This is a genomic window from Rhizobium sp. BK619, assembly GCF_014195245.1.
Lineage (GTDB): Bacteria > Pseudomonadota > Alphaproteobacteria > Rhizobiales > Rhizobiaceae > Rhizobium > Rhizobium acidisoli.
Genome location: NZ_JACIBH010000004.1, coordinates 338,439 through 394,054 on the forward strand (window position 1 = coordinate 338,439; position 55,616 = coordinate 394,054).

Here is a 55,616-nt window from a genome sequence, read left to right on the forward strand (position 1 = left end):
TGAAGACCTGGGTCTTGTGCTTCAGCCGGCGGAAAGCGGTGGTGTGGACGATGCGGTCGCGGTCGCGCTGGAAATCGGAGCGCGTCGGGCTGCCGTCCTCCGGATAGAGCCGCCCGCGGCTCGTCCAGGGGTCTGCCGCATAGACCGCCCTGTCACTGCTGCCGAAACCTAAAGCACGCGTATCGATCGTCATTCTTCACCGTCATCCTGCATGTTGCCGCATCTGCCCATTGACGCCGCTTTGCGCTCTTCATACCTATAGCCCGAAGAAACGGCAAAGAGGCGCTTTCTCAACCACCTCGGCGCGTCATGGCCTTTTTCCGAGGATCATGATAAGTTTGTTTGATATCAGGCATTTGAACATTCAAGTGCCAAAACCCATTCTCTCCGGATCTTGACCCCGGCAGGAGGAAATATGACGGATACGAGTGTAACCCTTTCAGATGCCGCCGCAAAGCGTATCGCTGCGATCGTCGGCGCCGAGGCCGGCAAGAGCGCGCTGCGCGTCTCCGTCGAAGGCGGCGGCTGTTCGGGCTTTTCCTACAAGTTCGATCTTGCCGACAGCGCCGGCGATGACGACGTCGTCGTCGAGAAGTACGACGCCAAGGTGCTGATCGACAGCCTTTCGCTGGTCTACATGGCGGGTTCGGAGATCGACTTCGTCGACAATCTGCTCGGTCAATCCTTCCAGATCAAGAACCCGAACGCAGTGGCGAGCTGCGGCTGCGGCACCAGCTTCTCGATCTGAACATCTGAACATAGAGCGTTGTCCCCATCGAACCGGCCGAAGTTTTACTTCCGGCCGGTTTATCGGCTTGTTCGCCGGTGAAATACCGCGATAAAAGAAGCGCACGAAGCTAAACAGGACAGAGAGATGAAGATCGCGACCTGGAACATCAACGGCGTCAAGGCGCGCATCGACAATCTCACGCAATGGCTCAAGGATTCCGATCCGGATATCGTCTGCCTGCAGGAGATCAAGACGGTCGACGAAGGTTTTCCCAGGCTGGAGATCGAGGCGCTCGGCTATCACGTCGAAACACACGGCCAGAAGGGCTTCAACGGTGTGGCGATCCTCTCCAAGACTTCGCCTTCCGAAGTGAACCGCGGCCTGCCCGGCGACCCGCTGGACGAACAGTCGCGTTTCCTCGAAGCCGTATTCACGCTGCCCGACACACGCATCCTCCGCGTCTGCTGCATCTACCTACCGAACGGCAATCCTGTCGATACGGAGAAATATCCCTACAAGCTCGCCTGGATGGAGCGCCTGCGGAGCTTTGCCGCCGAGCGGCTGGCCTATGAGGAGATGCTGGTGCTTGCCGGCGATTACAATGTCATCCCGGAACCGCACGACTGCTTCGATCCCAAGGTCTGGGAAAGTGATGCGCTGTTTCTGCCGCAGACGCGGGAGGCGTTCCGCCGGCTCGAAAATCTCGGGCTGACGGATGCTGTGCGCGCGACGACGGATACGACGCAGTTCTATTCCTTCTGGGATTATCAGGCCGGCGCCTGGCCGAAGAACAACGGCATCCGCATCGACCATCTGCTGCTGTCGCCTGAGGCCGCCGACCGGATGACGTCGGCTGCGATCGAAAAACATGTGCGGGCCTGGGAAAAGCCGTCCGACCACGTGCCTGTGATCGCCAATTTCGATTTCGCTGCCTGAGCTAATCGCCGGCTCAGTCGTCTGAGCCGGTGGCAATGCTGTGCGAGAGGGATACCGCCGTGCGGCGGTCGGCCTCGTTGGCAACCGAGAAGGCCTGCTCCTGCAACGCTTCCATCCAGCCGCAATCCTTGGGCTTGCAGCGGTCGAGTGCGGCCGTCATCATCGCCAGGCCGCGGGCCGACTGGCCTTCGTCGAAAAGAATATTGCCGAAGACCGCCATGGCGCCGGGATGACCGCTCTTGCGGGCCTGGTTCAGCCATTTCTTCGCTTGCTGCGGGCTGGCATTGCCACCCTCGCCGGCCAGCATCATCTGCGCCAGCTGGAACTGCGCCTCGGGGACGCCGAAGGTGGAGGCCACCTGAAAATAAAGCTGGCGCGCCTGGCTGAGGTCGATCCGGACCGGACTGCCCGATATGCCGTGCTTGTAATAATTGGCGAGCGAAAGCAGCGCGTTGACGAAGAAGCCGGTATCTTCCGAGCCGGGCTCGACGCCCTGCTGGGCGATCTCGCTGTAAATCTTGAAGGCTTCGAAATCGTCCTGCGTCACGCCGTCGCCGTCGGCATACATGTTGGCAAGCGCCCAGCGCGAGCCGGTGTGGCCCTTTTCGGCGGCGTATTTATAGGCTTCGACCGCCTCTTCCTTCTGTCCGTTCTTGTAGGCTTTGAAGCCGAACTTGAAGAGATCGAAGGGGCCGGATTCCTTGCTGACGCCCGCCTTGATGTCGAATGCGCGGACCTGGCCGGACAGCGACAGCGCTACGGCCATAGACATGCCCATCAGCATGAATTTGAACTGTTTGAACTCGGACGTCACCATTTCAACCGATTTCTTTCGCTCATCGCAGGCGGGAAGCAGCAGCGCTCGCGCCGTGCATTCCGCGGATGTATTTCGTCGAGGCGAGCGATCCCGCGGCGAGCTCCATAGCTCCTTTGCCCGCGTCGCATCCAGCCCAGTGGCCTTTTTTCAAAGGCCGAATTCTCAGCGCGTCATTCAGAACCACCCGGCTCCCGGCATGGCCCGACTGCAATCTCCGTGGCACTCTTTCGGCAGGCGCTGCATCCGCCTTCCCGCCTTCACCATATTCGTAAACAGCAAATGTGACGAAAGCGGTATCGACATCTCCGGCAAAGCCGAGCCGCGCATCCGAGCGGGCCGAAAACGGCAACAACGAACGGCTCGAAGTCGCCGCCGCGAAGCCGGATTGGCGGCCGGAACAGCCTTGTCCAGAAAGCGAAACGACCGCAATCAAACGATTGCCGCCAATCGTTTTGCGCGATCTGGTGTTACTGGAAAAAAATCGACCCATGCTACTATTTACACGCACCGTAAGCCTGCCCATCTCCTCGCCTGACAATAGCGCTGCGCTCTCTTTGTGGCGGGAAATGGACAATTTCACCCCGCTGCCACCTTACGCCAATCGTCGTAAAAAAGTGTTGCGGAATCGTCACAAAACAGATCGTCCATTTGTCTTGCGGAGCGCTCAAAGAAAAGCCCGGCAAACTGCCGGGCTCTCAGACTTCTACTTAAACCGCAGGATTAGAACTTGATCTTTACGCTGGTGGAAAGGGCCGCCACCAGATCGTCGCCGAAGGAATATGAGACGTCATCGCCGTAAGTCTTGCCATTATATACGAAGGTGCCGGACTCACCGCTGGTCATGATGCCGAGCGCACCAGCCAGGCGCCATTCGACGTTTTCGACTGGCGTATAAGAAACACCTGCGCCAAGCGTCCAAGTGTCGGTCTGAGAGCCATAGCCCTGGCTTGTGCCGCGATCCCAGGTCAGGCTGAGAGCACCCGACCATTGGTCGTTGAACTTGTGGCCGACACCGCCGCTGATCGTCCAACCGTCGCGATAGAAGAGGTCGAGCGAGGTAAGTTGGCTACTGGCGTTGCAGGCGACGACGCCCTTGGTGGCCTTCGGGCAGAAGGCGATCGACTGCAGCACGCTCCAGTTCGTCCACTTGACCGAACCAAAGGCAAGCCAGTCGGGCGCAATGCCGCTCTGCAGTTTCAACTCGACGGAGTCGGGCGCTTCGGCCGAACCGTAGACGGGCGTCACGACACCGAGGTAGGGATTGGTGGGACTGACGGCCTTCGGCACCTCAGTCAGATCGACCGTGCCTGTGAGATCGTCATACTTGACCTTGCTGTTGTAGACCAGACTGGCGCGGAAGGCATATTCCTCGATTTCGTAGGCAATGCCTGCCCGCCATCCCATGGCCTGGTCGGAAAGGTCCAGACGGCCGGTGCCATCATAGATCAGCGAGGCCGGCGCCGTGGTGATCGGAGCAACGAGGCGTGTCTTGAAACCCTCGACCGTCTGATAGAAGCCTCCGCCGATCAGGCGAAGCTGGCCGGGACCCATATCGAAACGATAGGAGCAGGTGAGGCCGTAGTTGCGGGTGCTGATCTTGGTTTCGATATTGTTGTTGACGCCCAGCCAATCGGCGCCAGGATTGGTGTGCGCGCCGAATGGCGTGGAATAGTCGCCCATGCAGTCGATGGCGTCGCCGAAACCAACTTTTACCCCGAGATAGGGGACCCAGTAATCCTCCGTCTCATCCGCTGTGGTCGAACCACCGCCGATGCCGTTGGTGCCGAGGCCGTCGGAGGCTTTGGTGTCCTTGACGTTTTTCAGCTTGCGTTGCGGCATGACATAGGTGGCGCCGGATTGCACGGCGAACCGCGAATTGTCGAAGAGAAGGTCGATATTGTAGCCGCCGCGCTCCAGGCCGCCGGCGAAGGCCGGCGATGCAAGCGACGCAAGAAGAACGAGCGACGTTACGCCCTTGGAAAACCTACGCGATGCCATTGTGTCTCCCCCACTCCAGCAATTGATGTGACGCCACTCTAGTAAGTGTTCTCTCGACATGGCAACGCGCCCCACGGCGGCATTCCCAGGCATTACATTGGCCAACTTACGTAAAGAAATTGACGGACACGTCAAAAAATCTGGTTAATAAAATTTTATTCCAGAGTTGCCGGCTTTCAGATGGGGTTTTGGGTTTTCATTCCACACATTGTGGAAGCTGTATCAATCCGACAACAGTGACAGTTTTCGCCCGCGGGAGGCGCTTGGAGCCACAATCCACAGGCTCAACGCCTGAAATCAGCCGCTTTGAAGACCGAATCAACTGCGCCCAAAACGACAAAAAGACGCGCCCCTCGCGGAGCGCGTCTTTGAAATAACTTACCAAAACGGGCGATGAAACTTATCCGGCTTCGCTCACTCTGGAGAGTGCGGTCTTCAAGCTGGCGATCTGCCCCTTCAGTTCCTCGAGGCGCTCACGCTCGGCCTCGACCACCTCGGGATTGGCATTGGCGACGAACTTCTCGTTGGAGAGCTTGCCGTCGATGCGCGAGATCTCCCCTTCCATTTTGCCGATCGCCTTTTCAAGCCGAGCCTTTTCAGCGGAAAGGTCGATCAGATTGCCGAGCGGAAGGCAGATGGTGGCCTCGTCGACGACGATTTGAGCAGCCCCCTTCGGCGCATCGTCGGCCTGCGATATCACCTCGACACGCGCAAGCCGCTTGATGGCGGCGTCGTGGCGGAACAGCCTTTCGCGGGTCAGGTTGTTGGCCTTGACGACGACGAGCGGAGCCGTCGCCGACGGCGGCACGTTCATCTCGGCGCGCACCGAGCGGATGCCGGAGACGAGGTCGATCAGCCAGTTGATCTCGTCGGCGGCGCCGTTATCGGCATAGGAGGGCGAAGGCCATTCGGCGTGGCAGACCAGCGTATCGCGCTCTTTGCCCTCGCCGGCCGTATGCGCCCAGAGCTCTTCGGTCATGAAGGGCATGAAGGGATGCAGCAGTTTGTAGATCTCTTCGAGGATATAGGCGCTGCAGGCCTGGGCCTCGGCCTTGGCACCCTCGTCCTCGCCGTTGAAGACCGGCTTCAAAAGCTCGAGATACCAGTCGCAGACCTCGTTCCAGACAAAGCGGTAGAGCGCGCCGGCGGCATCGTTGAAGCGAAAGGCTTCGAGTGCTTCCGTAACGTCACGTTCCGTACGGGCAAGCTCCGTCAGGATCCAGCGGTTGATGGTGAGTTCGGCCGCCTCCGGCACGAAATGCGGATCGCTCTTGGCCCCATTCATCTCGGCGAAACGCGTGGCGTTCCAGAGCTTGGTGCCGAAATTGCGGTAGCCGGCGATGCGGGCCGGATCGAGCTTCACGTCACGGCCCTGCGCCGCCATGATCGCCAGGGTGAAACGCAGCGCATCGGCGCCGTATTCGTCGATCAGTTCCAGGGGATCGATGACGTTGCCCTTCGACTTCGACATCTTCTGCCCATTCTTGTCGCGCACCAGCGCGTGAATGTAGATCGTGTGGAAGGGTTCGACGGGATCGCCGTTCTCGTCCTTCATGAAATGCAGGCCCATCTGCATCATGCGAACGACCCAGAACGGGATGATATCGAAACCAGTGACCAGGACACTCGTCGGATAATAACGCGCGAGTTCCGGCGTCTGGTCCGGCCATCCGAGCGTCGAGAAGGGCCAGAGCGCGGAGGAGAACCAAGTGTCGAGCACGTCCTCGTCCCGCGTCAGGATCTCGCCCGGCTTGAAGTTTTCGAGCAGGTCCTCGACATAGGCCTTCATCGGCCCCTCATGCGAGAGGTAGTGCTGGATCGCCGCCTGCAGCGCCTCTTCCTCGGTCTTTTCGACGAAGACCTGGCCGTCCGGGCCATACCAGGCGGGAATCTGATGTCCCCACCAGAGCTGGCGGGAAATGCACCACGGCTCGATGTTTTCCAGCCAGTTGAAATAGGTGTTTTCCCAGTTCCTGGGAATGAACCTGGTTTTTCCCTCGCGAACGGATTCCAGCGCGGGTTGTCCCAATGTCTTGTTGTCGACAAACCATTGTTCGGTCAGCCGCGGCTCGATCGGCACGCCGCCGCGGTCGCCGTGCGGCACCATATTCTTGTGCGGCTCGATCTTGTCGAGGAGCCCGGCTTCTTCGAAGATCTCGACGATCACCTTGCGCGCATAGAAACGGTCCTGCCCTTCCAGACGATCCCAGGCGCCATGCAGCGCGGCCGGATTGTCGAGGCCTTCGAGGAAATCCTCGTTCTCCTTGATGGTAATCGTGGCATCGACGTTCATGACGTTGATGGCCCGCAGCTTCGCGCGCTTGCCGACCTCGAAGTCGTTGAAATCATGCGCAGGCGTGATCTTCACCGCGCCGGTGCCGGCCGTCGGGTCGGCATAATCGTCGGCGACGATCGGAATCTTGCGGCCGACGATCGGCAGAATGACATGCTTGCCGACGATCGGTTTGTAACGCTCGTCTTCGGGGTTCACGGCAACACCGGTATCGCCCAGCATCGTCTCCGGCCGCGTCGTCGCGACGACGATATAGTCGCGCGTCTCGAATTCGGTTGGCTTACCCTCCTCATCGAAGGCGATCGGATATTGATAGGTGACGCCCGGCTCGAGGGGATAACGCAGATGCCAGAGATGGCCCTTCATCTCGTGCTGCTCGACTTCCATGTCGGAGATAGCAGTCAGGAGTTTGGGGTCCCAATTGACCAGGCGCTTGTCCTTGTAGATCAGGCCTTCCTTGTAGAGCGTGACGAAAACCTCGAGAACCGCCTGCGACAGCCCCTCGTCCATGGTGAAGCGTTCGCGCGACCAGTCGCATGAGGCGCCCAGGCGCTTCAGCTGGTTGAAGATCAGGCCACCCGATTCAGCCTTCCATTCCCAGATCTTGTCGATGAAGGCTTCACGGCCCATTTCGCGGCGGCCGGGCAGCTGCTGTTCCATCAGCTTGCGCTCGACGACCATCTGCGTGGCGATGCCGGCATGGTCCATGCCCGGCTGCCAGAGCACATCCTTGCCGCGCATGCGCTCGAAGCGCACCATGATGTCCTGCAGCGTGTTATTCAGCGCATGGCCCATGTGCAGCGAACCGGTGACATTCGGCGGCGGGATCACGATGGTGAAGGTCTCAGCCCCGGGCTTGGCGTTCGCGCCGGCGCGGAAAGCGTCCTCCTCATCCCATTTCGCGGCGATTTTGGGTTCGACGGCAGCAGAATCATAGGTCTTGTCGAGCATTTTCTGACCAATTTCGAGGTTCGAGGATGGCGTTTGTAAATAGGATGGGCACGGGCAAGTCAATAAAAAAGCCGCCCCGGAGACCGGAGCGGCTTTTGAGGAAAAAGCAATCCGATCAGCGGCGCGGGCCGCGCGCCACGCGCTCGATTTCCTCGCGCACCAGCCGCTCGACCAGCGTCGGCAGATTATCATCAAGCCATTCGCGCAGCATCGGGCGCAGCATATCCTCGGCGATCTCGTCCAGCGAGCGGCGCTCCGCACCGTCGATGGCGGCGGCGAGCTCCTCGAAGGAGCGGCTGATCTGCAGGCCGGCATTCTCCGAAAGCAAGGTCGGCTGGACCTCGTCCATAAGGCTCGGCAGGAAAGCTTCGGTCGAGGACTGAGCGGGTTCCAAAGGCGGCAACGCCGTTTCGACGACGGTGGGCTCGGCGACTGAAGGCGCCGATGCGGCGACTTGGATCCGCGGTGGTTCCGCAAATACCGGCTCGGCCGGCTGCTCGATCACAGCCTGCGGAACCGGCGCTACGGTCGCCGGAGGGAAAACAGGCTGCGTCGGTTGCGGTGCAGCCGCGCGCGGCGGCTCCGGCATGATGGCCGGCTGCGGTTCAGGCTGGCGGAAGCCGCTCGGAATTTCACGCAATGCCTGACCGGCCTGCACGGCGCTCCGCTCGGAAGCGGCGCGCACGCGGGCGGCGACATCGGCAAGCGACAGGGCGCGGGCCGGCACTTCAGCTTCGGGGGCGGTGCCAGCCGAGTTGGCGGCGACGAAACGCGGATCGGAGGAGCGCATGGCCGGTTCGGGGAACTCCACGCCGGCATAAGTATCATCCACGGTCAGATGGATTTCGGAACCGTTCTCATCCTCATCGGCGCCGTAAACCGGCGGCAGGGATGCGGAAATCGCCTTGCCGGCGCCGGGCTCATTGCTTTCGATGATCTGGCGGATGGAGGCCAGAATTTCTTCCATGGACGGTTCACGCGCTACACTTGGCTGAGCCATTTCTATCCCCGTTATCCAAAAACAACGACCGGACGATGTGGAGCGGTCATCCGAATCACCGCGACCTTAGAATACCTCAGACGTGAAAAAAATCATCGCGAATCAAATGAATGCGGCCATGCACAGTTTTGTTACCCGATGGTTGCGACCTGGCAGCGTCAGGATAAATGATGTTTGTGAAGGCTTTCCGGCGATGCGTGGATTCTAACTGTTACAGCGTCCTTCGGGCGCCGGAGAAGACGCGGCTGCACTTCAACAAAAACGGGCGCCAGTGGCGCCCGTAGCTGGTCCATCGGCAGACGGTGTCAGAAAACGAATTCGCGCGCCTTGGCGAAACCCGGCAGCGGCTTGACGGAGGCATTGAAGAAGACGTTTTCCGAAACGGCGCCGCGCTCGGCGACGAACACCTTGGCGCGGGCGGCATTGCCGTAACCTTCGACCGTGATCAGACGACCGCCATCGCGCAATTGATCGAGAAGGGCCGCGGGCACCTCCTCCACTGCGCCGTTGACAAAAATCAGATCATAAGGAGCGCCGGCAGCGTAGCCCTTTTCGAGCGGTCCGGAGACGACCTCGACCTTGGCGTAGCCGGCGAGCTGGGTCTTCGCCTCGGCGGCCAGCGCCTCGTCGCATTCGAGCGCGATGACCGAGCCGGCAATGATCGACAGCAGCGCCGATGTGTAACCGGTGCCGCAACCGACTTCGAGGACGAAATCATCCTTGGTGATTGCGGCGAGCTGCAGCAGCTTGGCGAGCGGCGATGCCTCCATCAGGAAGCGCGCCGGCTTTCCGGGTGCGGCGGCCGATATCTCGACATCGTTGTCGATGTAAGCCAACAGCTTCGCCTTCTCCGGCACGAATGCCTCACGCGGGACCGTGAGAAACGCTGTCAGCACGGAATGCGAGGTAACGTCCGTCGTGCGAACCTGGGTGTCGACCATCTTTACGCGCGCTGCTTCGAAATCCATCATGTCCTCTCGCTCTTGAAAGCGGTTCCTGTCTCTCGTCTCTTAATCCCCGCCACCGATGCTTTCAAGGCTTGGCAGCCGCCGGCGAAAAGAATCCGGCAAACGCTTCTTCCGCGCAACAGAGGCAATGAGGCTCTGCACGTAAACGTGGAACTCCCCGCCCCTTCATGTTATGATTTTCAACGGAGGAAATAGGAGGAGCAGGCCATGTCTGCGATTTTCGAGTATCTGACGCTGTTCGATTTTTTCATCGTCGCAGCGCTCATCGGCATCTTCTGCTGCGGGCTGCTGGACGGCGAAACGACATTGAAGTGATAGAGGCGCCGTAGCGCTCAATCCCCGCATGGCGTCTGCGACAATCTTATGCCGGCGGACGGCAGGGCATGCGGTGGTGGGAGATGTTGGAGGCCTCGCCCGGAATTGAACCGGGGTACAAGGATTTGCAGTCCTCTGCGTCACCACTCCGCCACGAGGCCTCACAAGCTCGTTATCTGAGCCGTGGCGAGCGTTTAGAATGATCGTAAGGAAATCGCAAGAGGGCATTTCGGAAAAACGCCATTCTGCGGCTGCCGAAAAGTCCATTTTCCCGTGTCCGGCCGGCATGAGCGCAGGCTCGAATTTCCCTCATCGTAGCCATGCCCCTTCCCGGCAGTGATCGCATTTGAAACAAATCGTTAGCTTGACGATCGTCCTGCGGGCCTCATATTGGCCCCGGGAGGGCGATAGGAGCTGCAATGGATTGGGCTGCCCTCAAGTCGAAGCACGTGCATGCGGCATATGATGCCGACAGCCGCGATCTTCATGTAAAATTTCCGGGTTCTCCACCGGTGAAACATGCGGACATTCCGCCGCACGTCTACCAGAACCTGCTGGAAACGAGTGATCCGCACTTCTATTACAACTACTATATCGCGCCTTCCCGGGTCCCACAGGGCAGCCGACATAGGGTCTTCCTTTTTTACGCGCTGAAGCTCGTCCTTCTCCTTGCCGTCAGCAGCCTGCTGATGGTGACCAGCCTCGATCAGGGTCCCAACGGCGTTTTCGAGGAAAGCGAACTCAGATCCAACTAGATTAGTGTGGACGATGCACCCGGCTCAACTGCGACCGGGCCTGCGGCTACACGATTGGTCAAGCCATCGAAATTGTCGCTTCTGTTCTGATTGCGATAGCGGCGATCGTTTCGGTCGCGATCGTTATTGCCGTCACGTTCGTTCCGGCCGTTGAAATTGCGGTAGTTGCGAGGCCCGTTATAGCTGCCGCCCTGGCCGTGATCGACGACGCAGCCTTCGGGACGGCGGCAGATGCCGCGAGCATCGAAACCCCGGCCGTCGACAGCCTGGGCCTCGGCCGCAACGCCTGAGAGAATCGTCGCCGCCGACAGGGCGACAACAAAAAATGCCTTCATGTTCTCACCTGGACCATTTTAGCGCTTTTCACATTTTCAATCCGCAAACAACGGGGATGAAAATCCATTTGCTATTCCCGACCGCTCCCCGGGTGCTCTCAGCTAGCCGGTTTCCGACGCCTGTGCCACCAGACCGCCAGGCGGCGCCGAAGCCGGCGTGCCACAGGAAGATCGTGCGAGAGCACAAGAAAGCCGAGCGGCAACATCCAGAAACCCAGGATCGGCAGGAAGCCCAGGAACCCGCATAGTATGAGGGCGATGCCGATGGCCATCCGCGCGATGCGGGAGCGCGGCATGCCGATGCTGAAGGAGCCGAGCATAAGCCTACCGCTTGCATGATCGATGCCGAAGCGCCCTGCCCGCTTCCCGGGCTTTTCGCCGCCTCTCGTTTCTTCGCGATCATTCCGGTTCGTCATTCCCCAGAGATGGGCACAGACAACCCAAATACAAGTTCATTTCATTTTTTTGAAAAAACCGCTTGGCAAATCGGGCAAGCATTTGTATTAGCCCACTCACACCGCGCCAAGCAGTGATCCCTGGTAGCTCAGCGGTAGAGCATTCGACTGTTAATCGACAGGTCGCCGGTTCGAATCCGGCCCGGGGAGCCATTTTCAAGTTAATCGCCTGTTTCGTTGAGAAATCCGAAAGCAGGCGTTTTCTTCTGACTTTTAGCCCTAAATCAGCATCCCCTAATCCTTGCGAAAATTCACAAGACGCATAAATTCAATCCATCGGATAGCTTTTGCTGGTGACCACGGATGTACTGGCACCGGGCTGATGCAATCAAAGAAGGTCGGCGCGAGCATTCGCCCCGACCTTTTTCTTTGTTCAGGCGCCGGAAACAAGACGCCCGCCGAGTTGGTATCCCGACGGGCTGCTGTGGTGGTGTGGTAAGGTCAAGTCGACGGCTTCAAGGGGCCGGAGCACTGCCGACTAAAAATTGAAATACACGGTCACGCCTGATCGACGACGATAGGGGTAATCGTCGCGATAGCCGTAATAATCACGATAGCCATAGTGCCGAGGACGGTAGCACGAGCCGTAGTACCGGCAGTCGCGGTAAGCGTACCGGCTTTTCTTCCAGTGGCCATACGCATGTCCGTTACCGTGGCGACGGTCTTTGACCTGCTCGACGTCGGCGGTGTGCATTGCTACCGGTTTCGGCACGAAAATCGGCGTGGCGTTTAGCGGCAGGGCGAAACATGCAGCCAAGACTGTGGCTGCGACTACGGGAAAAAGCTTTTTCATCGGCGCATCCTTTCAGGCCCCGAGTCTGGGTTAATACGCATTAACCTGGCATGAACGGCTCTCCCCTGTGGAATTTCCAGAAAGACACCAGCGGTCGCGGTGATCGCGGCGGCCATCGGTGTTGGAGGAGCGGAGGTCACGTCAATGTGGCGCGGATTGCGCGACTCGAAAACAGCGGCGGCGCTTCACGTGCGGTAGCCAAAGAACCGCCAAAGGTGTAGAGCCCATCGTATGGCCCTAGACCCGCTCAAAGCACTCTCCGACTATTGCGAAGCCGATTGCACCGTGCAGTTCTGGATCGCCGGCGCGCCCGCAGTTGAATTCAAATCTCTACAGGCGGCTGTGAGTTACGCTAGAAATAATGGCGGTCGATGGCAGGAGATCGAAATCACGGTGCATTTGCCCCGCGAGGATATCGTCTACGGAACCGATAAGGTGCACCAGTTGATCGATGCCCTGCCACGCGACCAGTGACATTGTTGGAATCGGCCCAAAGATCCAGGTCGCAAGAGAACAGCGTCGCCGCGGTCGTGTGCGCCCGCGGGGCGCCGACGCTTATCGAAATTCATTACTCTGGAGCCGGGTCGTCCTGGCGTTCGCCTTTAACGAAAGCGACAAGCGGCGAACCGGCCATCTTTGCGTTGCCGGTCTGATGGTATAGAGACTGCGGCAGGACGCGACCGCCATTAACTTAAGAATGGGGTCGGGCGGCAGATTGACGTCACGTCGCTGCCACGAGATCACGTGGCCGTTCTTTCTTGATCATTGCAGTGTGGGAACCGCGCTCGCACCTCCCTTTCGAACACATACTATCGCCACGACCATCAAACGGGAATGACGCCAGGAGCCGATCACGATCCTGCCTGCCGACCTGCGCGGTCGCTCACGGAGCACCTCCTCCCGCAAGCTGCCGCTCTTAGCGGACGAGAGCCGACCGCTTTTAATAGCTGCACGAACGGCCGTCACCGGGTCTGAAGCCATCGGCGCAGGCCGGGTTCAAGGAATCTCCCGGCTGATATCCCGATGCCGAGCCATATGAATTCGGCGCCGTCGAGCAGGCCGAAGTGATAAAGGCAAGACTGATTGCTCCGGCCGCGACAAATGCCCGAAATCTGTTCATCGATGCTTCTCCGATTTACGCTGTGATGCAGCCATGAGTTTCTGCCTTTGGGAGTAACGGGAGAATTTCCCCACCTTGAACCCAAGATATAGGTGCGCTCCCCGGCTGGCGTTAGCGCGAGCGCCCTAGATTTCGTCAATCTTTATAATCTGCGTCTGAAGATCGTCGATGATCAAGCGGCCGGGAACAAACACCGCGGTTAAAAGTTGAGTGGCATCAACAACGTAACGTCAGCTTTGACAGGAGGTCTCTCATGGGTCGCGGTATTCTACTTTGGCTGCTCGGTGTTCCACTGCCTATCATCATCCTTCTTGCTCTGTTTATGCGATAGGAACAGATCATGTCGGTTTCAATGACAGGTTCCGGAGAGGTTGCCACTCCGGTCGAATCCTCCAAATCGGCCATGACATGGGGGCCTATCTTCGGGGGTGCGGCCGCGGCCATTGGCGTCACCCTCATTCTTCTGCTGCTTGGATCCGGGCTCGGGCTGACGATGGTGTCGCCCTGGTCGGGGCAAAGCAGTTCGCTCGGGACACTCGGCGTGACGGCGGCAATCTGGCTCGTTCTCGTGCAATGGCTCTCGTCGGCGCTCGGAGGCTATATTACCGGCCGGCTGCGGACGAAATGGGCGGCTGTTCACACGGACGAGGTTTTCTTCCGTGACACGGCGCATGGTTTCCTAAGCTGGGCTCTGGCGACCGTCTTCGTCGCCGGCTTTCTCGCATCATCGCTGACCTCGCTGGCCGGCGCGGGTGCACAAGCCGTGGGCTCGGCCGTGGGATCGACTGCCACGGCCGCCGGCACGGCAGCAGCTTCGTCGGCAGACTCGCCGGTGGATCTTTCCACCTCCTATTTTACCGACGCATTGCTGCGCCCTGACCAGGCTCGCGCCGCGGCGACGTCCAATGATGCCGCGGCAACATCCGAGGTGTCCCGCATCCTCCTCAACGGCGCGGCAGAGGGCAAGATTCCGGATGACGACAAGGCCTATCTTGCCACCATCGTCTCCTCTCGGACGGGTCTTTCCGAAGCCGATGCACGCACCCGCGTCGATACGGTGCTGAAGCGGATCGACGACGCCAAGGTCGCCGCCCAGAAAGCTGCCGATGAGGCACGCAAGGCGGCCTCCACGACGGCCCTGCTCGGCTCGCTGTCACTTCTGATCGGGGCTTTCATCGCCTCTGCTGCCGCAGCGTTTGGCGGATCGCAACGCGACGAAGAGGAAGATCTCATCGTTGCACGCCGGCTCTGAAAACCGGCGGAAACCGGGGCGCGGGGTCGAAAGGCCCCTCGCCCTATTTTATGTTTGAACGCAACCCTTCGCCAGGTTGCAGTTTATTTCGCGGCGAGCGGAACATGTCGCCATTTTTGAGCTTCGGTTAGGTCACACCCTTTCCGGAGAAGATAGATGGCCAAGAAGACGAAGACCTCGCCCTCGGACAACGCGACGATTCATGATCAGAAGCTGCACCGCGGTGCAGGCGGTGAGCTGCATCAGTTTGCCGAGGACGGCATGCCGGTGCTGACCACAGCACAGGGCGGCCCCGTTTCCGACGATCAGAATACACTTCGTCTCGGCGCCCGCGGCCCTGCCCTCATCGATGACTTCCATTTTCGCGAGAAGATCTTTCATTTCGACCACGAGCGCATTCCCGAGCGGGTCGTGCATGCGCGCGGTTATGGCGCCCATGGCTATTTCGAAACCTATGAATCGCTGGCCGCCTACACCCGGGCCGATCTTTTCCAGCGGCCCGGGGAAAAGACGCCGGCCTTCGTGCGGTTTTCGACAGTCGCCGGCAGCAAGGGGTCCTTCGATCTGGCGCGCGACGTGCGCGGTTTCGCGGTGAAGCTCTACACGCAGCAGGGTAATTGGGATCTGGTCGGCAATAACATTCCCGTCTTCTTCATTCAGGACGCGATCAAATTTCCCGACCTCGTCCATTCCGTAAAGCCGGAACCCGACAGGCAATTTCCGCAGGCGCAGTCTGCGCATGACAATTTCTGGGACTTCATCTCCCTCACCCCGGAAAGCATGCATATGATCATGTGGGTCATGTCGGACCGCGCCATCCCGCGCTCCTTCCGTTTCATGGAGGGGTTTGGCGTTCACACCTTCCGCTTCGTCAACGCGGCCGATGAATCGACCTTCGTCAAATTTCATTGGAAACCGAAACTCGGCCTGCAATCCGTCGCCTGGAACGAGGCGGTCAAGATAAACGGTGCGGATCCGGACTTCCATCGCCGCGACCTCTGGCAGTCGATTCAGTCAGGAAACTTCCCGGAGTGGGAGCTCTGTGTGCAGCTTTTCGATCAGGACTTCGCCGACACGTTCGACTTCGACATCCTCGATCCGACGAAGATCATTCCCGAGGAGATCCTGCCGGTCAAACCGATCGGCCGTCTGGTGCTCGACCGAATGCCCGAGAACTTTTTCGCCGAAACCGAGCAGGTCGCCTTCATGACGCAGAACGTTCCACCTGGCATCGACTTCAGCAACGACCCGCTTCTGCAGGGTCGGAACTTCTCCTATCTCGACACGCAGCTGAAACGTCTGGGCGGCCCGAATTTCACCCACCTGCCGATCAACGCTCCGAAATGTCCCTTCCACAATTTCCAGCAGGATGGCCACATGGCGATGCGCAATCCTGTCGGACGGGTCAATTACCAGCCGAACTCCTGGAATCAAGGACCGCGACAATCGCCGGTTCAGGGCTATCGTCACTTCCCGGCCGAGGAGCAGGGTCCCAAAGTCCGGTTGCGGTCGGAAAGCTTTGCCGATCATTACAGCCAGGCCAGGCAGTTCTTCATCAGTCAGACTGCGCCGGAGCAACGCCATATCGCAGCAGCGCTGATCTTCGAATTGAGCAAGGTCGAAACACCGGTCATTCGCGAGCGCATGGTCTCGCATCTCATGAACATCGATGAGACTTTGGCCAGCAAGGTCGGCCACGCACTCGGCTTCAAATCGATGCCGAAGCCTGCCGATGCCGCCATGCCGACGCGCCAGGATCTCGAGCCGTCGCCGGCGCTCAGCATTGTCGAGCGCGGTCCGAAGCGGTTCGAAGGACGCAAGCTCGGTATTCTTGTCACCGACGGCAGCGACGCCGCGATCTTCAAGGCGCTGCTTGCCGAGATCACCGAGCAGAAGGCAACATTCGAAGTGATCGCGCCAAAGATCGGCGGCGTGACGCTCTCGGACGGCAATTGGATCGAGGCGCATCAGATGATCGACGGCGGACCTTCGGTGCTTTACGACGCCGTCGCGCTGCTGCCCTCGTCGGCGGGAAGCAGCGATCTGCTAAAGGAGGCAACGGCCCATGATTTCGTTTCGGATGCCTTCGTGCACTGCAAGTTCATCGGCTATGTGGAAACAGCGCTGCCCCTCATGCAAAAGGCCGGAATTGCCGATTCCCTGGATGAGGGCGTGCTTGCGCTTAGAGCGGCCGGGGATGTCGCGGCCTTTGTCAAAGCGCTTGGCAAATTGCGTGTCTGGGGCCGCGAACCGTCGGTCAAACTGAATTGAACTTAGGGTGGCCATGAGAATGGCTCGTCGTCCAGAACCCGCGGAAACGCGGGTTTTAAACTGTTCGCAGCACGTGATTTATTGAGCCTGGATGATGGAAACATCTGCTCCATCCTTCGTTTATGCGCTATGCGCTGGCGTTTTCGACAGATTTCCGACTTGGCCGTCTTATGGGCAGGGCATCGCGCGGTCCCTGTCACGCTGGTCGCGTTGCTCGCCCTATGGGCGGCGGCGGGCCTCAGTTTTTCTTTCCCACGGCAATGGTTTCTGCTGACCAACATGATGGGGACGCTCATCATATTTTTTATTCTTCTGCTGGTGCAGCACTCCCAAAATCGGGACATGGTGGCGCTCCAAACCAAGCTCAACGAACTGATCCGATCAAGCAAGGCCGGAAATCACTGGATTGCGGCTGAGAAGAAAGAGGCCGAGGCCATCGAGGAAATGCGGCAGCAACACCACGACCAGATGTCAGAGCCGATGAACTAAAACGTGTCGCATCGAGGCGATATGCCTCAGGTGGAGGCCGCCTCCGCGGCGGATTTTTCATCCGCTTTTTCCTCGACACATTCGGCTTGCGCGGCAAGCGTCTTGCTCATTTCTCTGAGTTCACCCTCGTCCAACTTCTCGATGCCGACGAACTTGTTGGCGGCCTGGCTCGTCAGGATGAGTTCGTCGAGCTTGGCCTGAACCGCTTTGCCGTCACGGTTCTGGCTGTTCTGCAATACAAATACCATCAGGAAGGTGATGATGGTCGTGGTCGTATTGATCACCAGCTGCCAGGTTTCAGAATAGCCGAAAAAGGGACCGGATACCGCCCAGGCAATCACGAGCGTCAAAGCCGCGACAAAGGTGAACGGCTTTCCCGAGAAATCGGCGACGACGGTTGCAAAGGAAGAGAAGAAGTTGGGTTTGTTCGACATCTGAAAAGCCTCGCTAATTGCAGCGACAATGCTGTCAATCGACAAGATCAACGTCATTTCCTGGCCGAAGTTCCTCGCCCTGCGGAGCTGCCCGCGCATCCGGAAATCCAGCCTGCTCAGAAAATATTGTGCAGCGCAGCAACCTTCCGCCGACTGAGGCGTTTACGCAGGCATCACCGCCATCCCGGCTGCTGATTGGCGGAGACTTTCATGAGATCTATGTCCGACACGCTTGCGCGCCTTGCTGCGTTGCGAGGAACGCTTCGCCCCCGCCCCACTCAGGAAAATCCCGATCTGATCGCCCTGGACGCATTTGGTGCAAACCCGGGGGCTCTGGGAGGTTACATCTACCTGCCGTCGAAGCGTGCAAAGAACATGGCCCTGGTTACCGTCCTGCACGGCTGCACCCAGACTGCATCAGGCTATGACATCGGGTCGGGGTGGTCTGGGTTGGCAGAGGACTATGGTTTCGCGCTGCTGTTTCCCGAGCAACGAAGGGCAAACAATCCCAACCTCTGCTTCAACTGGTTTAACCCCGAAGATATACGCCGGGATCACGGCGAGGTCTTTTCCATTCGCCAGATGATCGCAAAACTCGTTGCGGAGCATAGCATCGACAGCCGGCGTGTGTTCGTGACCGGGCTTTCGGCCGGCGGCGCCATGACCGCCGCCATGCTTGCCACCTATCCGGAGATTTTTGCCGGCGGCGCCATCATTGCAGGCCTGCCCTATGCCAGCGCCGCGACCATTCCCGAGGCGTTCGACCGAATGCGCGGTCATGGCGGCCCGACCGCCAAGGAACTGCAACTGCGGTTGAGAAACGCCTCAGGCCACAAAGGCCCGTGGCCGACTTTGTCGCTCTGGCAGGGAAGCGCAGACAGAACCGTCGTGCCATCCAATGCGAATGCCATCGTGGAGCAATGGAGAAATATCCACGGCATCGACGCATCGCCGCCGCGCGTGGAAAATATCGGACGCCATCAGCGAAGGGTCTGGACCGATGCTCATGGGGCGGAGGTGATCGAACTCTATACGATTGCCGGAATGGATCACGGCACGCCGCTTGACGTCGGCATCGGCTACGGGGCGAGCGGCCCCTTCATGCTTGACGTCGGAATTTCCTCGACCGTCGAAATCGCCAGGTCCTGGGGCCTCATTCCCTCGTTTGAAAAGCGGCGCAATGCAAAACCCGCTGCTGCACAACCGGAAAACGTCGCAGATTCATCTGCCATAGGGGATGATCGCGGCGGCATTCAGAAGGTCATTGAAGACGCCCTTCGGTCTGCCGGGCTGCTGCGGTAAAGCGACAGAACAGGAGCAAACTGGCTGCCATGCCATTCGCCGGGGGACCGTCCAGATCCAACGAGATTGCCGCTATCGGTTCTGAGACTTGGGCAGCGGCCCGTTTTGATGGCTGAGGACCAGTTCGATCTGGACATCCTGCTGAAACTGCAGCACCCGCTCGCCGACATCGCTCTCCGGCATCCCGGCAGCCAGAAGCTGATCGGCGAGCCTGCGGCATTCGGCCCTCCAGAATGCGATCGCATCCGCGCCATGTCTGCGGCCGAGTTCACGGGCGCAGCGCTCGATATTGGCGGTTCCGGTTCCGGAGGGAAAAGCAATCACCACGCCTTCACTCTGGGCGGCGGGGCGGCAGGTCATTTCAGTAGCCATCGAACACAGGTTCCTTTGATCCTGTTCGTTGTCTACGGGACTATGGTTAATGCTTTCTATCGTTCGTCCCCGTTCTTTCGATGAAGCAGAATTTGCAGTCCACAACCGTCACACTGCCTCGTCTTCGACCTTGACGCCGACACGGGGATGCGTCGACAGTCGGCATCACGTTCGACACTCCAGGCAGCAGAGACCACCGATGACGATAAGCGCTCCCCGCGATTTCCTGAAAAGCCTGTTCGATGCGGCGGTTCGCGCCGCCGATCCGCTGACCGGCATCAAGGCAAACCTGCCTGACAGGCCGAAGGGAAAGACCGTGGTGATCGGTGCCGGCAAGGGTGCTGCGCAGATGGCGCGGGCGCTCGAAAGCGTCTGGGACGGGCCGCTTACGGGTCTGGTGGTCACACGCTACGGCTATGGTTGCGAGACACGCGACATCGAGATCATCGAGGCTGCCCATCCTGTTCCCGATGCGGCGGGACTTGCGGCGGCAAGTCGGCTGGTGGAGACGGTGAGCGGACTGACGGAAGACGATCTGGTGATCGCGCTGATATGCGGCGGCGGCTCGGCGCTGCTGCCCGCCCCGCCGGTGGGGCTCACCCTCGAAGACGAGATTGCGCTGAACGAAATGCTGCTTGCCTCGGGCGCGCCGATCTCGGCGATGAACGTCGTGCGCAAGCATCTCTCGACCATCAAAGGCGGCAGACTTGCGGCGGCAACCAGAGCAAGGGTCGTCAGCCTGATCGTCTCCGACATTCCCGGCGACAATCCGGCCCATGTCGCCTCCGGGCCGACCGTGCCCGATGGTTCGACGCGGCACGATGCCCTTGAGATCGTCAAGCAATATGGATTGCAGCTGCCGCAGGCAGCCCTCGACCATCTGAACTCAGCCAAGGCCGATGCACCGCGGCCGGACGATCCGGTCTTTGCACGCCACGCACATCACATCATCGCCTCTGCCGGCGTGTCGCTGGAGGCCGCGGCCGCCCTGGCGAAGTCGCAAGGGATCGAGCCCGCCATCCTTTCGGATGCGATCGAGGGAGAAGCGCGCGACGTGGCGCTGGTGCATGCGGCAATCGCCCGTGAGGTGCTCGGCCGGAACAGGCCGTTTCCGAAACCGGTCGTCATCCTGTCCGGCGGCGAGACGACGGTGACGCTCCGCGCCAAGGGCGGCAAGGGCGGACGCAACGGCGAATTCGCGCTCGCCATGGCGCTTGCGATCGACGCACAGGAGGGCATTCATCTCCTTGCTGCCGACACGGACGGGATCGACGGCTCGGAGGACAATGCCGGCGCCTTCGCCGATGGCGGCACGGTCAAGCGCCTGCGCGCCGCCGGGCTCGATCCGCGCCGACTGCTCGACGGCAATGACAGTTATTCAGGCTTTGCAGCCGTCGGCGATCTCTTTGAAACGGGGCCGACCGGCACGAATGTCAACGATTTCAGGGCTATCCTGATCGCCTAAGATCCAGCGGATCAGCTCTCGATCCGCCCCTGCCCGATCAGCCAGTCAACCGATTCCTGCACCGCCTGCAGCGACGTATATCTCGGCGCATAGCCGAGCAGGCGCCGGGCTTTGGCGATCGAGCAATTCGGGCTGCGAGCGATATGCTCCCATGTCGCCTCCGCATCTTCGACCGTCTGGCTTTCGGCCCAGGCATCGAATGGGGCGAAGCTGAGCTTCGGCTCCTTCCCGAACCAGTGCGACATGGCTTCGGCATATCCACGCAGCGTCAGCGCCTGCTCCGAAACTGCGTGGAAACTTTCGCCGGTCGACGCATTCCAGTTGGCGATCGCTCCCATGAACATCGCCGCCACGTCATCGGCATGGACGTGATGGACCGTCTCCAGGCCGAAATTGGGCAGCGCCAGGGCGTCTCCGCGGGCAAGGGTCGAAAAGACCTGCAGGTTGAAATTGCCGGCAGGATTGAGCGGCGCCCATCCGCGGCCGACGATGTGGCCGGGATGAATGATGGTCGCCGGAAAGCCGCGAAGCCTTGCCTGCTGCAGCAGATAGGTTTCGATTGCCGCCTTCTGGATGCCGTAGTCACCGAAGGGAGACTTCGGCGCCTCTTCGAGTGTCGGCACGGCGCTGGGGTAGCCATGGGTCCAGATCGTGCCGGTGTGCAGGAAATGACCGACATGCCCGGATAGCGCGGTCACCAGTTGCTCGGCACTCTCAAGCGTGAAGCAGATCATGTCGATGACGATATCGGCTTTCACGTCACGCACGGCCGGGCCGAAATCTCCGGTCCGTTCCATCTCGGCGCGATCCATCCGGCGCTGGTCGACGGAGGCCCAGGCGCGGTTTTCCGTGTAGGGCCTTGCTGCGCCGCGGCTGATGGTGACGACGTCGTGCCCCGCCTCGACCAGACGAGGAACGAGATAGGTTCCGACATGGCCCGTCGCTCCGATGACCAAAACCCGCATTGTCGTTCCTCCCTTTGCATGATCCGCGCCGACTATGCTGCGCCGTGTCGCGATCCTGCAAGCGGCGTTTTCGCCAAGGATGGGAAAGCGGCACGCTATCGATTCTTGAAAACCAGGCAGGTGCCGCCGTGACTGCGGATCTGGTTGCAGAGGCTGTTGGCTTCCAGGCGCGTCTGCCGGCCGATGCGGGCTGCGTAACGCGGGCGAAAGCCGAAGCTGCGGTCGCGCTGGCGCAGGATCAGCGGCTGTTCCGCATTGAGCGGCGCAGGCAGATCCTGCACCGCATCGAGAAACATGCGCCGGGCCACCGCGACATCCGCGTTCGCCGCCAGTTGGACACCCCAGGGCGCCCAATCGCCCTCCTGACGCCAGGGCGTGTCCTTCAACGTCCGGCGTTCGGCAAGCGCCACGCAGCCATCGAGAAAAGGTTCGTCCTTGTCGAGCGGGGCTGCCGCCGTTGCCGGCGGATTGTCCTTCCATTCCTCCACAGTATGGGCGGTAATCGCCATCACGTAGCCGCGCGTCTCGTAAGGCAATCTTCCTGACGTAAGGTAAGCGGCAAGACCGTTTTCGCCGGCATTATAGGCGGCGGCAGCAAGACCGAGATTACCGAAACGATTGCGCAATTCGTCGAGATACTGCGCCGATTTCCGCAGTGCCTCCAGCACCTGATAGCTGTCTTCGAGACCGCGCAGTTTCGCCGTTCCGGGCATGAACTGGGCGATGCCCTGCGCCCCCTTGAAACTGACCGCGTCGGGGCGGAAGGTGCTTTCGCGCCAGATGAGGCGGGCGAAATAGTCCGGCGGCAACTGATTGGCCTCGGCGAAATGCTCGATTGCGGCGCAGAGATCGCGACTGAAACTGTCCTTGCGGATACAGAGCGTCTCGTTCGATCCCGAGGCCGAAGGCCCGGAATAGAGGCAGGCAGGCTCGGCATCGCTTCCTTCCGGCTGAGCTTTCGGCATGTCGATGACGGAAAACAGAAAACAGAGCGAAAGCAGGGCCTTCGCCGATCTCCTCACCATGTCGGACTGACGCTTTCGCCCTCTCATCGGATCTCGGCAGGTTCGACTTCCATCGCGACGCTGATCCTAGATAGCATCGATCACGGCGCGACGCTTCCTGATTTCGGCAATGGCGCATGAAAAAGCCGCCGGGCCAATGGCCGCGGCGGCTTCCAAACAGGCTTGAAAGCAGCGGTCAGGCCGTCGGCTGCTTCGTCTTCCGGAGGTAGGGCAGGACCGTATCGAAGGAGCCGAAACGCGTGATCGCGTCTTCGTTGGAAACCGCGGCGGTGATGATGACGTCATCGCCCTGGTTCCAGTTCGCCGGTGTCGCCACCTGGTGCTTGGCCGTCAGCTGGATGGAATCGATGACGCGCAGGATCTCGTTGAAATTCCGGCCCGTCGTCATCGGATAGGTGAGGATCAGCTTGATCTTCTTATCGGGACCGATGATGAAAACCGAACGCACGGTGGCGTTGTCGGCGGGCGTGCGGCCTTCCGAGCTCTCGCCGGCCCCGGCCGGCAGCATGTCGTAGAGCTTGGCGACCTTGAGGTCCTTGTCGCCGATCAGCGGATATTCGACGTCGAAGCCGGTGGCGGTCTTGATGTCGTTCTTCCACTTGGCATGGCTTTCCACAGGATCGACGGAGATGCCGATGATCTTGGCGCCACGCTTGGCAAAGTCTCCGGCAAGGCCGGCCATGGCGCCGAGCTCGGTCGTGCAGACAGGCGTGAAGTTCTTCGGATGCGAGAACAGGACGGCCCAGCCATTGCCGATCCAGTCATGGAAGCTGATCGGTCCCTGCGTGGTGTCGGCAGTAAAATCGGGGGCAATATCGTTGATGCGTAAGCTCATGGTCGGCCCTCCAAAGCCTTGTGTTAATTCTTGAGCATCTCAAATCGAGGCCATGGGATCCGTCCGCCGGAAGCGGTCGCTGGATTGCGTCTTCAGGGTCGCGCCGGCCGAAAGTAAAAACGTCCCATCCCAGGATTTCACTAAGCCATATATCACGATAACCGAAGGTACGCTCTTTCGATTTCAGGCCTGCGACGGCATTATTTTTCCGATGCATCCGAGCGATGACAGGGCCGATTTTTTACATCGGCACTGTCGGAAACATCAGGTGTCCGCCCTCGCCCGCTTCAAGCCGCCTGAATGGTTTTGATCCTGTCGAGGCCGCCGACAACAGGCGCGAAATCGGCCCAGACGCCCTGCGCGCCTTTCTGCCATTCTTCGAAGGCTTCCGGCTTCAACAGCTTGCCGCCATGGCCAAGCGCCGTTCCGACGGACTTGATCTCGTCGTCGACGATCAGCTGGTTGAAATAGGCGGCGCCTTCGCTGGAAGCCTGCTGGAAAACCGCCTTCTGCTCGTCGTTCAGGCCGGCCCAGAAGGTCGAGGAATAATAGATGACGCCGGATGCCCAGATGTGGCCTGTCTCGGTCATATCGGGCACGACCTCATAAAGCTTGAAGCCGGAATAGGCCGATTTGGTCAGGTCCATGGCGTCGGCGACGCCGGTTGCCAGCGCATTGTAGGTCTCGGTGATCGGAATGCCGATCGGCGTCGTGCCGAATGCGCTCCAAAGCTTGGTGTGAAGCGGGCTCTGGATGACGCGGATGCGCTTGCCCTTGAGCTGCTCCGGCCTCGTCACCGGTTCCTTGGTCAGGAGGTGGCGGGCGCCGTAATTGATGAAATCACCGACGACGAAATTCTGCGCCTGCAGTTTCTGCCTGAGATCGGCGCCGACTTCGCCGCCGACAGTTCTGTGCACATGGTCGGCATCGCGAAAGAGGAAAGGCAGATCGAGGATCTGCAGTTCGGGCGCCCAGCCGGACAGCGACGAGACGGTGGAGAGGCTCGCCTGGATCGAACCGAGGCGGACGCCTTCGGCCACTTCCTTCTCGCCGCCGAGCGCGCCGTTCCTGACGATGTTGAACTTGAACTGGCCCGGAAGTTTGGCTTCGACCAGCTCGCCGATTTTCACCCAGATCTTCGTCTCCGGCTTGTCGTCGCCGAGCAGAGAGGCGATCGTGATCGTCGTCGTGCGGGCGGCGGCTGTGCGGATAAAGCCTGGCGCCGCAAGCGCCGTACCGGTTAGAGCGGCGGTCCTCAGGAAGTTACGTCGGTTGAGATTGTTCATGGGATTGTCCTGTTCACTAGAAAATGATGGCCCAAGCGCAGAGGATTGCCAGCGAGACCAGAAGGGCGAGCAGATAGGGAACGACGGCCCGGAAGAGTTCTGAGGCAGGAATGCGGGTGACGCCGCTGACAACGAAAATCAGCATGCCGAGCGGCGGTGTCAGCCCGTGGATCATCAGGTTGACGACGATAATCACGCCGAACTGGATGGGATCGATGCCGGCGGCAACCGCTGCCGGCAGCAGGATCGGGCCGAAGAGCAGGATCGCCGCGCCGATATCGAGAACGAGACCGACGGCGAGCAGAATGACGTTCGACAAAAGGATGACGGCAAGCGCGCTGCCGCCAAGCGCCGTCGTCAGATGCGAGATCAGCCCGGAGACGTCGTCGACGGCGAGCAGGAAAGCGAAGGGGCCGGCCGTGCCGATCAGCAGACCGATCGCCGCTGCCTCGACCGCCGCCTGGCGGAAGGCGGCATAGAGCGAGAGGATGCCGAGCCGCGCGCCGATGCCGAGCAGCAGGGTGTAGAAGGCGGCGAGCGCTGCCGCCTCCGTTGTCGTGACGATGCCGATGCGGATGCCGACGACCACGATGACCCCGAGCCCGAAGGCGGGGATCGCCTGGACCGCCGATTGCCAGCGCTGCCTGGCGGTCGCGCGCGGCAAGGTCACCTGCTCGCGCACGGTCAGATGGATGGCGACAGCCAGGCATATGGCCATAAGCCCGCCGGCGAAGAAGCCGCCGACCAGCAGCGCGCCAACGGAAAGATTGGTCGCCGAGGCAAGGATGAGAAAGGCAATCGACGGCGGGATGATGTTGTCGAGAACCGATGTCGAGGCGATAATCGCCGCCGCCTGCGCCGGGGGATAACCGTGCTTGACCAGTTCCGGCTGGAACGTCGACGCGCCGAAAGCGGCATTTGCGACCGAGGAGCCGGAAGCGCCGGAAAAGAGAACGCTGGTCAAAAGCGTCGTCTGCGCCAGCCCTGCCCGGCGATGGCCGACCATGGCGGCGGCAAAACGCACAAGCTGGTTGGCCACGCCTGATGCCGTCAACAGGCCGCCGGCAAGCAGGAAGAAGGGAATGGCGAGCAGCAGGAATTTCGATATGCCGGTGACTGTGGAGGAAACGATCGCCGGCTCCGGCAGGCTGCTGCCGAAGGCGATGACGACATAGGCTGCGGCGAGAAAGGCGTGCGGCAGCGGTGCAGCCAGCACCAGACCGATCGCCGCGATCAGCCCGAGGAAAATGCTCGGCGGCCAGTCGAGATCAAGCGAGATATGCGGGATGCCGGCATAGAGAGCGACACCGAGGGTCAGCGAAACAGCAACCGCCAGGACCTTGCCTTCGGCGATGCGCTGCAGAAGCAGCACGATGAGGATCAGCGCGCCGCCGGCGCCGAGGAAGCCGAAGCGGATCCATTCCGGCAGACCGAGCGTCGGCGAGACGCCGCCGAGCATCGTCATGATCTCGCTGCCGCCGAAGGCGAGGATCAACGCCGAAAGCACGGTGAAGACATCGGCGCCGATCCGCGTCACCTTCTGCAGGCTTTCGGGCAGCATCCTGACGAAAACATCGAGGCGCATGGCAAGCGCACTGTTGAGGCTGAGCGGTGCGCCGAGCGCAATCAGTGCCACATGCAGCCAGATGCCGAGATCCTCGGCGCCAATGAAGCCGGTGCCGAAGAAATAGCGCAGGCAGACGGTGACGAGCACCATGGCGAGCAGCACGGCGAGCACGAGCGCTGCGGCTATGCCGAGCACCGCCTCGAGCGCCCGCAGCGCCCGCGCCGCGATCCCGTCATCCCCGGCCCGCTCGATCGGATGAAATTCACTGGTGGCCAACAAACCTGCCTTCTTTCCCGAGGATCAGGCGCTGCCGACCTTCAAAAGATGGAAGTCGAAAAGCGTCATGCCTTTTCGCTGAAACGGAGCGCTTCCTCAAGCGTCACGGGGCTGGAAAAATAAGCCGTCGACATCAGATGTCGCACTGCGAAAACGCCTGAAACTGCAGCAGTTTGATTAATTTTTAGGCGTTAAAGTTGCTGCACATTTTTCAGGCTAAACCTTGCCAAAATTGCTGCGGCGCGTCATAAATATAGTCATGAAGCATCTCGATCTGACGATTCTGGTGATCGACGAAAATGCCATCCGCGCCTCCATCATTGAAGAAGGGCTGCGCGAGGCAGGGCATGCGCGCGTCACTGTCGTGCACGAGGTCAACGGCATCGCGCGGACCATCGAAACGCTGATGCCCGATGTGATCATCATCGATATCGAAAACCCCAACCGCGACATGATGGAGCATCTGTTCCAGCTGACGCGCACGGTCAGCCGTCCGATCGCCATGTTCGTCGACCGCTCCGACACGGCCTCGATCGAGGCTGCGGTCGATGCCGGCGTCTCCGCCTATATCGTCGACGGATTGAAGAAGGAACGCGTCAAACCGATCCTCGACATGGCCGTCAGCCGCTTCAACGCCTTCAGCCGGCTGCGGCGGGAACTTGCCGATGCCCGGTCGGCGCTGGAGGAACGCAAGCTCATCGAGCGCGCCAAGGGCATATTGATGAAGATGCGCGGCCTGTCCGAGGAAGAGGCCTTCGCCCTGCTGCGCCAGACGGCGATGAACGAAAAGAAGAAGATGTCGGAAATCGCCCAGAGCGTTGTCACCGCCGCGGGACTCTTGATGTGAGCGCGGGCCTCCTAGAGCGGTTCAGCTTTTCACGGAAGCGCAGAACCGCTCTAAGCTTTTGTTTTAACGCAATTCCGGACGGAAAACCGCTTCGCACTTTTCCTGGAATTGCTCTAGATTTCCGGAGGAAACCGGAGTGGATATGATGACGAACACCGCCAGTTCCAGCGGCGGGCTGCCCTCGCCCGCGCATATCAACAGTGAAGGGCCAAAAGTGCTGCGGGCCGGTTTCATTCCGCTCGTCGACGCATCGGTGCTGATAGCAGCGGCGGAATTCGGCTTCGCACAGATGGAAGGCCTGACGCTCGATCTCGTCAAGGATGTCTCCTGGGCGAATGTGCGCGACCGCCTGGCGTTCCGCCAGTTCGACATCGCCCATATGCTGTCGCCGATGCCGGTCGCCTCCATGCTCGGCCTCGGCTCCAATCCCTCGCCGACGATCACGCCGTTTTCCCTTGGGCGCGGCGGCAATGCGATCACGCTGTCGACGCGGCTCTTCGACAGGATGCGGGATGACGCCGGATTGCCGGAAACGGCAAGCGCACTGGATAACGCCCATGCTCTGGCCAAAACGATTGCGGCGATGAAGGCGCGCGGCGAGCCGCTGCCGACCTTCGGGGTCACCTATCCTTTCTCCTCGCATAATTACGAATTCCGCTACTGGCTGGCGGCCGGCGGCATTAATCCCGACAGGGACGTCAAGCTCGTCGTCGTGCCGCCGCCGCTGACCTCGGATGCCCTGGCGGCCGGGGCGATCGACGGCTTCTGCGTCGGCGCGCCTTGGAACATGGTCGCCTCGGAGCGCGGTGTCGGGCGCATCGTCGCCGCCAAACAGGATATCTGGCCGTCGGCCCCGGAAAAGGTGATCGGCATGCGTCCGGATTGGGCGGAAAGCCATCCGGAAACCGTTTCCCGGCTGATCGTGGCGCTCGACGCGGCAGCCCGCTGGTGCGACCGGCCGGAAAATCACGACGCGCTGGCGACAGCGCTTGCCGATCCGCGCTATATAGCCGCCCCCGTCGGCATCATTCGCCGCGTTCTCGCCGGCGAATTCAGCCTCGACGCTAGGGGCAACCGGCGCATCATCGCCGACTATTTCCAGTTTCATTCCGGCTTCGCCAACTATCCGAGGCCAAGCCATGCGCTGTGGATCTACAGCCAGATGATCCGCTGGGGACAGGCCGAGCCCAGCCTCAACAAGGCGCGGGCGGCCGCCTCCGCCTACCGTCCCGATCTCTATCGCAGAGCGCTCGGCGACGCCAATGCACCTGATGATGCCGATATCCGCATCGAAGGCAATGACGAAGGCGATCGCTTCATGGACGGCCACGTCTTCGATCCGACGGAATTGCCGGACTATGTCGCGGGCTTTGCCGTCAAAAGCGCACTGCCCTTCGCTTCCCATAGCGATGAGACCTGATACATGCCGGCCTGCACAAAACGCCAGCAAAATTCGATGCCCGCCATCACCGCAACGCACAAAAGATTTGCACATTTTTTGGCAGCCGCAAAAACGTGCAGGCGGCCAATTCTTAAAAATTCTCTTTCTATTCAATCGCTTAAAGAAACAACGCCAAACTGGCACGCAGTTTGCAAGAGTACTAATGCACAGATCAATGGCGATCAGTGCAGTACGAGGGCGCAATAGGCGCTCTGAGAAGACCATGAATTCGGCGTCCAACGGCGGGCGCCACCAGCAAAGCCGCTGATCAGGATATTTCGCGCGCCTCGTGCATGCGCAGCCTGACCAGCGGCTTTTTGTTTTTAACCCCCCAGCAATGGATCGGCACGACCTTGTCGCGCCACGGAGAAGCCATGTCTGTCATCGAGAAAGCGCAGCCCATGTCCCCCGGCGAACCAGCCAAAGCATTGTGGATCTCCACGGTCGCCTTCACGCTCTGTTTCGCCGTCTGGACGATCTTTGCGATCATCGGCATCCGCATCAAGCAGGATCTCGGCCTGAACGAGGCGGAGTTCGGCTTGCTGATCGGCACCCCGGTCCTGACCGGTTCGCTGGTGCGCATCGTCCTCGGCATCTGGACGGGGCGTTATGGCGGGCGTCTCGTTTACACCCTCACCATGCTGGCCGCCGCATTGGCGACCTTCCTGCTCTCCTACGCCCAGACTTATACGCAGATGCTGATCGCCGGCCTCGGCGTCGGGCTTGCCGGCGGCTCCTTCGCGGTCGGTGTCGCCTATGTCTCGCCGTTCTTCCCCGCGGAAAAACAGGGCACGGCGCTCGGCATCTTCGGCGCCGGCAATGTCGGCGCGGCCGTGACCAAATTCGCAGCCCCCTTCGTGCTGCTCGCCTGGGGCTGGCAGTCGGTTGCCGAGATCTGGGCCGTCTGTCTGGCGCTGATGGCCATCGTCTTCTGGTTCACCACGTCAGATGATCCGGCCTTCCGTCTTCGCCGCGAGCGCGGCACCGCCTCCAAGAGCCTCGCTCAGGAATTCGCGCCGCTGCAGAACGTCCAGGTCTGGCGCTTCTCGCTCTACTATTTCTTCGCCTTCGGCGGCTTCGTCGCCCTGTCCCTGTGGCTGCCGCGCTATCTGGTCGGCGTCTACGGCTTCAACCTGGAAACTGCCGGCATGATTGCGGCCGCCTACTCCATCCCGGGCAGCATCTTCCGCGCTTTCGGCGGCGTGCTGTCGGACAAGAAGGGCGCACGCAGCGTGATGTATGCGATGCTGGCCGTCTCGGCCGTAGCCACTCTCATCCTGTCGCTGCCGGCGACGACCATCACGCCGGTCATCTTCATCGCCGTCATCTTCGTGCTCGGCTTCTTCATGAGCCTCGGCAAGGCCGCCGTCTACAAGCACATTCCGGCCTATTACCCTGAAAGCGTCGGCGCCGTCGGCGGCATCGTCGGCATGATGGGCGGTCTCGGTGGCTTCATCCTGCCGATCGCTTTCGGCCTCCTCAAGGACATGACCGGCCTTTGGTCCAGCTGCTTCCTGCTGCTCTTCGCAATCGTCGCGATCTCGCTCGTCTGGATGCACCTGTCCGTCAAGCAATTGTCGCGCCAGGGACCCTCTGAGCCCGTGGCTGCAACCTGATCTAAGGACTAGGAATTATGACAGAAAAACTCGTCATCATCGGCAATGGCATGGCGCCCGGGCGCATGCTGGAGCACCTCTTCGAACGGGCGCCCGGACGCTATGAAGTCACGATCTTCAATGCCGAGCCGCGCGTCAATTACGACCGCATCATGCTGTCGCCGGTTCTCTCTGGAGAGAAGGACTACGAGCAGATCATCATTCACGGTGACGGCTGGTACATCAAGCACGGCATCATGCTCTACAAGGGCCACAAGATCGTCAACATCGATCGCGATGCCAAGACGGTCACCTCCGATCATGGCGTCACCGAAAGCTACGACAAGCTGGTGATCGCCACCGGTTCCGTGCCCTTCATCATCCCGGTTCCCGGCAAGGACCTGCCCGGCGTCATTACCTATCGCGATCTCGACGACGTGCAGGCCATGCTGCTTGCCGCCCAGTCGCGCGAAAAGGCCGTCGTCATCGGCGGCGGTCTTTTGGGCCTCGAAGCGGCGGCCGGCCTTGCCCAGCGCGGCATGGACGTCACCGTCCTGCACGTCATGCCGACGCTGATGGAGCGCCAGCTCGATCCCGCCGCCGGTTATCTCTTGCAAAAGGCGGTCGAAGAACGCGGCATCAAGGTCATCTGCAAGGCCAATACCAAGGCGATCATCGGCAACGGCAAGGTCGAAGGCATCGAACTCGACGACGGCCGCATCATCCCGGCAACCCTCGTCGTCATGGCCGTCGGCATTCGTCCGAGTGTCGGCCTGGCGAAGGACGCCGGCCTTGCGGTCAACCGCGGCATCGTCGTCGATGCCGGCATGCAAACCTCGGATGGCGATATCTTTGCGCTCGGCGAATGCGCCGAGGTCGGCGGCATGGTCTACGGCCTCGTCGCCCCGCTTTACGAGATGGCCCGCATTGCCGCAGCACATCTCTCGGACGACCGTTCGCCGGCTTTCGTGCATGCGGACACGCCGACCAAGCTGAAGGTCACCGGCATCGAGCTCTATTCGCTCGGTGATTTCGCCGATGGCGACGACCGCGAGGAGATCGTGCTGCGTGACGCCAGCGCCGGCGTCTACAAGCGTCTCGTGCTGAAGGACAACAAGATCATCGGCACCGTGCTTTACGGCGAGACCGCCGACGGCGCCTGGTTCAACGATCTGAAGAAGAAGGCGACCGATATTTCGGAGATGCGCGAGACGCTGATCTTCGGTCAGGCCTATCAGGGAGGGTCGCCGCTGGACCCTATGGCGGCCGTTGCAGCCTTGCCGGATGACGCGGAGATTTGTGGCTGCAACGGCGTATGCAAGGGCAAGATTACCTCGACGATCACCAGCAAAGGCCTGACGTCGCTCGACGACGTGCGCGCCCACACCAAGGCATCCGCCTCCTGCGGCTCCTGCACCGGCCTCGTCGAACAGCTGATGGCGCTGACCCTCGGCGATGGCTACAATCCGGCTGCCGTGCAGCCGATGTGCACCTGCACCGAACTCGGCCATGACGACGTTCGCCGCCTGATCAAGGCCAAGGGTCTGAAGAGCATCCCGGCCGTCATGCAGGAATTGGAATGGAAGACCTCTTGCGGCTGCGCCAAGTGTCGGCCGGCGCTCAATTATTACCTCGTCTGCGACTGGCCGGACGAATATGCCGACGACTACCAGTCGCGCTTCATCAATGAGCGCGTCCACGCCAATATCCAGAAGGACGGCACCTATTCCGTCGTTCCCCGCATGTGGGGCGGCGTCACCAATTCGAACGAGCTGCGCGCCATCGCCGATGTCGTCGACAAGTTCGATATCCCGATGGTGAAGGTGACGGGCGGCCAGCGCATCGACCTGCTCGGCATCGAGAAGGAAGACCTGCCCGCCGTCTGGGCCGATCTCGGCAAGGCCGGCTTCGTCTCCGGCCAGGCCTATGCCAAGGGCCTGCGCACGGTGAAGACCTGCGTCGGTTCGGACTGGTGCCGTTTCGGCACCCAGGATTCGACCGGCCTCGGCATCCGCATCGAGAAATTCATGTGGGGCTCGTGGACGCCGGCCAAGCTGAAGATGGCCGTCTCCGGCTGCCCGCGCAATTGCGCCGAAGCAACCTGCAAGGATATCGGCGTGATCTGCGTGGATTCCGGTTTCGAGATCCATTTCGCCGGTGCGGCCGGTCTCGACATCAAGGGCACCGAGGTGCTCGGCCTGGTGAAGACCGAGGACGAGGCGCTGGAGCATATTGTGGCGCTGACGCAAATGTACCGCGAGCAAGCCCGCTATCTCGAGCGCATCTACAAATGGGCCAAGCGTATCGGTCTGGATGAAATCCGCCGCCAGATCATGGGTGATGCCGAAAAGCGCCAGGCCTATTACGAGCGCTTCGTCTTCAGCCAGAAATTTGCCCAGGTGGATCCCTGGTCGGAGCGCGTCTCCGGCAAGGACAAGCATGAATTCAAGCCGATGGCGACGATCGGTTACCCGCAGGCAGCCGAGTAAGGAGATGGATATGAATTGGCCCAATGAAAACTGGCATCCAATCGGCGACATTTCCGACATTCCCTTGCGTGGTGCCCGCTGCGTGAAGACGCCCCAGGGCAAGATCGCCGTCTTCCGCACGGCCGAAAACGAGGTCTTCGCCATCGAGGATCACTGCCCGCACAAGGGCGGTCCGCTCTCCCAGGGCATCGTGCATGCCAAGGCCGTCACCTGCCCGCTGCACAATTGGGTGATCTCGCTCGAAACCGGCAAGGCGCTCGGTGCCGACCAGGGCGAGGTGCGGACCATACCGGTCCGCAACGAGGACGGCGCGCTGTTCATCGCGCTGGAAAGCCTGTTGATGGCGGCTGAATAATGGCGGCTGAGGTCAAGACCACCTGCCCCTATTGCGGCGTCGGCTGCGGCGTTATCGCCACGGTCGACGAGGCCGGCGCCGTCAGCGTCAAGGGCGATCCCGAGCATCCGTCGAATTTCGGCCGCCTGTGTTCTAAGGGTTCGGCGCTTGCCGAAACCATCGATCTCGACGGCCGGCTTCTTTATCCCGAGATCGCCGGCGCACGCAGCGGCTGGGACGAGGCGCTTGATCTGGTCGCCCGGCGTTTCTCCGAAACGATCGCCGAACACGGGCCGGATTCCGTCGCCTTCTACGTTTCAGGCCAGTTGCTGACCGAGGATTATTACCTCGCCAACAAGCTGATGAAGGGCTTCATCGGCTCGGCCAATATCGACACCAATTCAAGGCTCTGCATGTCGTCGTCCGTCGCCGGGCATCGCCGCGCCTTCGGCGCCGATACGGTGCCCGGGACCTATGAGGATATCGAACTCGCGGATCTCGTGGTGCTCACCGGCTCCAACCTCGCCTGGTGCCATCCCGTCATCTACCAGCGGTTGGCCGCTGCCAAAGCGGCGCGGCCGAACATGCGGATCGTCGTCATCGATCCGCGCCGGACGATGACATGCGATATCGCCGATCTGCATCTGGCGATCCGCCCGGACGGCGATGTCGCGCTGTTCATGGGATTGCTTGCCCATCTCGCGACAAGCCCCGCGATCGACCAGAATTATATCGCCTCCCATACGGAAGGTTTCGCCGGCGCCTTTGCTTCAGCCGCAGCACTCGATATCAACGAACTCCTGGAGCGAACCGGCCTGCCGGCGATGCAGATCCGCGAGTTCTTCCGCCTGTTCGAGACGACGTCGAAGGTGGTGACCTGCTATAGCCAGGGCGTCAACCAATCCTCCTCCGGCACCGACAAGGTCAATGCCATCCTCAACTGCCATCTGGCGACGGGCCGCATCGGCCGCCCTGGTATGGGACCGTTCTCGCTGACCGGCCAGCCGAATGCCATGGGCGGGCGCGAGGTCGGCGGTCTTGCCAACATGCTTGCCGCCCATATGGCGATCGAAAGTGCCGATGACCGCGACCGCGTGCAGCGCTTCTGGAAATCGCCCGTTATCGCCGCCAAACCCGGCCTGAAGGCGGTCGACATGTTCCGCGCCGTGGCCGACGGGCGCATCAAGGCGCTCTGGATCATCGCCACCAATCCTGTTGTCTCGATGCCGGATGCCGACAGCGTCGAAAGTGCGATCGCCGCCTGTCCCTTCGTCGTCGTCTCCGACATTCTGAGAGAGACGGATACGGCCCGGCACGCCGATGTGCTTCTGCCCTCGCTCGGCTGGGGCGAGAAGGACGGCACCGTCACCAATTCCGAACGGCGCATTTCCCGGCAACGGCCGTTTCTCGACCTGCCCGGCGATGCCAAGGCGGACTGGTGGCAGCTTGCGGAGGTTGCGCGCCGCATGGGCTTTGCCGCCGCCTTCGATTTTGATGCGCCGGCCGAAATCTTCGCCGAACATGCCGCCCTTTCCGCCTTCGAAAACAACGGCAGCCGCGATTTCGACATCGGCGCCCGCGCCGGCATGACCGGCAGCGTCTATGACGAGCTCTCGCCCTTCCAATGGCCGCAGGCGGCAGGCACCGCGCCCGGCGTCACCCGCTTCTTCGCCGATGGCGGCTTCTACCATGCCGATGGCAAGGCGCGCTTCGTCGCGGTGGAACCGCCGGCAACGGACCGCACCAATGGCGACTTTCCCTTCACGCTGAATACCGGGCGCATCCGCGACCAGTGGCACACGATGACGCGAACCGGAAAGAGCGCGCGGCTTTCCGCCCATATCGCCGAACCCTTTGCGGAGATCCATCCGCGCGACGCGATCGAGACCGGCATATCAAGCGCCGGCCTCGTCGAGATCGACAGCCCGCACGGCAAGGCAATCGTCCGGGCGCTGGTGACCGACCGCCAGGCGCGCGGCGGCATCTTCGCGCCGATGCACTGGAACGACCAGTTCGCGGCAAAAGCGCGGATCGACGCCGTGGTGGCGCCGATCACCGATCCCGTTTCCGGTCAGCCGGCGTCGAAGAATGTGGCCGTCGCCGTCCGGCCCTTCCGCGCCGCCCATTACGGCTTCGCCGTTTCGGCGACAAAACCCGTGACACCTGACGCGGCCTATTGGGCCCTGGCAAAGGCTGAGGGCGGCTGGCGGCTGGAGCTTGCCTTCGGAGAAGCGGTCGAAGACTGGACGGCATGGTGCCGGGCGGTTTTTGCCATTCCCGATGAAATCGAGCCGCTCGGTTATGCCGACCGGCAATCCGGCGACCTCAGGCTCGCCTTCTTCGACGGCGAGACCCTGCTTGCCGCAGTGTTCCTCGCCCGCGAGCCCGTCGCCGTCGCGCGCAACTGGGCGATCTCGCAGCTCTCCGCCGCGCATGATGATCTGAGGAAACGTTTTGCGCTCGTCGCAGGCCGTCCCGGCGCCGGCAGGCCGGATCCGGGCGCCACCGTCTGCTCCTGCTTCAGCGTCGGGGTCAACCAGATCGCCGCCGCCGTTCGCGGCGGATGCCACAGCGTCGAGGCCGTCGGCAAGGAAACGAGCGCCGGAACCAATTGTGGCTCCTGCCGCGGCGAAATCGGCAGGATCATCGATCGCTGTCTTGCCGCCGCTGCGGAGTGAAAGGCAGGGCTTATCCGGCCGCCTTCGGCACGATGAACATTTTATGGTCGGCCGAGATGCGGACCGAGATCTCGTCGTAGGATGACAGCGTCGGATGCGGCGTTTCCATCTTGCCATGATGGGTTGCCGTCACCACCATGACATCGGCGCCCGCCGCCTCGCCGGCGAGAATGCCGGCAGCGACATCCTCGAACACAAGGCAGTCCTGCGTGCTGACGCCGAGGCGTTCGGCGCCGAGAATATAACATTGCGGATCGGGTTTTCCGACCTTCACATCCTCAGCCGTCACCATGAATTTCGGCAGCGACAGGCCTGCCGCCTCCAGCCGCCGGCGGGCAAGACGCAAGGGTGAGGAGGTGACGATCGCCCAGCGATCCGGCGGCAGCGAGCTCAGGAATGCCGCGGCACCCGAAATGGCGACGACATCGCCGACATCGGCGATCTCGGCCTCGGTCACCAGCCTGGCTTCATGTTCGGGATCGACGCCCGGCAGGTTCAGCCGGGCGATCGTGTCGACGCCGCGCGATCCATGCATCTTCGGCAGAAAGTCGGCGACAACGAGGCCCTGACGCCTTGCCCAGTCGCTCCAGACACGTTCGGCCGCACGGATCGAATTGAGGATGGTGCCGTCCATATCGAACAGGAAGGCGGCATAAGGCTTCTCGAAGCCGCGGGGCATCGGTTGGGACAAAAGGCTGAATCCTTCAGGAAAAGAGTCGGACGGTGGTCGCTATCGCCCGATGAAACGGCAAATCATCGCTTTTTGCAAGCTTTCGCCTGGACAGGTCAGCTATACTAGGCGGCAAGCCTTGCCTGCACGCATCAACGCAGCAGCTTCAGCGAGCCCGTCAGCGAACGGATCCACTTCGTCGGGCCGGCGAGCCCGATGCCGTCGATCGTTTCCAAGGAGAGGTCGCGCGCCGGTATCGAAGCCTCATAATCGGCATAGACGTGCAAGGCGCGGGCAAAACGCGGGAATGGCACGACCAGTGCGCCACCGGGCGCCGGCAACGCCTTGAGCAACAGCGATCTCAGATCGGCGGCGGCCGCCTGCAGCACCGGGACCGGCTTGTTGGCACTGACATGAAATGTCCGGCCGGTCTGGTCGGTCAATTGCGCGCCGGCAAGCGCCGGCGCCGCAGCGCCGAGGCCGATCGACAGCACGGCGATCGTATTGGCGAGTTCGCCGGCCGGCAGCGCCGGCTCGACAATCACCGCGACACGCCAATCCTCACCCGTCATCCCTCGTTCTCCATGCTTGATTTGGTTTTCCCAACCTATCGCAAGGCATAGAAATATCCTGCCTATTCCTGTCGCGACCCGGGCGATTTTGGTAGGATCTTCCTATCTGTCGATGAAGCTAGAAAGGATTTACCGATCATGGAATTCGAGCCGGGAGATATCCGCATATTGAAGGCGCTCCAGAGCGAGGGACGGCTGACCAACCAGGAGCTTGCGGAACGCGTGGGAATGTCGACCTCGCCCTGCTGGCGCAGAGTGAAACGGCTTGAAGAGGCCGGCGTCATCCGCGGCTATCAGGCTCTCGTCGATCGCCGCGCCGTCGGCCTCGGCGTCCTCGCCTTCGTGCGTGTGCAGATCGACACGCATTCCCATGACGAGGCCCAGCGCTTCGAGCGCGAGGTCGGCGAGCTGGATGCGGTCATCGCCTGCTATTCCGTTGCCGGCGAGGCTGATTTCCTGCTGCAGGTGGTCGCGGCCGATCTCGACAATTATGCCGAATTCGCCATGACGGTGATCCGTCGCCTGCCCGGCATCAAGGAGATGCATACGATGTTCGTGCTGAAGGACATCAAGGCATCGACGATCCTGCCCGTGCAGCTATCGAGCGCCAGCCGTTCGCGGTGAAGCGCAGAGATCGTCGCCAAAACCGCTGCACGCTTTTGCTGGAATTGCTCTAAAAGGCTGTGCTGCTGGTGGCGATCAAATCGCAGGAGAGGCGCAGGCCGATCGGGTCATGGCAGGGTTGTTCGGCGCTGGCGGCAAGTTCCGGCCCGGCGGGCGCGTCGGCGCGCAGATAGGCCTGTGTCGTCGGATCGATACGCATGGGAATGGCAGTCCACAACGAGGGGCGGCCGACGTCGATCGCTGATATGCCGGCCTTCTCGCGGCCCATGGCAGAGGACGCGATTGCCATGCCACTGGCCGTCAGGGCGAGTGCAAGGGCAATCTGCAGACCGAGATCTGCGGCCTCGCGCGGGGAAACGAACATTGCGGCCTCATGCTGCGGATTGGCGTTTCGTCATGCACTAAGGCAGGTGGCAGCGGCGATCCAGCGGCTTCCGCCGTTAAGGTTTATGCGTAACCATGCAAGGCCTGCGTGCAGATTTTTCGCAAATTTCGGAACAATGATTCCGGCAGGCGGTTACCCCAGGGTCATCCAAGATGAAAATCAAAGGAGGATATCCTCATGACCAAATCCCTTATCGCCGCTTCGCTGCTTGCGATCGGCATGGCATCGTCAGCCTTTGCCCAGTCGAATCCCGATCCGATCGGGCCGACCAACGGCGGCTCGACCGATCCGGGTTCGGGTAGCTATTCATCCGATTATACCAACAGTGACAACGGCATGTATCCGGTGCGCGTCGCGCCGGTTGATCCGATGACAACACAGAGCATCGGCCAGCCGCAAACGATGGAATGCGCCGGCATGCCGCAGCAGAGGTCGGGCGTCGATACACGCGGCGGCGAAAGCGGCGCCTCGATCAGCGAAGCCTGCCGCGAATACGACAACTGACAGGCACCTTCGCTCCCTAAACATGTCGCGCAAACGCGCGCCACGTTTGGCAAAGGCCGGTTCACGCCGGCCTTTTTTCATGTCGCCGCCACCACGATGAAAAGCTTTCCCTCCGGATGAAACTTTTGATCCGGGCGTTCCGTACATCCGTAGCAGGGTGCAAAGAACAAGAGCAGGGAACGGCTTCATTGGCAAAGGACGCGGTAAAACCTGTCATTTTATGGTTTCGCAGGGATTTGCGCCTTGACGACAATCAGGCGCTGACTGCCGCCCATCTCTCCGGGCGACCGATCATCCCCGTTTATATCAAAGAGCCGGCGGCAGCCGGCACGGGTCCGCTCGGCGCTGCGCAGGCCTGGTGGCTGCATCATTCGCTGGAAGCGCTTGATAGATCATTGCACGAGCGGCAGGGCGAACTGGTGCTTGCCAGCGGAGAAGCGCTCGAGGTGCTCCGCGCCGTCATCAAAAAGAGTGGTGCCGAAGCCGTTTTCTGGAACCGGCGATACGATCCCTCGGGCATCTCGGTCGACACCCACATCAAGCAGGAATTGGAAAAACAGGCGATCGAGGCGAGAAGTTTCGGCGGCCAGCTGCTGCACGAACCGTCCAGGCTGATGACCGGCAGTGGCACGCCCTATCGGGTCTATACGCCATTCTGGCGCGCGCTGGAGGGTGCGGGCGAAGCCGAGCCGCCGCTGGAGGCGCCGGCGAAGCTGCGGCTGGCAGCGCAACGTCCGGCATCGGAAACATTGAAGAGCTGGAAACTGCTGCCGACGAAGCCGGACTGGGCGAAGGGCTTTGCCGATCTCTGGACGCCGGGCGAGCAAGGCGCAAGAGAGAGGCTCAGCGCCTTCGTCGAGGACGAACTCAAGGGTTACAAGGAAAACCGCGACTATCCGGCGAAACCGGCGACCTCGATGCTGTCGCCGCATCTGGCGCTCGGCGAGATCTCCCCTGCCCGCATCTGGGATGCGACGCGCGGTCTGTCGAACCGGGTGCCGGCGGCCGACATCGTGCATTTCCGCAAGGAGATCGCCTGGCGGGAATTCTCCTACCACCTTCTTTTCCATTTCCCGCGTCTTGCCTCGGAGAACTGGAACGATCGTTTCGACGGCTTCAAATGGCGCAACGACGACGGCGATTTCGAGGCGTGGCGCCGCGGCATGACCGGCTACCCGATCGTCGATGCCGGCATGCGCCAGCTCTGGCGCCACGGCTGGATGCACAATCGCGTGCGCATGATCGTCGCCTCCTTCCTCATCAAGGATCTGATGATCGACTGGCGCCGCGGCGAGGCCTGGTTCCGCGACACGCTGGTCGATGCCGATCCCGCCAACAATGCGGCAAGCTGGCAATGGGTGGCGGGCTCGGGAGCCGACGCTTCACCCTTCTTCCGCATCTTCAATCCGATGCTGCAGGGCGAGACTTTCGATCCCGACGGCGACTATGTCAGAGCCCATGTGCCGGAGCTTCAACGGCTCGGGGCAAAACACATCCACCGGCCGTTCGAGGCGTCGAAGAGCGCGCTCGACGCGGCCGGCATCATCCTCGGCCAGACATATCCGAAACCGATCGTCGACCATGCCAGCGCCCGCGACCGGGCGCTCGCCGCTTACAAAGCCACGAAGGATGCCGCATGAACGCGCATGTCCGCCCCGCCTCGCGCCGGCTGAAGATCGCCGTCATCGGCTCCGGCATCTCCGGCGCCTCGGCGGCCTGGGCGCTCGACCCCATGCACGACGTGACGCTCTACGAGAGCCAGGCGCGGGCGGGCGGCCATACGGCGACGGTCGACGTCGATTATGACGGTGTTCGGATTGCGGTCGATACCGGCTTCATCGTCTATAACGAACCGAATTATCCGAACCTGACGGCACTCTTTGCCGAACTCGGCATCGCCACCCACGCAAGCGACATGAGTTTTTCGCTCTCGCTCGACCGCGGCAGGCTGGAATGGAGCGGCGGCGGGCTGTCCTCGATCTTCGCGCAGAAGCGCAACCTGCTGCGGCCGTCATTCCTGTGGATGATCCGCGAGATCCTGCGCTTCAACCGCACCTGCCTCGAAGACCGGGCCGCCGGTCACCTCGCCTCGCGCTCGATCGGCGATTATCTCGACTGGCGCGGCTTCTCGCCCGGCTTCACCAACAATTATCTCGTGCCGATGGCGGCGGCGATCTGGTCGACGCCGTCGGCCCGCATGCTGCAGTTCCCGGCCGAATATTTCGTCAATTTCTTCGACAATCACCGGCTGATCTATCACCGCCAGCACCAATGGCGGACGGTGACCGGCGGCAGCCGAACCTATCTCGACCGGCTGCTGCAGCCGCTCGGCGGGCGGGTGAAACTGTGCTGCGGCATAAGCGGGGTGATCCGTTCGGAGAGCGGCGTCACGCTTATCGACGAGACCGGAAGCCAGCGGCCATTCGACAAGGTGATCCTTGCCTGCCACAGCGATCAGACGGCACGCCTGCTGATGGATGCCACCGACCGGGAAAGGCGGCTGCTTGCCGCCATTCCCTACCAGCCGAACCGCGTCGTCCTGCACCGCGACCAAAGGCTGATGCCGCAGCGGCGCAAGGTCTGGGCCTCGTGGAACTATCTGCGTTCCAGCCGGGAGGATGGCAAGGCGGGTGTCGCCGTCACCTATTGGATGAACCGGCTGCAGGGCATCGACGATGGTTTCCCGTTGTTCGTCACGCTCAACCCCGACCGCGAGCCGGATCCCCGCATGGTATTTGCGGAATTCACCTATGAGCATCCGCAATTTTCGGCCGATGCCATGGCGGCGCAGCGGGCGCTCGCCGCTATCCAGGGCGAGAACCATTGCCATTTCGCCGGCGCCTGGACGGGATATGGATTTCATGAGGATGGCCTGGTTTCCGGCCTGGCGGCGGCCGAGGCGCTGGGAGGCATCATTCCCTGGCGAACGGCGCGAAGTCGGCAACCGCAACCGGATGCAGCGGCATGAGCGGACGAGGCAAAAAGCGCGGCGTCAGCATGAGCGGCAACGGCGCTGCGCCGGATGCGGCGGCCGCGCTGTATGTCGGCGAGATCATGCATCAACGCCTGAAACCCTTCAGCCATCGTTTCCGCTACCGCGTCTTTTCCCTGCTCGTCGATCTTGATCGGCTTGAAGCGGCTGATCGGCTGTCGGCGCTGTTTTCCGTCAACGGCCGCAATCTCGTCTCGTTTCATGAAAAGGACCATGCCGATACGGCGAGCACGCCGCTGCGCGCCTATGCCGACCGGCTGCTCGCTGAGGCCGGGCTCGATCGCGCGGCAAGGATATTGCTCGTCTGCTATCCCCGCATTCTCGGCTATGTTTTCAACCCGATCTCCGTCTATCACGCCTATGAAGGCGGCGGCGCCCTCACCGCGATGATCTACGAGGTGCGCAACACTTTCGGGGAGCGGCACAGTTACGTCTGTCCCGTCAGTGATGGCGAGATGTCGGAAGGCGGGCTCCGCCAGAGCTGCGACAAGCTCTTCCACGTCTCGCCCTTCATCGGCATAGCGGCGCGTTATCACTTCCGCATGCTGCCGCCCGGCGCGGAAATCCGCTGGCGCATCCTCGAAACCGACGGCGAAGGGCCGCTGCTTTCGGCGACATTCTCAGGACGGCAGCTGCCGTTGACCAGCGCCGCGCTGCTCCGGCTGACAGCGCTCATCCCTTTCCTCCCCTTCAAGATCGTGGCCGGCATCCATTGGGAAGCGCTGAAACTGTGGCTGAAGGGCGCGCGTTATATCAGCCGTCCTGCGCCTCCGCCTGCCGTCAGCACTCACCGGCCCCGGCCGCTTGCGGACGCCGCGGAATGACATTGCAGCGCCGGGCGTTCTGAAACGACGCGCAAAACGCTGCAGCGCTTTGAACTGCTGCATAATTTTTCCTTAATTCGATTTCCGATTGAGGAAATTATGCAGTAGCCTTGCCTAATAATGGCCGGAGGCCGCCCGAACATCGTCACGGATGTATCGTCGTCCCTAACCGGCAAAAAAATGCTGGAGGAGGAAAGATGAGCAAGGCGCAGGACTGGAATGTGCTGGCCCGTGATGCGGTGACGCTGACGGCCGAAAATATATCCCGTCTGGTGAAGGGGCTGCCGTTCAAGGCGAAGCTGGCGCTGCGCGGGCTTCTGCGCATGCAGCACGGTTCGCTCGCCGTTACCCTGCCCGACGGCCGCAGGCTGCTGGTCGAGGGCAAGAAGGCCGGGCCGAAGGCGGCTCTCAGCCTCCACAACTGGAACCTTGCCTACCGGGCGCTGACGAGCGGCACGATCGGGGTTGCCGAAACCTATATGGACGGCGATTGGGACAGCCCCGACATCGCCGCCTTCCTCGAACTTTTCCTCGTCAACGGCGAGGCCGTCTACAGCTATTCCAATGGCAAGGGCGGCATTGGCCGCCTCGTCGAGCGCGTCCGCCATTGGATGAACACCAATACCAAGACGGGCTCGAAGCGTAACATTTCCGCCCACTACGATCTCGGCAATGATTTCTACAGGCAGTGGCTCGATCCGAGCATGACCTATTCCTCGGCACTCTATTCGACAGGGGCCAACGACCTGCAATCGGCGCAGAATGCCAAATACCGCGCGCTTGCCGAGGCGACCGGCATCAGACCCGGCGATCACGTGCTGGAGATCGGCTGCGGCTGGGGCGGGTTTGCCGAATTTGCAGCAGGCGAACTGAACTGCAAGGTGACCGGGCTGACGATCAGCCGCGAGCAGCTGGCCTTTGCCGAGGAGCGCATCCGCAAGGCCGGTCTCGGCGACCGCGTCGAATTCCGTTTCCAGGATTACCGCGACGAGACCGGGCTTTACGACCGGATCGTCTCGATCGAGATGTTCGAAGCGGTCGGCGAGAAATACTGGCCGTCCTATTTCTCCAAGCTCCGGCAATGTCTGAAGCCGGGCGGCAAGGCCGGCCTGCAGATCATCACGATCCGGCCGGAGGCCTTCGACCAGTATCGCAGCAACCCCGACTTCATCCAGAAATATGTCTTTCCCGGCGGCATGCTGCCGACGCGCAACCATCTGGCGGAACTTGCCGGCAAGGTCGACCTGTCACTGGTCAGGGACTTCGGCTTCGGGCTCGACTATGCCCGCACGCTTGCCGAATGGCGCGAACGCTTCTGGTCTGTCTGGGAGCGCATCCGCCCGATGGGCTTCGACGAGCGTTTCAAGCGGCTCTGGGAATTCTATCTGTTCTATTGCGAGGCCGGCTTCCGCGCCCGCAATATCGATGTGCGCCAAGTGGTGTTCTCGCGCAGCTGATCATTCCGCCGGATGCGGTGTCGCCGGATGGTGACCAGCCGATGACGGCCGCTCGCTCCAGCCGGTCACCCGGTTCACCAGCATGAAATAGACGCTGTAGGGAAGCATACGCGCAAGCTTCAGCATCATGGTGAAGCGCCTCGGGAAGGAGATCTCGAAGGCCTGCGATTTCAGCCCGGCGGCAATCCGCCGGGCGGCTTCGTCGGTCGACACCAGGGACGGCATGGGAAAGGCGTTCTTCCGCGTCGCCGGTGTGTCGACGAAGCCCGGGCAGATGAGCTGGATGCGGATGCCCATCTTGTCGAGATCGAATTTCAGGCTTTCGGCCATATTGATCAGCGCCGCCTTGGTGGCGCCGTAGGCAGCGCCCGTCGGCAGGCCGCCATAGCCGGTGACGGAGGAGACGATGGCGATCTGTCCCTGCCCTTTCGCCTTCATATGGCGGACCGCCGGCAACAGGCAGTTGACGACGCCGGAGAGATTGACGGCAAAACTCTTATCGAAATCGGCGCGGTTCAGGTCCTCGGCATGAACAGGCAAATAGACGCCGGCATTGAGGACCGCCATGGCGAGTGTGCCGTGCTCATATTCGATGGAGGCCATGATATGCTCCATGTCCTCGGCATCAGTGACGTCGCCATCGAGAACGATGATGCTGCCGTCAAGGCCGCTGACCTCGGCCTGCAGTTCGACCAGCTTTTCGTGGCTTCGGGCGGTGACGGCGACCTTGTATCCTTCGCCGGCAAGCTTCAGCGCAAGCGCGCGGCCGATGCCGGAACTCGCACCCGAGATCCAGACGAGTCCATCTTCGGGACGGGCGGTGAAATCACGCATGACATGTTCCTCCGGTTCTGCCTGACCAACCGAAAACAAGTCCGGAAAGTTCCCTTCGCCTCCCGGATTTACGGCTCTATCACACCATTGTGGCTGCTTTCAGCCGATCAGGTCGCCGATCATCTGACGAAGGGATCCGGTGAGCTTCACCGGCCCGTCCGAAACGGCAAAGGCGATGCAGGGCCTGTCCTTTTCGGCGACCGGCCGATGGTCGACCGTCTCGTCGGCAATGGAGATGTCGCCGGGGCCGAAACGGCCGCGTTCATCGTTGAAGGCGCCGTCGAGGATGAGGATCAGTTCCATGCCTTTGTGGGTGTGCGCCGGCAAAGCGCGGCCGGGGCGGATCCACATCAGATTGACCTCGCAGCCATCGAGTTCGAGGGAATATTCCTTGAAACCCGGCAACCGCTTGCGCCACGGCACGTCCTCGACCTCGAAGCCGACGAAATCGCGCAGCGTTTGTGGAAAGAGCGCGTTGTCCGGCCGCCTGACCGCCTGCGGCGCTGCGACCGGAGCAGCAGAGGAAAAGATTGCCTGAAGCTGCCGGTCGCGGTCGGCAATGGCGGTTTCACCAGCGCTTTCCAGCGCCTCCCCGGCCAGCAATTCGAGGCTGTCCACCAGGCGGCGATTGTCGGCTTTCATTTCGAGATGGGATCGTACCAGCACCCGCGCCGGCTCGGGCAAGGAACCGGCGACATAATGCGCCATCAATGCATCGATCGTGTCGATCTGCTCGTGAATCATATCGGTTTCGGTCACGCCCTGTTGCCGCGCTCCGTTTTCGCTTTGTCGTCATCCGTACGGGGAAAGTCAATCTTCGGATCACCCCACGCATGGCGGGATTGCGGGCCATGCATCATTTCGGGGGAGGAAGGCCAAATTTTATCGTGCCCGACAGGGGCGTGGAATAGCATTTCTTGCCAACTCAGCCTTGTGAAGGGAAAAGACCGTTCCTAAAGTAAGAGTTCGAATAGAGGCAGATTCCATGACCTTCCACCCTTCCGTCCTCGAAGCCATCGGCAATACACCCCTGATCAAACTCAAGGGCGCGTCGGCGGCGACCGGCTGCACCATTCTCGGCAAGGCGGAGTTCCTGAACCCCGGCCAGTCGGTGAAGGACCGTGCCGCGCTTTACATCATCCGCGACGCGGAACGGAAAGGGTTGCTCCGGCCCGGCGGCGTCATCGTCGAAGGCACGGCCGGCAATACCGGCATTGGGCTGACGCTGGTCGCCAAGGCGCTCGGCTACCGCACCGTCATCGTCATCCCGGAAACGCAGAGCCAGGAAAAGAAGGACGCGTTGAAACTGCTCGGCGCCGAACTCGTCGAAGTGCCCGCCGTTCCCTACAAGAACCCCAACAACTACGTGAAGGTCTCAGGCCGGCTCGCCGAGCAACTGGCGAAGACAGAGCCGAACGGGGCGATTTGGGCGAACCAGTTCGACAACGTCGCCAACCGCCAGGCGCATATCGAAACGACCGCTCGGGAAATCTGGAACGATACCGCCGGCAAGGTCGACGGCTTCATCTGCTCCGTCGGTTCCGGCGGCACGCTGGCCGGCGTCGCTGCCGGCCTCAAGGCATTCAATGCGGACGTCAAAATCGGCATCGCCGATCCCGAAGGTGCTGCTCTTTATGAGTTCTATCAGAACGGCACGCTGAAATCCGAGGGTTCCTCGATCACCGAGGGCATCGGCCAGGGCCGCATCACCGCCAATCTCGAAGGCTTCACGCCTGATTTCTCCTATCGGGTCTCCGATGCCGAAGCGCTGCCCTATCTCTTCGACCTCGTCGAAAACGAAGGCCTGTGCCTCGGCGGCTCGACGGCGATCAACATTGCCGGCGCGGTCAAGCTCGCCCGGGATCTCGGACCCGGCCACATGGTGGTGACGATCCTCTGCGACTACGGCAACCGCTATCAGTCGAAGCTCTTCAATCCGGATTTCCTGACCTCGAAGGGACTGCCCGTTCCGGGCTGGATGGCCAACTCGCCCGATATAAACGTTCCCTACGAACCCGCGTGAGACCCCATGCCCGTCAATGCCCTCTATCGTGACGACTTCTATCTCTCGACATGCGAGGCGGTCGTCACCGCCGTCCACGAAGACGGGGGCATCGAACTCGACCAGACCTGCTTCTATGCGACGTCAGGCGGCCAGCCAGGTGATACCGGCGAGCTTGAACGCGCCGACGGCACCAAGATCGTGTTGGGCCAGACGAAGCACGGCCCGAGCAAGGATATCGTCATCCACGTGCCGCTCGAAAACGAGCCGCGGCCTCTGGTTGGCGAGACGCTGGTGCTGCATGTCGACTGGCAGCGCCGCTACAGGCTGATGCGCATGCACACGGCCTGCCATCTGCTGTCCGTCGTCTGCTCCTATCCGATCACCGGCGCTGCCGTCGGCGAGGAGGAAAGCCGTGTCGACTTCGACATGGCCGAGACGATCGACAAGGACGAAGTGACGGCCAAGCTGATGGAACTGGTCGGCGAGAACCATCCGGTCTATCTGCAATGGATTACCGACGAGGACCTTGCGGCCAATCCCGACATCGTCAAATCGAAGAATGTGCGCCCGCCGATCGGGCTCGGGCGCGTCAGCCTCGTCTGCATCGGCGAGAACTCCTCGATTGACAGCCAGCCCTGCGGCGGCACACATGTCTCCGAGACACAGGAAGTCGGGCAGATTCACATCGCCAAAATCGAAAAGAAGGGCAAGGAGAACCGGCGCTTCCGCATCCGTTTCGGCACGCCCGGCGACGAAGCCTGACCATCAAGGGAGAGCATCATGAGTGAGACCAAGAGCCGTTTCGTCGTCTCGGCCGACTGGCTGCAGGCCGAGCTCGGCAAGCCGGATCTGCGCGTACTGGACGCCTCCTTCTATCTGCCGGCGCAGAAACGCGATGCCGATGCCGAATATGCGGCCGGCCATATTCCCGGCGCCATCCGCTTCGACCAGGACAAGATCGCCGACCATTCGACGTCACTGCCGCACACGATCCCCTCGCCCGATTATTTCGCCACTGAGGCCGGCCGGCTCGGCATCAGCGAGAACGATCGCATCGTCGTCTATGACGGCATCGGCCTGTTCGCCTCGCCGCGCGTCTGGTGGCTGTTCCGGGTGATGGGCGCAAAGAACGTCTTCGTGCTCGATGGCGGTCTCGACGGCTGGAAGGCCGAAGGCCGCCCGCTCGAAACCACCGTGCCCAGCTATTCGCCGGCGCGTTTCACGCCCGATTTCGACGAGAGCCGCGTGGTGACGCTCGATACGATGCGCGACATCGTCTCGAGCGGCGCGATGCAGATCGCCGATGCCCGCAGCGCCGGCCGCTTCGCCGCCGCCGAGCCCGAGCCGCGTGCCGGCATGCGCTCCGGCCATATGCCAGGCGCCCGCAACCTGCCCTCCGGCGTTTTCGCCAACCAGGGCCGGTTCAAGTCGCTGCCCGAACTGCGCCAGACGATCGAGGATGCCGGCATCGATCTTTCCAAGCCCGTCGTGACCTCCTGCGGTTCGGGCATCACCGCCGCGATCATCACGCTGGCGCTGGAATCGCTCGGCCATCACGACAACAAGCTCTATGATGGTTCGTGGAGCGAATGGGGCAGCCGCGACGATACGCCGATCGTCACCGGTCCGCCGACGCCGGTTAAAGCCTGATCGCCATGGGGAAGACACCCGCTTCTTTGAAAGCTCACATCACCCGGCTCGAAATGACGGCTGCGCCGAAGGCGAGCATGCCGGTGCCCGTCAATATCCAGACGGCGATCATGCGCGCGCCTGCGATCCCACTGCCCTTCTATCGCTACCTCTACAGGCAGGTGGGCGCGCGCTGGCAATGGGTGGATCGGCTACGGATGAGCGACGAGCAGCTTACCCAGACGCTGAACGACAAGCGCAACAATATCAGCGTCCTCTACGTCAACGGCGCGCCCGCCGGCTTCTACGAATATTTCTGCGAGGACGAGGATACGATCGAGCTCAGCCATTTCGGCCTGATCGAACATGCGCTCGGCCTCGGCATCGGCAAATGGTTCCTGCTGCAGGCGCTCTACGCCATCTGGACGCTCAATCCGAAGCGGGTGATCACCACCACCAACAATCTCGACCATCCGCGGGCGCTGCAGCTTTACCAGATGTTCGGCTTCTCCCCGGTCTCGACCGGCACCGGCATTGTTCGGCCGCTCAGCGACAAGGAGCTGCTGGAGTTGGCGCGGAAAAGCTGACGGTTTCGGTCCCGCCGGCGCAGGGGTCGCTAAAGCGTGTCGCGATCTTTCAGATTCGCTCCTCGCGCCTTAGATCCTTGTTTTGCGCATGTCGTTGCCGCAAAACCGCTCCACACTTTTGCGCGACATGCTCTAACGTTGCGTCAGGCTACTCGGGCGGCGCGGATCGTTGCGTCGCTCGAAATCGAGCGTGCGGCCCGACTGCTCCTTCAGTTCCGCCACCTCCCGGCGCAAGGCCTTCAGCTCTTCCAGTATTTCAGCATTCTGCTGCGCCAGCAGCGCGAGATCGACTTCGGCCAAGGGGCTTCTCCTTTCGCCATGCAGCTTCTCATCAAGAATAGTCCCGCTTTTCCCAGGCGCAAGAAACGGGTGGCTTGGACTGCGCTCCGGGCGCAATTTCATCGCGATCACAAAGGAGATTTTCCATGACCGCCATCCGTTTTGCCGCCATGCCGACTGCCGATGCTAGAGCTCTCTGGAACGGCGGCCGCGACGCCTATGACAACCTGCCCGAGACGGTGGTATCCGACGGTGACGGCAACCCTTGCCGCCATTGCCTGCAGAATATCCAAGCGGGCGAGGACATGCTGGTCTTCGCCTACCGGCCGTTCCCGGCGCTGCAGCCCTATGCCGAAACCGGGCCGATCTTTCTGCACAAGCAGCCTTGCCGGCGTTACGCCGCCGAGGAGATCCAACCACCGATGCTGACGATGAGCCCCGACTTCATCGTCCGCGGCTATGGCGCAAATGACCGCATCCTCTACGGCACCGGGGCGGTGACCGAGATCGCCGATATTCCGGCCTATGCCGAGACATTGCTGGCGCGGCCGGAGATTGCCTATGTGCATGTGCGCTCGGCGCGCAACAACTGCTTTCAATGCCGGATCGACAAGGTAAAGGTGCCAGCCCCTGCGGAGACCGGCGCCCTCGCCTAACGCGGAGTCAGGCAGCTTACGCAACGTTCAGCACGCTTTCGGGCGCGAAGGCCTCGTAGCCGAGCGCCTCGGCGACCGGCTTGTTGGTGATGCGGCCCTTGTGCACATTGAGGCCGTTCCTCAGATGCTTGTCTTCGGCGATGGCGCGCAGGCCGCGATCGGCAAGCGCCAGGCCGTGGACGAGCGTCGCATTGTTCAGCGCATGCGCCGAGGTGACGGGGACAGCGCCCGGCATGTTGGCGACGCAGTAATGCACCACGCCGTCGACCTCATAGGTCGGATCGGAATGGGTGGTTGCATGTGAGGTCTCGAAGCAGCCGCCCTGGTCGATGGCGACGTCGACGATGACAGAGCCCTGCTTCATGCCGGACAGCATCTCGCGGGTGACGAGCTTCGGCGCAGCCGCACCGGGGATCAACACGGCGCCGATGATGAGATCGGCCGAGAAGACCTCCTCCTCCAATGCCTGGATGCTGGAATAACGGGTGTGAACGCGGCCTGAGAAGATGTCGTCGAGCTGGCGAAGGCGCGGCAGCGACCTGTCGAGGATGCTGACATCGGCGCCGAGGCCGGCGGCCATCCTGGCGGCATGCAGACCGACGACGCCGCCGCCGATGACCGTGACCTTGCCCGGCAGCACGCCCGGCACGCCGCCGAGCAGGACGCCGAGGCCGCCATTGGCTTTCTGCAGGGCGGTCGCGCCCGCCTGGATCGACAGGCGGCCGGCAACCTCCGACATCGGCGCCAGCAGCGGCAGGCCGCCGCGCTCGTCGGTAACCGTTTCATAGGCGATCGCGGTGACGCCGGAGGCGATCAGACCCTTGGTCTGTTCGGGGTCGGGCGCCAGATGCAGATAGGTATAGAGAAGCTGACCGTCGCGCAGCTGCGCCCATTCGGAGGGCTGCGGCTCCTTCACCTTGACGATCATGTCGCATTTTTCGAAGATATCCTTGGCGGAGGCGGCGATCTTCGCGCCAGCCGCGGCATAGGCAGCGTCATCGGCGCCGATCCCGGCGCCCGCCTTGGTTTCCACCCAAACCTCGTGGCCATGGGCGACATATTCGCGCACCGAAGCCGGCGTCAGGCCGACGCGATATTCATGATTCTTGATTTCCTTCGGGCAACCGACACGCATTGGCGTTCCTCTCATGTCATCTCCGCAGTCGCGGATCTCCTCAGATGATGAATCCAACCACCAAGGCGATGAAATGTCCTTGCAAAGACGATTTGCTGAAACGCGATTTTTCGGAGATTATTGCGTTATCATCGTTATTTTTCGAAAGTTCTTCGAATGGCCGATCTCGACACCATCGATCTTGCGATTCTTAAGGTGCTGCAGGCCAATGCCCGCATCACCAACGCCGAGCTTGCCGAAAAGATCGGACTGTCGCCTTCGGCCTGTTCGCGCCGGCTCGACATTCTGGAGAGAAGCGGCGTCATCGGCGGCTATCATGCACGGCTTTCGCACAAGGCGCTCGACTATAAGATGATCGCCATCGTGCATATCTCGCTCTCCGGCCAGTTCGCCAAGACGCTGGCGGAATTCGAGGCGGCGGTGAAGCTCTGCCCCAACGTGCTCGTCTGCTATCTGATGTCGGGCGAATATGATTATATCCTCAGGGTCGCCGCCCGCGATCTCGAGGATTATGAGCGCATCCATCGCGACTGGCTGTCGGCCCTTCCCCATGTGGTCAAAATCAATTCGAGCTTTGCCCTCAGAGAAATCATCGACAGGCCGAATGTCGGGCTTTGAGACCTTGCATCTTTGCTGAAAGCCTGACCAGACTCTCGGTGTTTCCCGCTCAACGGCATGTCATGACATCGAAGACCCACGGTTATGTTTTCGCTCTGCTGGCGATTACCATCTTCTCTCTCCAGGACGCCATCTCGAAACATCTGGCGTCTGCCTACCCGCCGATCTTCGTGACGATGATCCGCTACTGGGCCTTCGCGCTGTTCACGATCATCCTCGCTTCGAAGATGCGCGGCGGCCTCAAGGCAACGGCCCGCACCAAACGCCCGCTTCTTCAGGTGGTGCGCGGCGTCCTGCTTGCGGTCCAGGTGGTTCTGGCCATCACTTGTTTTGCCGTAATCGGCCTTGCTCGTTCACAAGCGATCTTTTCAGCGACGCCGATCCTCATCGCGTTGCTGTCAATGCCGATCCTTGGCGAGCGTGTGGGATGGCGGCGGTGGATGGCAATCGGCGCCGGACTTTTCGGGGTGTTGCTGATCCTGAAGCCGGAAGGCGAGTTTTTCGATGTGAAACTGCTTCTGGCTATCACTTCCTGCTTCAACTTCGCCTTCTATGTCATCGCTACCCGTCTCGTCAGTCGTGACGATTCGGCGATGACCAGCTTCTTCTATACCGGCGTCATCGGCGGCATCACCATGACCATCATCGGCCCGTTCTATTGGAGCTGGATGTCGCCCGGAGACTGGGGCTGGATGGCGCTTGTCTGCATGACCAGCATTTCCAGCCACTATTTCCTGATCCGCGCCTATGATCTTCTCGATGCCGCCGCCGTCCAGCCGCTGACCTATTTGTCACTGGTCTACGCCTCGATCATCGGCGTGACGATCTATGACGAAACGCTCAGCCTCAACACGATTATCGGCTCGATCGTCGTCGTTGCCGCAGGCATCTTCACCGTCTGGCGCGAACATGTGGTGGGGCGAAGGACGGCCGCTGCCAACTGAAGTTTCACTGCAATTTTAGCCAAGCCACTAAAACCATTTCAATTTTCGGGCGCTATGCTCCCCTGATGTATCCAAGGGAGACAATATGACCCGCAACTTGAAAATCACAGCGCGAAAGGCCGATCGGCAGAACTGCCGGGTCTTCGGCAGCGTCAAATATCTGAACAGCGAAATAGATGCCCGCATTCTCAATCTGTCGGTGACCGGCGCAGCCCTGGAGACGAAGACGCCGCTCCATGCCGCCTCCGGCAGCAAGGTGCGCATCGAAGCTGAAAATCTCGGTCTGCTCGAAGGCATTATCCGCTGGAAGCACAACGGCCGGGTCGGCATCCAGTTCGACGTGAATTCGAATGCGCGGGCACAGGTCTCCTCCTATTTCCGCTTTTTCCATAAGGAAATACGGCCGGTGCTGGCGGTGCGTCAGCTTAGAGCCGCGACCAGCGGCGACCGCCCATCTCCCTTGGCGCCGTCGACGCTGAAATCGTAAGGCTGCGCCGCTTTTGCGCCGAAGGAGCGGCCGAGATCGCTCGACTCGTTGCGGTTGACATTGACGTCGAGCACAACGGGGCCTTGCGTCGGCGGCAGCCTGGCGCCGATGTTCCTGATGTCGATAGCGGCGTTACGCGATGACGCCCTCTGCTCATGATCCCTGTTGGATTTAAGCCGGAACGCTGCACCATAAATTGCATTTCATTACCACATCGCCCTTGCTACTCATTGTTTTGCCGTCCTGTCATTTTTGCAGTGTACTCCTCGCCAAATCGTCCTAATTCTGACGGGCCGGACGATGCATGATCCTTCAAGGAGAGTTTCGATGTCTTCCATTTTCGATGTGGGCGTGATGAGCCGCCGTTCCCTGCTTGGCGGCCTTGCCGCCACCTCCGCCCTGGTGCTGCTGCATCCCTTCAGCGCGCGCGCCAGCGCCAACCAGGCCCATCTCCGGCTGATGGAAACGACGGATATTCACGTCAACGTGTTCCCCTATGATTATTACGCCGACAAGCCGAACGACACGATGGGGCTTTCCCGCACCGGGACGATCATCGACAATATCCGCGCCGAGGCCGTCAACTCGCTGCTGATCGACAATGGCGATGTGCTGCAGGGCAATCCCATGGGCGACTATATGGCCTATCTGCACGGCATGAAGGATGGCGACGTCCATCCCGTGATCAAGGCGATGAACACGCTCGGCTATACGGTGGGAACGCTCGGCAATCACGAATTCAACTACGGCCTCGACTTCATGTTCAAGGTGCTATCAGGCGCGAACTTTCCCTTCGTCTGCGCCAATCTGACCAAAGGCCAGCTCGCCTCGGACCCGAAGCAGGACGATCTGTTCTTCAAGCCGTACATGATCGTGGAAAAACAGATCAAGGACGGCGCCGGCAATGAGAGCCCGGTCAAGATCGGCTTCATCGGCTTCGTGCCGCCGCAGATTATGCTCTGGGACATCAAGAACCTCGAAGGCAAGGCGCAGACACGTGATATCGTCGAGGCCGCCAAGGCCTGGGTTCCGGCCATGAAGGAAGCCGGCGCCGATATCGTCATCGCGCTTTCCCATTCCGGCATCGACGGAGCCGCGCCGTCCGAAAAGATGGAAAACGCCTCGCTGCATCTCGCCGCCGTCGAGGGGATCGACGCGATCTTCACCGGCCATCAGCATCTCGTCTTCCCCGGCCCGAAGAGCTGGGACGGCATTGCCAATGCCGATCCGGTCAAGGGTACGCTTCATGGCAAACCGGCCGTGATGGCAGGCTTCTGGGGCTCGCATCTCGGCCTTATCGACCTGCTGCTCGAAAAGGACGGCAACAGCTGGAAGATCGTCGATTTCACCTCGGAGGCACGGCCGATCTATCATCGCGACGACAAGAAGAAAGTGGTTGCCGATTACGCCGACAAGAAGGACGTGGTCGAAGCCGCCAAGGCCGAACACGAGGCGACGCTCGCCTATGTCCGCACCCCCGTCGGCAAGACGTCGGCACCGCTCTATTCCTACTTTGCGCTCGTTGCCGACGATCCCTCCGTGCAGGTCGTCAGCCAGGCTCAGACCTGGTACATCAAGCAGATGCTCGCCGATACCGCGTTCAAGGATCTGCCGGTGCTTTCGGCCGCAGCTCCCTTCAAGGCCGGCGGCCGCGGCGGCGCCGACTACTATACCGACGTTCCGGCCGGTGACATCGCCATCAAGAATGTCGCCGACCTCTATCTCTACCCGAATACGGTACAGGCGGTCGCCATCACCGGCGCCCAAGTGAAGAACTGGCTGGAAATGTCGGCCGGCATGTTCAATCACATCGAGGCCGGCTCGAAGGATGCGCCGCTGCTCAACAACGACTTCCCGTCCTATAATTTCGACGTCATCGACGGCGTGACCTACCAGATCGACCTGTCGCAGCCGCCGAAATATGATTCCTCCGGCAAGGCGATCAATCCGGATGCCAACCGCATCCAGAACCTCGCTTTCGACGGGAAGCCGATCGATCCCGCCCAGAAATTCGTCGTCGTCACC

At 61.2% G+C, this 55,616-nt stretch carries 56 protein-coding genes and 2 tRNA genes (2 of these 58 cut by a window edge); 32 read left to right on the top strand and 26 right to left on the bottom strand.

Going from position 1 to position 55,616, the window contains the following annotated elements:
- Positions 1-193, bottom strand: partial view of a deoxyguanosinetriphosphate triphosphohydrolase gene (locus FHX14_RS09745; RefSeq protein WP_183693237.1) — the 5' portion only. It extends 1,025 nt beyond the left edge of the window; the window shows 193 of its 1,218 coding nt (coding positions 1-193); its start codon is at positions 191-193; its stop codon lies beyond the left edge, outside the window.
- A 222-nt stretch (positions 194-415) separates the two neighbouring features.
- Between FHX14_RS09745 and erpA the strand changes: the two genes are divergently transcribed.
- Together erpA and xth are read left to right on the top strand one after the other, a co-directional pair.
- Positions 416-748: an iron-sulfur cluster insertion protein ErpA gene (gene erpA, locus FHX14_RS09750; protein ID WP_003586964.1), complete on the top strand. Its 333-nt coding sequence runs from the start codon at positions 416-418 to the stop codon at positions 746-748.
- Positions 749-874: 126 nt separating this feature from the next.
- Positions 875-1,666 (top strand): exodeoxyribonuclease III, encoded by a 792-nt coding sequence (gene xth / locus FHX14_RS09755; protein ID WP_003586966.1) that lies wholly within the window; start codon positions 875-877, stop codon positions 1,664-1,666.
- A 13-nt stretch (positions 1,667-1,679) separates the two neighbouring features.
- Here the strand turns inward: xth and exoR are convergent, their stop codons facing one another.
- The 7 genes from exoR to FHX14_RS09790 all read right to left on the bottom strand — a co-directional run bounded on the left by exoR (position 1,680) and on the right by FHX14_RS09790 (position 10,169).
- Positions 1,680-2,483, bottom strand: coding sequence for an exopolysaccharide production regulator ExoR (gene exoR / locus FHX14_RS09760; RefSeq protein ID WP_003586968.1), 804 nt, complete (start codon positions 2,481-2,483; stop codon positions 1,680-1,682).
- Between the two features lie 19 nt (positions 2,484-2,502).
- Positions 2,503-3,063, bottom strand: coding sequence for a hypothetical protein (locus tag FHX14_RS09765; protein WP_348649238.1), 561 nt, complete (start codon positions 3,061-3,063; stop codon positions 2,503-2,505).
- A gap of 140 nt (positions 3,064-3,203) precedes the next feature.
- On the bottom strand, positions 3,204-4,481 hold the full coding sequence (locus FHX14_RS09770) for an OmpP1/FadL family transporter (protein ID WP_003586971.1): 1,278 nt from the start codon (positions 4,479-4,481) through the stop codon (positions 3,204-3,206).
- Positions 4,482-4,881: 400 nt separating this feature from the next.
- Positions 4,882-7,725, bottom strand: a complete 2,844-nt coding sequence (locus tag FHX14_RS09775) for a valine--tRNA ligase (protein ID WP_003586974.1) — start codon at positions 7,723-7,725, stop codon at positions 4,882-4,884.
- A gap of 115 nt (positions 7,726-7,840) precedes the next feature.
- Positions 7,841-8,725: a DUF2497 domain-containing protein gene (locus FHX14_RS09780; RefSeq protein ID WP_012557472.1), complete on the bottom strand. Its 885-nt coding sequence runs from the start codon at positions 8,723-8,725 to the stop codon at positions 7,841-7,843.
- 305 nt (positions 8,726-9,030) lie between these two features.
- The gene (locus FHX14_RS09785) at positions 9,031-9,696 is read right to left on the bottom strand and encodes a protein-L-isoaspartate O-methyltransferase (protein WP_184376968.1); all 666 of its coding nucleotides are present in this window, start codon (positions 9,694-9,696) and stop codon (positions 9,031-9,033) included.
- Positions 9,697-10,095: 399 nt separating this feature from the next.
- Positions 10,096-10,169 (bottom strand) — tRNA-Cys (locus FHX14_RS09790).
- 258 nt (positions 10,170-10,427) lie between these two features.
- Here FHX14_RS09790 and FHX14_RS09795 point away from each other — a divergent pair.
- Positions 10,428-10,763, top strand: coding sequence for a KTSC domain-containing protein (locus FHX14_RS09795; protein WP_183693245.1), 336 nt, complete (start codon positions 10,428-10,430; stop codon positions 10,761-10,763).
- On the opposite strand, the gene FHX14_RS09800 is transcribed toward FHX14_RS09795, so the two are convergent.
- Together FHX14_RS09800 and FHX14_RS09805 are read right to left on the bottom strand one after the other, a co-directional pair.
- Positions 10,760-11,098, bottom strand: coding sequence for a hypothetical protein (locus tag FHX14_RS09800; RefSeq protein WP_183693248.1), 339 nt, complete (start codon positions 11,096-11,098; stop codon positions 10,760-10,762). The two genes, FHX14_RS09795 and FHX14_RS09800, sit on opposite strands and share 4 nt — an antisense overlap.
- Before the next feature lie 98 nt (positions 11,099-11,196).
- Positions 11,197-11,514 carry a hypothetical protein gene (locus FHX14_RS09805; RefSeq protein WP_183693250.1) on the bottom strand — a complete coding sequence of 106 codons (318 nt, stop codon included), beginning with the start codon at positions 11,512-11,514 and terminating at the stop codon, positions 11,197-11,199.
- On the opposite strand from FHX14_RS09805, the gene FHX14_RS09810 reads away from it, so the two are divergent.
- On the top strand, positions 11,434-11,631 hold the full coding sequence (locus FHX14_RS09810; RefSeq protein WP_183693455.1) for a hypothetical protein: 198 nt from the start codon (positions 11,434-11,436) through the stop codon (positions 11,629-11,631). The two genes, FHX14_RS09805 and FHX14_RS09810, sit on opposite strands and share 81 nt — an antisense overlap.
- Positions 11,632-11,706, top strand: a tRNA-Asn gene (locus FHX14_RS09815).
- A 325-nt stretch (positions 11,707-12,031) separates the two neighbouring features.
- Here the strand turns inward: FHX14_RS09815 and FHX14_RS09820 are convergent.
- The gene (locus FHX14_RS09820; protein WP_183693252.1) at positions 12,032-12,346 is read right to left on the bottom strand and encodes a hypothetical protein; all 315 of its coding nucleotides are present in this window, start codon (positions 12,344-12,346) and stop codon (positions 12,032-12,034) included.
- A gap of 231 nt (positions 12,347-12,577) precedes the next feature.
- Here FHX14_RS09820 and FHX14_RS09825 point away from each other — a divergent pair, with 231 nt between their 5' ends.
- Entirely contained in the window at positions 12,578-12,820 is a 243-nt protein-coding gene (locus tag FHX14_RS09825; protein ID WP_184376969.1) for a hypothetical protein, read from the top strand.
- Between the two features lie 466 nt (positions 12,821-13,286).
- Here the strand turns inward: FHX14_RS09825 and FHX14_RS33015 are convergent, their stop codons facing one another.
- Positions 13,287-13,466, bottom strand: a complete 180-nt coding sequence (locus FHX14_RS33015) for a hypothetical protein (RefSeq protein WP_003586986.1) — start codon at positions 13,464-13,466, stop codon at positions 13,287-13,289.
- A gap of 340 nt (positions 13,467-13,806) precedes the next feature.
- Here FHX14_RS33015 and FHX14_RS09830 point away from each other — a divergent pair, with 340 nt between their 5' ends.
- The 3 genes from FHX14_RS09830 (at position 13,807) to FHX14_RS09840 (ending at position 17,478) form a co-directional block, all read left to right on the top strand.
- Complete coding sequence (locus FHX14_RS09830) at positions 13,807-14,718, top strand: hypothetical protein (protein WP_183693256.1); 912 nt, start codon at positions 13,807-13,809, stop codon at positions 14,716-14,718.
- A 156-nt stretch (positions 14,719-14,874) separates the two neighbouring features.
- Positions 14,875-16,989 carry a catalase gene (locus FHX14_RS09835; protein WP_184376970.1) on the top strand — a complete coding sequence of 705 codons (2,115 nt, stop codon included), beginning with the start codon at positions 14,875-14,877 and terminating at the stop codon, positions 16,987-16,989.
- 129 nt (positions 16,990-17,118) lie between these two features.
- The gene (locus tag FHX14_RS09840; protein WP_184377032.1) at positions 17,119-17,478 is read left to right on the top strand and encodes a low affinity iron permease family protein; all 360 of its coding nucleotides are present in this window, start codon (positions 17,119-17,121) and stop codon (positions 17,476-17,478) included.
- Between the two features lie 26 nt (positions 17,479-17,504).
- On the opposite strand, the gene FHX14_RS09845 is transcribed toward FHX14_RS09840, so the two are convergent.
- Positions 17,505-17,912, bottom strand: a complete 408-nt coding sequence (locus tag FHX14_RS09845) for a low affinity iron permease family protein (RefSeq protein WP_003586990.1) — start codon at positions 17,910-17,912, stop codon at positions 17,505-17,507.
- A 210-nt stretch (positions 17,913-18,122) separates the two neighbouring features.
- On the opposite strand from FHX14_RS09845, the gene FHX14_RS09850 reads away from it, so the two are divergent.
- Positions 18,123-19,214, top strand: a complete 1,092-nt coding sequence (locus FHX14_RS09850; protein ID WP_183693446.1) for a PHB depolymerase family esterase — start codon at positions 18,123-18,125, stop codon at positions 19,212-19,214.
- A gap of 72 nt (positions 19,215-19,286) precedes the next feature.
- On the opposite strand, the gene FHX14_RS09855 is transcribed toward FHX14_RS09850, so the two are convergent.
- Complete coding sequence (locus tag FHX14_RS09855) at positions 19,287-19,586, bottom strand: DUF6074 family protein (protein ID WP_003586992.1); 300 nt, start codon at positions 19,584-19,586, stop codon at positions 19,287-19,289.
- A gap of 199 nt (positions 19,587-19,785) precedes the next feature.
- Here FHX14_RS09855 and FHX14_RS09860 point away from each other — a divergent pair, with 199 nt between their 5' ends.
- Positions 19,786-21,051, top strand: a complete 1,266-nt coding sequence (locus FHX14_RS09860; protein WP_183693260.1) for a glycerate kinase — start codon at positions 19,786-19,788, stop codon at positions 21,049-21,051.
- A gap of 11 nt (positions 21,052-21,062) precedes the next feature.
- On the opposite strand, the gene FHX14_RS09865 is transcribed toward FHX14_RS09860, so the two are convergent.
- From FHX14_RS09865 to FHX14_RS09885, 5 genes are all read right to left on the bottom strand, one after another.
- Complete coding sequence (locus tag FHX14_RS09865) at positions 21,063-22,016, bottom strand: NAD-dependent epimerase/dehydratase family protein (RefSeq protein ID WP_184376971.1); 954 nt, start codon at positions 22,014-22,016, stop codon at positions 21,063-21,065.
- 95 nt (positions 22,017-22,111) lie between these two features.
- Positions 22,112-23,068, bottom strand: a complete 957-nt coding sequence (locus tag FHX14_RS09870; protein ID WP_184376972.1) for a lytic transglycosylase domain-containing protein — start codon at positions 23,066-23,068, stop codon at positions 22,112-22,114.
- A 148-nt stretch (positions 23,069-23,216) separates the two neighbouring features.
- Positions 23,217-23,876, bottom strand: coding sequence for a peroxiredoxin (locus FHX14_RS09875; protein ID WP_184376973.1), 660 nt, complete (start codon positions 23,874-23,876; stop codon positions 23,217-23,219).
- Between the two features lie 287 nt (positions 23,877-24,163).
- Positions 24,164-25,162: a TRAP transporter substrate-binding protein gene (locus FHX14_RS09880; protein WP_183693264.1), complete on the bottom strand. Its 999-nt coding sequence runs from the start codon at positions 25,160-25,162 to the stop codon at positions 24,164-24,166.
- A 16-nt stretch (positions 25,163-25,178) separates the two neighbouring features.
- Positions 25,179-27,005: a TRAP transporter large permease subunit gene (locus FHX14_RS09885; RefSeq protein ID WP_184376974.1), complete on the bottom strand. Its 1,827-nt coding sequence runs from the start codon at positions 27,003-27,005 to the stop codon at positions 25,179-25,181.
- 259 nt (positions 27,006-27,264) lie between these two features.
- Here FHX14_RS09885 and FHX14_RS09890 point away from each other — a divergent pair, with 259 nt between their 5' ends.
- The 6 genes from FHX14_RS09890 (at position 27,265) to FHX14_RS09915 (ending at position 36,389) form a co-directional block, all read left to right on the top strand.
- A complete protein-coding gene (locus FHX14_RS09890) occupies positions 27,265-27,852 on the top strand; it encodes an ANTAR domain-containing response regulator (protein ID WP_037073146.1) in 588 nt (195 codons plus the stop codon).
- A 136-nt stretch (positions 27,853-27,988) separates the two neighbouring features.
- On the top strand, positions 27,989-29,272 hold the full coding sequence (locus tag FHX14_RS09895; RefSeq protein ID WP_184376975.1) for a CmpA/NrtA family ABC transporter substrate-binding protein: 1,284 nt from the start codon (positions 27,989-27,991) through the stop codon (positions 29,270-29,272).
- A 395-nt stretch (positions 29,273-29,667) separates the two neighbouring features.
- On the top strand, positions 29,668-30,909 hold the full coding sequence (locus tag FHX14_RS09900; RefSeq protein WP_012557454.1) for a nitrate/nitrite transporter: 1,242 nt from the start codon (positions 29,668-29,670) through the stop codon (positions 30,907-30,909).
- A 17-nt stretch (positions 30,910-30,926) separates the two neighbouring features.
- Positions 30,927-33,377 carry a nitrite reductase large subunit NirB gene (gene nirB / locus FHX14_RS09905; protein ID WP_184376976.1) on the top strand — a complete coding sequence of 817 codons (2,451 nt, stop codon included), beginning with the start codon at positions 30,927-30,929 and terminating at the stop codon, positions 33,375-33,377.
- Positions 33,378-33,381: 4 nt separating this feature from the next.
- Positions 33,382-33,732, top strand: a complete 351-nt coding sequence (nirD, locus tag FHX14_RS09910; protein ID WP_037073151.1) for a nitrite reductase small subunit NirD — start codon at positions 33,382-33,384, stop codon at positions 33,730-33,732.
- Positions 33,732-36,389: a nitrate reductase gene (locus FHX14_RS09915; protein ID WP_184376977.1), complete on the top strand. Its 2,658-nt coding sequence runs from the start codon at positions 33,732-33,734 to the stop codon at positions 36,387-36,389. Before nirD ends, FHX14_RS09915 begins: the two co-directional genes overlap by 1 nt.
- Before the next feature lie 10 nt (positions 36,390-36,399).
- On the opposite strand, the gene FHX14_RS09920 is transcribed toward FHX14_RS09915, so the two are convergent.
- Positions 36,400-37,080: an HAD family hydrolase gene (locus FHX14_RS09920; protein ID WP_184376978.1), complete on the bottom strand. Its 681-nt coding sequence runs from the start codon at positions 37,078-37,080 to the stop codon at positions 36,400-36,402.
- Between the two features lie 131 nt (positions 37,081-37,211).
- A complete protein-coding gene (locus tag FHX14_RS09925; RefSeq protein WP_184376979.1) occupies positions 37,212-37,631 on the bottom strand; it encodes a DUF2000 domain-containing protein in 420 nt (139 codons plus the stop codon).
- A gap of 138 nt (positions 37,632-37,769) precedes the next feature.
- On the opposite strand from FHX14_RS09925, the gene FHX14_RS09930 reads away from it, so the two are divergent.
- Positions 37,770-38,255 (top strand): Lrp/AsnC family transcriptional regulator, encoded by a 486-nt coding sequence (locus FHX14_RS09930; protein ID WP_184376980.1) that lies wholly within the window; start codon positions 37,770-37,772, stop codon positions 38,253-38,255.
- 49 nt (positions 38,256-38,304) lie between these two features.
- Here the strand turns inward: FHX14_RS09930 and FHX14_RS09935 are convergent, their stop codons facing one another.
- Positions 38,305-38,619, bottom strand: coding sequence for a hypothetical protein (locus tag FHX14_RS09935; protein WP_183693279.1), 315 nt, complete (start codon positions 38,617-38,619; stop codon positions 38,305-38,307).
- Between the two features lie 198 nt (positions 38,620-38,817).
- On the opposite strand from FHX14_RS09935, the gene FHX14_RS09940 reads away from it, so the two are divergent.
- The 5 genes from FHX14_RS09940 (at position 38,818) to FHX14_RS09960 (ending at position 44,417) form a co-directional block, all read left to right on the top strand.
- The gene (locus tag FHX14_RS09940; protein WP_184376981.1) at positions 38,818-39,144 is read left to right on the top strand and encodes a hypothetical protein; all 327 of its coding nucleotides are present in this window, start codon (positions 38,818-38,820) and stop codon (positions 39,142-39,144) included.
- Between the two features lie 188 nt (positions 39,145-39,332).
- Positions 39,333-40,784, top strand: a complete 1,452-nt coding sequence (locus tag FHX14_RS09945) for a deoxyribodipyrimidine photo-lyase (protein WP_184376982.1) — start codon at positions 39,333-39,335, stop codon at positions 40,782-40,784.
- Complete coding sequence (locus FHX14_RS09950) at positions 40,781-42,112, top strand: FAD-dependent oxidoreductase (RefSeq protein ID WP_184376983.1); 1,332 nt, start codon at positions 40,781-40,783, stop codon at positions 42,110-42,112. Before FHX14_RS09945 ends, FHX14_RS09950 begins: the two co-directional genes overlap by 4 nt.
- Entirely contained in the window at positions 42,109-42,960 is an 852-nt protein-coding gene (locus FHX14_RS09955; RefSeq protein WP_184376984.1) for a DUF1365 domain-containing protein, read from the top strand. The genes FHX14_RS09950 and FHX14_RS09955 overlap by 4 nt, the downstream gene beginning before the upstream one ends.
- Before the next feature lie 197 nt (positions 42,961-43,157).
- The gene (locus FHX14_RS09960; protein ID WP_184376985.1) at positions 43,158-44,417 is read left to right on the top strand and encodes a cyclopropane-fatty-acyl-phospholipid synthase family protein; all 1,260 of its coding nucleotides are present in this window, start codon (positions 43,158-43,160) and stop codon (positions 44,415-44,417) included.
- Here the strand turns inward: FHX14_RS09960 and FHX14_RS09965 are convergent, their stop codons facing one another.
- Together FHX14_RS09965 and FHX14_RS09970 are read right to left on the bottom strand one after the other, a co-directional pair.
- The gene (locus FHX14_RS09965; protein ID WP_003587034.1) at positions 44,418-45,251 is read right to left on the bottom strand and encodes an SDR family NAD(P)-dependent oxidoreductase; all 834 of its coding nucleotides are present in this window, start codon (positions 45,249-45,251) and stop codon (positions 44,418-44,420) included.
- 99 nt (positions 45,252-45,350) lie between these two features.
- Positions 45,351-46,010: a ChrR family anti-sigma-E factor gene (locus FHX14_RS09970; protein WP_184376986.1), complete on the bottom strand. Its 660-nt coding sequence runs from the start codon at positions 46,008-46,010 to the stop codon at positions 45,351-45,353.
- Positions 46,011-46,236: 226 nt separating this feature from the next.
- Between FHX14_RS09970 and FHX14_RS09975 the strand changes: the two genes are divergently transcribed.
- The 4 genes from FHX14_RS09975 to FHX14_RS09990 are packed head-to-tail and all read left to right on the top strand — an operon-like array spanning position 46,237 to position 49,472.
- Positions 46,237-47,274 carry a cysteine synthase A gene (locus FHX14_RS09975; protein WP_003587037.1) on the top strand — a complete coding sequence of 346 codons (1,038 nt, stop codon included), beginning with the start codon at positions 46,237-46,239 and terminating at the stop codon, positions 47,272-47,274.
- Between the two features lie 6 nt (positions 47,275-47,280).
- Positions 47,281-48,018, top strand: a complete 738-nt coding sequence (locus FHX14_RS09980) for an alanyl-tRNA editing protein (RefSeq protein WP_003587039.1) — start codon at positions 47,281-47,283, stop codon at positions 48,016-48,018.
- A gap of 18 nt (positions 48,019-48,036) precedes the next feature.
- On the top strand, positions 48,037-48,906 hold the full coding sequence (gene sseA, locus FHX14_RS09985) for a 3-mercaptopyruvate sulfurtransferase (RefSeq protein WP_184376987.1): 870 nt from the start codon (positions 48,037-48,039) through the stop codon (positions 48,904-48,906).
- A gap of 5 nt (positions 48,907-48,911) precedes the next feature.
- Positions 48,912-49,472, top strand: a complete 561-nt coding sequence (locus tag FHX14_RS09990; protein WP_003587043.1) for a GNAT family N-acetyltransferase — start codon at positions 48,912-48,914, stop codon at positions 49,470-49,472.
- Positions 49,473-49,604: 132 nt separating this feature from the next.
- Here FHX14_RS09990 and FHX14_RS09995 read toward each other — a convergent pair whose 3' ends face one another.
- Positions 49,605-49,772, bottom strand: coding sequence for a hypothetical protein (locus FHX14_RS09995; RefSeq protein WP_003587045.1), 168 nt, complete (start codon positions 49,770-49,772; stop codon positions 49,605-49,607).
- Positions 49,773-49,897: 125 nt separating this feature from the next.
- On the opposite strand from FHX14_RS09995, the gene FHX14_RS10000 reads away from it, so the two are divergent.
- Positions 49,898-50,407, top strand: coding sequence for a DUF1203 domain-containing protein (locus FHX14_RS10000; RefSeq protein WP_003587047.1), 510 nt, complete (start codon positions 49,898-49,900; stop codon positions 50,405-50,407).
- Positions 50,408-50,423: 16 nt separating this feature from the next.
- Here FHX14_RS10000 and ald read toward each other — a convergent pair whose 3' ends face one another.
- Entirely contained in the window at positions 50,424-51,542 is a 1,119-nt protein-coding gene (ald, locus tag FHX14_RS10005) for an alanine dehydrogenase (protein WP_003587048.1), read from the bottom strand.
- A 156-nt stretch (positions 51,543-51,698) separates the two neighbouring features.
- Here ald and FHX14_RS10010 point away from each other — a divergent pair, with 156 nt between their 5' ends.
- The 4 genes from FHX14_RS10010 to FHX14_RS10025 form a co-directional block, all read left to right on the top strand.
- Entirely contained in the window at positions 51,699-52,160 is a 462-nt protein-coding gene (locus tag FHX14_RS10010) for an Lrp/AsnC family transcriptional regulator (protein ID WP_003587050.1), read from the top strand.
- Positions 52,161-52,222: 62 nt separating this feature from the next.
- Positions 52,223-53,104: a DMT family transporter gene (locus FHX14_RS10015; protein ID WP_003587051.1), complete on the top strand. Its 882-nt coding sequence runs from the start codon at positions 52,223-52,225 to the stop codon at positions 53,102-53,104.
- 85 nt (positions 53,105-53,189) lie between these two features.
- Entirely contained in the window at positions 53,190-53,591 is a 402-nt protein-coding gene (locus FHX14_RS10020) for a PilZ domain-containing protein (protein ID WP_003587053.1), read from the top strand.
- Positions 53,592-53,918: 327 nt separating this feature from the next.
- Positions 53,919-55,616: the 5' portion of a bifunctional 2',3'-cyclic-nucleotide 2'-phosphodiesterase/3'-nucleotidase gene (locus FHX14_RS10025; protein ID WP_003587054.1), read on the top strand. Its footprint extends 291 nt past the window's final position; 1,698 of the gene's 1,989 nt are visible here — the first part of the coding sequence; its start codon is at positions 53,919-53,921; the stop codon falls past the right edge of the window.

Excerpts from the sequence above, each read along its gene's own strand:
- erpA (WP_003586964.1), top strand. The coding sequence starts at position 416 with ATGACGGATACGAGTGTAACCCTTTCAGATGCCGCCGCAAAGCGTATC.
- xth (WP_003586966.1), top strand. The coding sequence starts at position 875 with ATGAAGATCGCGACCTGGAACATCAACGGCGTCAAGGCGCGCATCGAC.
- exoR (WP_003586968.1), bottom strand. The coding sequence starts at position 2,483 with ATGGTGACGTCCGAGTTCAAACAGTTCAAATTCATGCTGATGGGCATG.
- FHX14_RS09770 (WP_003586971.1), bottom strand. The coding sequence starts at position 4,481 with ATGGCATCGCGTAGGTTTTCCAAGGGCGTAACGTCGCTCGTTCTTCTT.
- FHX14_RS09775 (WP_003586974.1), bottom strand. The coding sequence starts at position 7,725 with ATGCTCGACAAGACCTATGATTCTGCTGCCGTCGAACCCAAAATCGCC.
- FHX14_RS09780 (WP_012557472.1), bottom strand. The coding sequence starts at position 8,725 with ATGGCTCAGCCAAGTGTAGCGCGTGAACCGTCCATGGAAGAAATTCTG.
- FHX14_RS09785 (WP_184376968.1), bottom strand. The coding sequence starts at position 9,696 with ATGATGGATTTCGAAGCAGCGCGCGTAAAGATGGTCGACACCCAGGTT.
- FHX14_RS09795 (WP_183693245.1), top strand. The coding sequence starts at position 10,428 with ATGGATTGGGCTGCCCTCAAGTCGAAGCACGTGCATGCGGCATATGAT.
- FHX14_RS09800 (WP_183693248.1), bottom strand. The coding sequence starts at position 11,098 with ATGAAGGCATTTTTTGTTGTCGCCCTGTCGGCGGCGACGATTCTCTCA.
- FHX14_RS09810 (WP_183693455.1), top strand. The coding sequence starts at position 11,434 with ATGATCGATGCCGAAGCGCCCTGCCCGCTTCCCGGGCTTTTCGCCGCC.
- FHX14_RS09805 (WP_183693250.1), bottom strand. The coding sequence starts at position 11,514 with ATGACGAACCGGAATGATCGCGAAGAAACGAGAGGCGGCGAAAAGCCC.
- FHX14_RS09820 (WP_183693252.1), bottom strand. The coding sequence starts at position 12,346 with ATGAAAAAGCTTTTTCCCGTAGTCGCAGCCACAGTCTTGGCTGCATGT.
- FHX14_RS09825 (WP_184376969.1), top strand. The coding sequence starts at position 12,578 with ATGGCCCTAGACCCGCTCAAAGCACTCTCCGACTATTGCGAAGCCGAT.
- FHX14_RS33015 (WP_003586986.1), bottom strand. The coding sequence starts at position 13,466 with ATGAACAGATTTCGGGCATTTGTCGCGGCCGGAGCAATCAGTCTTGCC.
- FHX14_RS09830 (WP_183693256.1), top strand. The coding sequence starts at position 13,807 with ATGTCGGTTTCAATGACAGGTTCCGGAGAGGTTGCCACTCCGGTCGAA.
- FHX14_RS09835 (WP_184376970.1), top strand. The coding sequence starts at position 14,875 with ATGGCCAAGAAGACGAAGACCTCGCCCTCGGACAACGCGACGATTCAT.
- FHX14_RS09840 (WP_184377032.1), top strand. The coding sequence starts at position 17,119 with ATGCGCTGGCGTTTTCGACAGATTTCCGACTTGGCCGTCTTATGGGCA.
- FHX14_RS09845 (WP_003586990.1), bottom strand. The coding sequence starts at position 17,912 with ATGTCGAACAAACCCAACTTCTTCTCTTCCTTTGCAACCGTCGTCGCC.
- FHX14_RS09850 (WP_183693446.1), top strand. The coding sequence starts at position 18,123 with ATGAGATCTATGTCCGACACGCTTGCGCGCCTTGCTGCGTTGCGAGGA.
- FHX14_RS09855 (WP_003586992.1), bottom strand. The coding sequence starts at position 19,586 with ATGGCTACTGAAATGACCTGCCGCCCCGCCGCCCAGAGTGAAGGCGTG.
- FHX14_RS09860 (WP_183693260.1), top strand. The coding sequence starts at position 19,786 with ATGACGATAAGCGCTCCCCGCGATTTCCTGAAAAGCCTGTTCGATGCG.
- FHX14_RS09865 (WP_184376971.1), bottom strand. The coding sequence starts at position 22,016 with ATGCGGGTTTTGGTCATCGGAGCGACGGGCCATGTCGGAACCTATCTC.
- FHX14_RS09870 (WP_184376972.1), bottom strand. The coding sequence starts at position 23,068 with ATGAGAGGGCGAAAGCGTCAGTCCGACATGGTGAGGAGATCGGCGAAG.
- FHX14_RS09875 (WP_184376973.1), bottom strand. The coding sequence starts at position 23,876 with ATGAGCTTACGCATCAACGATATTGCCCCCGATTTTACTGCCGACACC.
- FHX14_RS09880 (WP_183693264.1), bottom strand. The coding sequence starts at position 25,162 with ATGAACAATCTCAACCGACGTAACTTCCTGAGGACCGCCGCTCTAACC.
- FHX14_RS09890 (WP_037073146.1), top strand. The coding sequence starts at position 27,265 with ATGAAGCATCTCGATCTGACGATTCTGGTGATCGACGAAAATGCCATC.
- FHX14_RS09900 (WP_012557454.1), top strand. The coding sequence starts at position 29,668 with ATGTCTGTCATCGAGAAAGCGCAGCCCATGTCCCCCGGCGAACCAGCC.
- nirB (WP_184376976.1), top strand. The coding sequence starts at position 30,927 with ATGACAGAAAAACTCGTCATCATCGGCAATGGCATGGCGCCCGGGCGC.
- nirD (WP_037073151.1), top strand. The coding sequence starts at position 33,382 with ATGGATATGAATTGGCCCAATGAAAACTGGCATCCAATCGGCGACATT.
- FHX14_RS09915 (WP_184376977.1), top strand. The coding sequence starts at position 33,732 with ATGGCGGCTGAGGTCAAGACCACCTGCCCCTATTGCGGCGTCGGCTGC.
- FHX14_RS09925 (WP_184376979.1), bottom strand. The coding sequence starts at position 37,631 with ATGACGGGTGAGGATTGGCGTGTCGCGGTGATTGTCGAGCCGGCGCTG.
- FHX14_RS09930 (WP_184376980.1), top strand. The coding sequence starts at position 37,770 with ATGGAATTCGAGCCGGGAGATATCCGCATATTGAAGGCGCTCCAGAGC.
- FHX14_RS09935 (WP_183693279.1), bottom strand. The coding sequence starts at position 38,619 with ATGTTCGTTTCCCCGCGCGAGGCCGCAGATCTCGGTCTGCAGATTGCC.
- FHX14_RS09940 (WP_184376981.1), top strand. The coding sequence starts at position 38,818 with ATGACCAAATCCCTTATCGCCGCTTCGCTGCTTGCGATCGGCATGGCA.
- FHX14_RS09950 (WP_184376983.1), top strand. The coding sequence starts at position 40,781 with ATGAACGCGCATGTCCGCCCCGCCTCGCGCCGGCTGAAGATCGCCGTC.
- FHX14_RS09955 (WP_184376984.1), top strand. The coding sequence starts at position 42,109 with ATGAGCGGACGAGGCAAAAAGCGCGGCGTCAGCATGAGCGGCAACGGC.
- FHX14_RS09960 (WP_184376985.1), top strand. The coding sequence starts at position 43,158 with ATGAGCAAGGCGCAGGACTGGAATGTGCTGGCCCGTGATGCGGTGACG.
- FHX14_RS09965 (WP_003587034.1), bottom strand. The coding sequence starts at position 45,251 with ATGCGTGATTTCACCGCCCGTCCCGAAGATGGACTCGTCTGGATCTCG.
- FHX14_RS09975 (WP_003587037.1), top strand. The coding sequence starts at position 46,237 with ATGACCTTCCACCCTTCCGTCCTCGAAGCCATCGGCAATACACCCCTG.
- FHX14_RS09980 (WP_003587039.1), top strand. The coding sequence starts at position 47,281 with ATGCCCGTCAATGCCCTCTATCGTGACGACTTCTATCTCTCGACATGC.
- sseA (WP_184376987.1), top strand. The coding sequence starts at position 48,037 with ATGAGTGAGACCAAGAGCCGTTTCGTCGTCTCGGCCGACTGGCTGCAG.
- FHX14_RS09990 (WP_003587043.1), top strand. The coding sequence starts at position 48,912 with ATGGGGAAGACACCCGCTTCTTTGAAAGCTCACATCACCCGGCTCGAA.
- FHX14_RS10000 (WP_003587047.1), top strand. The coding sequence starts at position 49,898 with ATGACCGCCATCCGTTTTGCCGCCATGCCGACTGCCGATGCTAGAGCT.
- ald (WP_003587048.1), bottom strand. The coding sequence starts at position 51,542 with ATGCGTGTCGGTTGCCCGAAGGAAATCAAGAATCATGAATATCGCGTC.
- FHX14_RS10010 (WP_003587050.1), top strand. The coding sequence starts at position 51,699 with ATGGCCGATCTCGACACCATCGATCTTGCGATTCTTAAGGTGCTGCAG.
- FHX14_RS10015 (WP_003587051.1), top strand. The coding sequence starts at position 52,223 with ATGACATCGAAGACCCACGGTTATGTTTTCGCTCTGCTGGCGATTACC.
- FHX14_RS10020 (WP_003587053.1), top strand. The coding sequence starts at position 53,190 with ATGACCCGCAACTTGAAAATCACAGCGCGAAAGGCCGATCGGCAGAAC.